Genomic DNA, 57,225 nt, shown 5'->3' with positions numbered 1-57,225 from the left:
CAGCGCGCTCTGATTCTAGCCCTCAAACATCTCATTCTGATGTTGCAGCTAAATCTCCAGCAAGCAAAGACGCGGTTTCTTTGAGCCAACAAAGCAAAGCGATTGGTCAACTGCACCAAGACATGGCCGCACAGCCTAGCTTTGATACAGCAAAAGTAGCAGCGATTAAAGAAGCGATTACAAACGGTTCATATACGGTCGATCCAGAGAAGTTGGCTGATAATATGATCAAGTTTGAGAACGAATTAAAAGACCTTTGATAGATGACTCAGTACGAAGTCATCTTTATTTTAAGATTTCACTTTTTACCACAGAAGTTCAGCAGGTTTAAATTATGGCGGCACTCGCAGACTTAGTTAATTTCCAACTTCAAAATGCCAAAGCCTTATCTGATCTTTTAAGTTCAGAAAAAACCGCTATCACCAGCAGAAAATCAAATGATATTGAACGAATAGCTCAAGAAAAAGTTGTCCTTGTCGAACAACTAAGATCAACCGATCAACGAATCTCTGCCCATACTAATGTCTCAGAATTGACCGAGAATCCTGAACTTGCTCAAATAGTCGCGACAATCAAATCCATCGTGCACGACTGCCATCAAGCAAACCTGGTTAATGGCGAAGCCCTGAACCGAGCACAGCTTAGCTTTAAAAAACTCAGCAATATGATGCAACAAAGCCACGGAAAGGTTGGCATGACGTACAACGCTGGTGGCCAAACTCACACCATCTCTACCCTGGGAACCAACATAAAAGCTTAGTTAGGCTAACCCTCTTCGTAACAACCCCCTTCTTGCTTGTATCTGTATCTGTATCTGTATCTGTATCTGTATCTGTATCTGTATCTGTATCTGTATCTGTATCTGTATCTCAGCCTATTCTTCTCGCTCGACCCGTCAAGCTTTCATAGAACCTGTAAATGTGCCCAATAAACCTATAAACAAAAAAGCGGCAAGTATTTTCATACTTGCCGCTCTGTTTTCATACCTGTTACTGGTTGCCGTTACGCCATCTGGAAAGCGAGTAACAGCCAATATAACTGGATAATCTTATAACTAGATGATTCTTAAGTTAGAACAACGTTTGTTGTCTTTTCTGAGGTACTGCTTGAACTTCACCGTAATTACGTAGCTGTTCCATCTTACGGATATCTAACTGAAGCTCAGTGACATAACTATCACCGACAGGGTAACTGCGGACCACTTCTGCGCCACGGATTACACCATCAACAGCACCGGAAGTTCTCTCGGTGCCAAGACGTTGATCTTCAAGCTCAGCTCTACCACTCACCCGCATACCATAGACTTGTTCAGCAAGCTCACGGTAGGCATCAATTTTAGAAGCTCTCATCGCTCGGATACGTTTTTCTTCGTCATTACGTCCTTTTTGCTCACTGATACTAGCGTAGCCAACAGCAACTAGAAAATCATTTGGCCTCATGTTTTGTAATGGTTGACAACCAACAAGCAATAAAGCGACGACAACAAATATTAACTTCTTCATCACGAACTCCTAAGGGCGAAGAATAACAGTATAAGGCTGAGTCATCGTTGGATCAGAACGAATGATGACACCATCTTGAGTTCGAATACTATTCAGAGTATCTAGGTCACGACCAATACGATCCGCTGGTAAGAAACCTTGAGCAGAAGCAACAACGATACGAGTTTGCATACCAACCACACGAGCATTCACAAGCACACCGCCTTCTTGGCGAAGCATAGTGCCCGTCAAAACGTACTGGACATCTTGCTCTTGAGCTAGGTCTTTCCAGTCACGACTTAAAGAGAAGTCGCCCTGCTGAGTCACCTGAATTGAGCCTGTGGTTTTGAAATCAACGACTTTGAAACCACGACGCTGAAATTGATGGATAAAGCCTTCTGAAACTGAGTTACCTAACCAGTTTGTTGTGTCCATATGTTGTAGGTCAACAAACGACGTAATGGCAATCGGTGTTCTTGCTGAAATACTCGTATTCGAAATGATCAAATCTTCAGTCATACTTTCCACGAAGAAATCCATGGTATGACGAGGGCTAGCCATCAACATAAACTGACTTCCTGAATACTCAGACTTGCCGTTATATATAGGCGAATAAGCGCATGATGTCATCAACATGACACTCATTACTACGAGCCATTTTTTCATTCTCTTATCTCCAGATGTTTATAGTGCTTACTGTGCCAATATCTTCTCACCATTATTTTTTCAATGGATTACAATGTTGGAACAGTCTTTGCTTTTCAGTAATGGTTCAGATTAAGAAAAACACACTTAAGTCAGCTTCAAGCTTATAGTTATTTGTTAAGCAATATTTATACCCAACTGGTAACGAATAGATGAAAAAAATAATTTCTTACTTATTTTCAATAAGTTTATTAGTCACAATAAACTTCAATGCTCATGCCTCTTGGTATGAAGTTACCGGTACTGCAGCCATCGTATCGTCAGAAGAGACCGCAAGGATTCACGCCCTGGAAGACGCGGTTTATAAAGCCGTGCAGTTCTCAGGAGCCGATATAGGCAGCATTTCCAACCTCACTCCCTACTTAGACGCAAAGAAAAAAGAGTTCCAGTTTACCAATCACGAAGTACGCTACATCTTAGTTGAGAAAGAGAAAACACGCGGTGGCAATTTAATGATCACTGCAAAGATCGACATCTATCCTTCGGCAAATGCTTGCCATGAGAGCCAATATAAGAAGACATTCTTGGTCGGTAATATTGATGTGACTTCCCCTCAACAAGCCGTGATGGGCAGGATCTATAACCTCGGAGATGATTTCGGCCATGTCGTTGACCGCCAACTCGCACAAGAGTCTCGCAGCTTTGTTTCTGTAGGCACGACCGACTACGACATCGATAAACGTCAACCTGAAGTCATCAAGATGATCGCTCAAGATACTGGCGCACAATACATTATTGGTGGCGATATTACCGACTTAACCGCAACGGTCGAGTCTAAGTTGTTGAAAGATGACGTTATCAATCGCCAGTTTGCATTAGAAATGCAGGTATTCGATGGCAAAACAGGTCATCAGATATATAACCGTAGCTATCGTGAAGTAGCAAAGTGGCCATTCGCTAAGACCAGTGAAGTCGATACCCGGAGTGCGCGTTTCTGGGCATCCACCTACGGCACTATGATGCTTCGTGTCAGCCGCAACATTATGTTGGACTTGGAGTCTGAAGTATCATGCAAGATCACCCTTCCTGAAGTTGCCGCAGTGTTTGGTAACACAGTGACCATCGATTTAGGTCGGCTGCATGGCGTACAACGAGGTGACAAACTGCAACTGTGGCATACAGGTTCCTTTATCGACCAACGAGGCTTACCACGTAATAAAGTATCTCAAAGTGATATCACTCTGACAGTTTCTCGCGTCTACGAAAATGAAGCGGAACTCACTATTGATCAGCCAAGCCTTGCAGGAAGTATTCAGATTGGTGATGTGATGCAAAAGATCATGTAGTTAGCGACATGTTCGCTTCATCGTTTTTCATAAAGCCTTAGCAAAAGTACTAAGGCTTTATTTTTTTCTGATGATTGGTTTCGGTTTAGACGTATTTGTCGTAACCTTATTAATAACATAATCATCATTTAGTAAGCTATGAGTCAGAATAACCTAATTGGTGCGACCGGTTACCGCTTTATTTCGAAAGGTCAAACCGCTTTTAAAATCCATATTCATACTCCCGAAGATACGGTGCTGCATCGCTCTGTCGGCTTTGTTCGTATGGGTGAAAATAAGGCACTGAAGAAAACTATAAAATTGAGAGATGAGCTAGGCAGAAAGCTTTGGGGTAAATTTTGGCCCAAAGTCCTCAAAGAGCCCTACTTGATGACGCGCCTACCCCATAGTTTAGAACCCAAAATTGTATTCAAGCCAAACCCGACTCAGAGTGACCCTGAACACCGTGACGAATGTTATATCGCGAAATGGCGTGTATTCTCTGAGAATGGCGATTACAAATACAAAACTAAGGTGTGCTCAATCAGAAAACACGGTCGACTTGCCGCTTATAGCCAAACTAAACGTGCACTGCTTGATGCTCACAAAGATGTGATTGATTTGCTTATTTTTATGGGACGATTGAACAGTATCGATCTGAAATAGCCTTCACTCGAATACGCTGACTACTCATATTGTTCAGATACAAACACAGCCGCAAATGCGGCTGTGTTTATTTTTAGGCTAGTTACCTTGGCACTTTAAGGCGTCATCGCACGCTAAATAGAGCACCTAGCTTCGGCAGATCTCTGCCAAAGTCGTCAATCGGCGTTGCGAGTCTTTCACATAAGGATTGGTTTGATCCCATGCGTAGCCCGCCAAAATAGAGCACACCATTTGCTTAATCTTCGGATTTGGATCTTGATAGAAAATCACATCCTGCAAAGTACCTGAATACCACCCTTCAACATACGTTCTAAAGGTATTTACGCCAACCATCAATGGATCGGCATAATCGCGTTCCCAATCAACTTTTTCACCATTAAGCTGCTTTTCCACACACTCAACCGCAAGCTGAGCCGACTTCATCGCAATCGTCACGCCCGACGAGAATACAGGATCAAGAAACTCACCAGCGTTACCGAGCAGTGCATATTTGTCTGTGGCAAGATGTTTTACGTTAGAAGAATAGCCACCGATTTCACCCGCAGGACTAAGATACTCTGCGTGTGCCAATATCTCAGCTAAACCCGGCTCTTCCATTGCCAATTGCTTAATCGCGGCAATCTTGTCTTGTGGGTAGGATTCAAAGAACTTTGGCTCCCCTACCACACCAAACGAAGAGACACCGTTGCTAAATGGGATCAACCAATACCAAACATCAGGATTATTTGGGTGCACCGAGATCAGGATTTTATTGCGGTCATATTCAAGGTCGGTATCAACCTCTGCAATATGATCGTTAATGTGCGTGAAAATAGCTTTGCGTGGAGGAAGTGATGACGGCTCTTCCAAGTTAAGCATTTTCGGTAACACTCGGCCAAAACCACTGCCATCTAAAACGTATTGCGCCTCTAGCTGATAGCGCTCTCCATCAAGCACTTGTACATCTAAAACGGTGCAATCTTCGGTGAAGTCAATGCCCATCAACTCATGCTGGTAATCGATAGCAACACCCTGTGCCTCGGCAGTATCTGCTAGCACCTTATCAAAAGCGCCTCGCTGAACCTGAAACGTAGTTCCCGGCCCAGAAGAAAACTTGTTTTCAAAATTGAATGCGGTGTACACGCCATTTTTGCGAAAGGCAGCGCCATCTTTGTATTGGAAGTTGGCGTTGATTACCACATCAGTCATCCCAGCCTGTTCAATCACTTCCATACAAGCTGGTAATAGACTTTCACCAATAGAAAAGCGAGGGAATACGCTCTTTTCAATCACTCGAACATCGATGCCTTTTTTATGAAGCAAAGACGCAGCAATAGACCCTGACGGCCCAGCTCCGATGATCACCACTTGAGTTGATAGTTTTTTCATTATTTAAGCCATGTTTGTTATTTTTATTGTGCGCCAGCTTTCAATTCAAGAAGCGTGTGACCAAGACCGATATCGTCGGTACGAGTTACCACTTCAAAGCCCGCTTCTTCAACGATCTCTAAGAAATCTTCACTGCGGTAAAAACGGCTGTTGCCATTTGCCAAGCAGGTAAAGTAGAGAGACGTCGCGTTTAAGCTATAAGAAGCCGCATCGTATTTCTGCGCATCCCAAAACAGTTCAAGGATATAGACTGTCGCGCCTTCTGACATATGAGAGCGAACACGCTTTAATATGCTCAGAATCTCCATTGGCGAGAAGCAATCAAGGAACTGACTCATCCACCACACATCGGCGCCCGTTGGCAGAGCTTGCTGTTTATCCAACATGTTGGCCGGGAATGGCGTTACTCGGCCTTGATGACCGTGCTGCGTTGCATTTGCCATTGCCATTTCTAGCTGCTGTGGCAAATCAACAATCGTCACCTCAACGTCCGAGTCGTGATTACAACACTGCATCGCCCACTTTCCCGTGTTACCACCAATATCCACCAGCGACTTAGGTTTCTTACTGAAGACTTTCTCAAGCAACACTGGGAACGAACGGTCTGAATAGAAATGATCAAACTTGAACCAGCTCTCTTTTGCTTTTTCTGGCAATTGAGATAAACCTTGGTAAATGGTTTCCCAATCACCCAGCTCTTGCAAGCCCGCTGGTGTTCCTTCTTCAATCGCTTCCGTTAAATGCATCATCGCGGCATAACAAACATCGGCAGTGAAATCCAAGTTGGCATTAGTCATGCCGTCGTGCAGAAGGTAAAAACCAAGGTTGGCTATTTTATAGTTAGGTTTGTCCCAAGTAACAATATGAGCACTTAGCGCCATATCGAGTAGAACTTTCACGCCGTACTCGGATACACCGGTGATTTCCGAAAGCTTCTCGGCTGGTAAACCATCATTACCCACCTCATCTAGGGCCTTTAAAATACCTAAATCACGAAGTGTACGAGCTGTATGAAAAACAATAGGAGCAAAAGATAATTTTTGCGCTTCTGTTTTTGCTTCTAATGCGTTGAATGGATCTAATTTATATTCCGACACGAAAAACCTAACTTTCAAATAATAGGAGGGATTACTCTGCAGCCATTTGTGCAAGCTTGCGTTTAATATCAACGTTTAAGTTATTAACCCAGCGGTTGTAATTACGGTGTATTTCACCATCGTCGTATTTTAAATTCTCTGATTCAACGTAAAGAATAGAGTAAAACTTGTCACTATAAGGAATTTCAACCACAGCATGGTGTGACCGAACATACAGCTCGGCACGAATCAATCCTGGCTTTATTTCTGAAACCAACCAGCCTCGATTCTCAGCGGACTCATAAATAGCTGATTTCACCTGTTTACTTTGAAGATTCAGTGCAACTGGAGTATCCTCAACATTCATTACAGGCTGGACACGTCCACACCCTGCAAGAACGAGTATGAATAACATTGAAACGGCTATTTTTAGTAATTTCATTTAAATTCCTTATCTGTGTTTATTTATAAGCACGCATAGTATTTAGTTAGACCCAAAGCAAATCAATACTCTATGTCAAATCAAGCACAATTAATGTCATTTAATATCGAGAAATGGTCTGCAAATTCGGCTGGCCTCAACTCTATTGTTGAATGGAAAGCGTGGAGCTCTAACTTAGATTGGCCGAAAAATGGCTCAACTGAGTTTAAAGCTATTCCCCCGATGATGCGCCGTCGCATGAGTGTACAAAGCAAACTTGCCGTCCAAACCGCATTAACCTTATTAAAAGACACCGCGACTGATTATCTGGTTTTTGCCAGCCGACATGGTGAGCTACACCGAACTGCCACATTAATTCAGTCAGTACTGGAAGGTGACGATGCTTCTCCAATGGCGTTCTCGCAGTCGGTACACAATACCGCAGCCGGGCTAACCACCATTGCCGCGAAAGCACCAATTCCACTGACCTCAATCGCCGCTGGGCAAGATACTTTCCATAACGCGCTAATTGAAGCTTACCTTTACCTTCACCAATACCCATCGCATCGTGTGTTAGTCATCGACTTCGATCAGCCTCTGCCTGAGCTTTATCAAGAATACGAAACTCAGCACTATACCGATTATGCTCTGGGTTTAGTGCTAACCGCAGGCAGTGACTACTCTGTTTCAAGGACAGTAACCAGTGATAGAGCAGCGGCTGATTTACCGCAAGGCCTGCAAACACTGCAAAGCATCCTACAAAATGCACAACGTTGGACTATTGCCGGAAAACACCAAACTTGGTCATGGGTAAACAACACGAAACCTGGAACTCAAGAATGAGTAAGATCGACCAATATTGGCGAGTATTCGCGACAGGGCTTTGCTTCACCACCTTCGGTATAGGAGGGTTAGTGCTTAGCTTCTTGATCTTGCCTTCGATCGCGCTCACCACATCAAACACCATCCAAAGAGAGCTTAAGACTCAACGACTGATTCGTTTTTCATTTAATGCTTTTTGCCGGATTATGAAGTTCACGGGCGCGATTGATTACCGAATTGATGGCGCCGAACTGCTACGCAAAGATCGTAACTGCATCATCGTCGCCAATCACCCAAGTTTGATTGATTATGTACTGATCGCCTCTCAACTTCCTCAATGTGATTGTCTCGTCAAAGCGGCAATATGGGAAAACCCATTTATGAAGAGGATTGTTAAAGCGGCGGGTTACATACCCAATCAAGCACCTGACTATCTTTTAGAACGTTGTGAAGAACGCTTTTCACGTGGCAATGTACTGCTGGTTTTTCCAGAAGGAACTCGCACAACGCCGGGAATTGAACCATCCTTACAACGTGGTGCGGCACAAATAGCGACTCGAACACAAACCGATTTACGCATTATTCATATTACAGTTTCTCCGACATTCTTAACGAAAGAGAAAAAATGGTATCAAGTTCCTGCTACGAAACCCTTTTTTCATATTGCGGTGAAAGGTAAAATAGAAGTCGCACCCTTTATTGAGAATGCAAATAACTTAACTTCGGCAGCAAGACGCCTTAATCACCACCTTGCAGAGACTATTTTCCCTTCCGAAGACAACATTTAGCTCATCAATAAGACAACTGGCGATATCAGTATTTGGAAAATACCTCGCATAATGTAGAATCGCATCCCTTAAAGCAGCATTCAGATAAAGTACTAAGTAGGCCAAAGTGGAAACATTACACAACGAACTGAAACAACTGATCATCGACGCATTGAACCTTGAAGACATGAGCATTGATGAGATTGAAACAGAAGCTCCACTATTTGGTGATGGATTGGGACTAGACTCTATCGATGCACTTGAACTTGGCCTTGCTATCAAGAAGAAGTACAACATTGTTATTGATGCCGACGACTCAAACACTCGCCAGCATTTTGCATCGGTAGAAAACTTAGCAAATTACATCTCATCTCAAACGAACAACTAGACAGATCTTTATGACACAAGCTAACCAACAAGAAGTATACAACCAGGTTAAAGATGCGCTTATTGAGCTGTTCGAGCTTGATGCTGAAGATATCACGCCTGAAGCTCATCTTTATCTAGATCTCGACCTAGACAGCATTGATGCGGTTGATTTGGTCGTTCACCTACAAAATGTAACCGGTAAGAAGATCAAGCCTGAAGAGTTCAAAGCAGTACGCACCGTTAATGACGTTGTTGAGTCTGTGATTGAACTATTGAAGGACGCGTAATGCGTTCTCTGCTGACTTTACTGTCGGCAATCATACTTTTCACTTATCCAATAGCGGTTTACTTTGGACTCAACAAGTTTGGCCTACAAACCGTTGGTATCGTCTTAGCCGCTATTTTTGCTGTCCGCATTTTCTCTGCTGGTCAGGCTAAAATCAGAGAGCTAAAACACTTAGCTTGGATCAGCGGAAGTGCTGGAATTGTTCTGTTGGCCTTAGGTTTAACCTTTAAACAGCATGGTTGGTTAACCTATTATCCCGTTATCGTTAATGTTTGCATGTTGGCTGTATTTGCTTCAAGCCTATGGCAACCTCAAACAATTATTGAACGCCTTGCTCGAATTCAAGAGCCTGAACTTCCGCAAAGTGGGATTGATTACACACGAAAAGTCACTAAGATTTGGTGCTTATTCTTTGTTATCAATGGCTCTATTGCCCTTTATACCTGCTTCCAACCTCTTGAAATATGGACCCTATACAACGGCTTACTCAGCTATATGTTCGCAGGGTTACTTTTTGCAGGAGAATGGGTGGTAAGACAGCGTATTCGTCAGAGTTAAATGGTTATGACACAAACCGTATCTTACATCTCGTTGTCTGATCTTCTCAGTCAAAAAAGAGCCCCTGAATCGATTGTCTGCTTTGACGACAATAGCGAGATTACGTGGCAAAAATTTAACGACGACTTATCTCAACTCGTAAACCTTTTATCTTCATCCCCTGTTCAACGAGTCGCGATTTGCGCCCAAGATAGTTACCAATTTTCGGTGGCCTTTTTGGCATGTGCCGTCAGCCACAAACACATCATATTGCCCGGTAACTATCAACCTTGTGCACTTGCCGAACTGAGTGAACATTTTGATTGCCTACTGGTCGATAACTCGATTGGTGAAGTTGAGGTGGGTAACGTTCGCAATATCCAAAACTTATTGGACTCAAACACCAAGGCAAAACAACCTCTAATCGATAACCTTACGACCATAGATTTGGCAGAAATCCATTTGACCCTATTTACGTCAGGTTCAAGCGGCACACCCAAGGCAATCAATAAAACACTAGAACACCTAGATATTGAGACTGCTCAGCTAGATAAGAACTGGGGAGAGTTGATCAAAGGTCATAGAGTTCACAGTACCGTCTCGCACCAGCATATCTATGGTTTGTTGTTCCGAATTTTATGGCCACTTTGTTCTGGTGTTCCATTTGCTCGACACAATCTTGAGTACCCTGAACAAATCCTATCTCACGCTAACAAACAGAGCGTGCTGATCAGTAGCCCTGCGCTACTCAAGCGATTAAAGCACGAGAGCAAAACCGCGCAACTTGCTGGTATTTTCTCTTCTGGTGGCCCGTTGCCAACCGAATCCGCTCACCAATCACGTAGCTTGCTCGGTCATTTACCTATCGAGGTGTTTGGCAGCACAGAAACAGGAGGCATCGCATTTCGCCAGCAAGAGAGCGCTCAAACGCCTTGGCAACTTTTTGACTGCCTTGAGGCCAGTCTCAACAGTGAGAATTGCATTAAGTTATTGTCGCCGTACATCGACAAAAACAACTGGTATCAAACCGCCGATGAGTGCGAAATGGTCTCGGATAATCAATTCATATTGAAAGGCCGAACCGATCGAGTCATCAAGATAGAAGAAAAACGAGTATCACTAGTTGAAGTCGAAAAGCGACTAGAACAACTGCCTTGGATAAGTGAATGTGTGGTGATTCCGTTTGAAGAGCCTGATCGCTTAATATTAGCGTCGGTTTTGGTATTATCAGATCAAGGCCAAGCAACACTCGTAACCATGAGCAGAGGTAAGTTCTGGTTGATGCTGCGTTCAGAACTCAGAAAGTGGTTAGAACCGATCGCTATCCCAAGAAAATACCGTGTTGTCGATGAGATCCCCCTCAACAGCCAAGGTAAGCGATTAACATCTCACATAGAACAGCTAATAAAATCATAGAAACCGCTGATCGTATTTTACACTGAGATTATCTTTTTATATTTTTGTCAAAGAACCAATATTTGCCCAAGGATTCTAAGCACGCCCTATGGATAAAAGAAAACCAAACATCATTGCTGTAGACACGGTAGAGAATGAATCGACCCTGACACTCAATGTTAGCGCAGACATCACCGATTTTAAGGGACACTTCAAACGCTTTCCTATTCTCCCCGGCGTCACGCAAATTGATTGGGCACTTCACTACGCTGTCCAAGAGCTAAACGTCCCTGGTTTCTTTAAAGGCATGGAAGTCATCAAGTTCCAAGAGCCGATCCTGCCCGACTCGACCATTCAGCTGTCACTCAAGTGGGATGCTGACAAAGATAAATTGAGCTTTAGTTACACGTCGAACAATGGCGAACAGACTCACTCTTCAGGCAAAATGAAGCTGGGAGAGAAAAGTGAATAGCGCTGAGGCTGTTTCTCAACACGCACTTGAAGAAAGCAACTACAAGGCTTGCTTCCTAATTCCGTGCTTTAACCACGGCGCAACCATGCCCTCGGTGGTCTCATCACTTCTTAATTTCAAACTTCCGATCATTATTGTTGATGATGGCAGTGAACTCGAGACCAAACAGTTTCTGACTCCACTTGCCGATAGCCCAAGCGTGACTTTGGTAACACTTGAGCAGAACCAAGGCAAAGGCGGCGCAGTAAAAGCGGGCATCAAACGAGCACAAGAGCTCGGCTTTAGCCACGCTATTCAGATTGATGCAGACGGCCAACACGACCTTGAAGCACTACCCGCATTAATCCAAGCTTCGCAAGCCAAGCCGATGCGCTTGATATCAGGTCAGCCTATCTACGATGACAGCGTGCCCAAGGCAAGGCTCTACGGGCGCTACGCGACACACATTTGGGTATGGATAGAAACCCTATCTCTATCAATTAAAGACAGCATGTGTGGCTTTAGAGCGTATCCGGTCAACCAGACACAAGCAGTGCTCAGCAAATACGATGTTGGATCTCGAATGGACTTCGATATCGAGATTCTGGTTCGCCTGTATTGGGAAGGCTGCGACATCGACTTCGTTGAAACACGAGTCATCTATCCTGAAAACGGCATCTCTCATTTCGATGCACTGTGGGACAACGTAAAAATCAGTTGGATGCACACACGACTGTTCTTCGGCATGCTGCCAAGAGCACCAAAACTGATCGCGCGTCATTTCAAGTCGGACTCAGCGAAGAAGCTATCGGCTGAAAATAGCCAAGGTTCCTCGGCAGATTCAAGACAGGTAAATTCCGAACAAATAGGTTCAGAACAACCCCATTGGTCACGTACTCAAGAACGCGGCACTGTGCTGGGAATCAAACTGTTATTGGCCGTTTATACCCTGTTAGGCCGAGGCGTATTTAATCTGATTTTACGCGGTGTGATGCGTTACTACCATCTAACGGGCAAACGAGCACGAAACGCCTCAGAACAGTACCTATTTCAGCTTAAGGCATACGCTGAACAACAGAATATTGAGTTACCAGCGGAATTAACCAGTTATAACCATCTGCTCTCGTTTGGCCATACCATGCTAGACAAGTTGGCTGCATGGAAAGGGGATTTCTCGGCGGATAACCTGACTATTCATGGTCAAGAACAATTTGAGAGCATGGTGGCAAATAAGCAAGGTGTGCTAATCCTAGGTTCTCATCTTGGCAACATCGAACTGTGTCGAGCTTTGGGTCGCAGACACTCAAACATCAAAATCAATGCCTTGGTTTTTACCGAGCACGCTGAGCGTTTTAATTCGGTGATGAAAGCGGTCAACCCGCAGTCTGATTTGAACCTGATTCAGGTAACTTCAATGGGGCCTGATACTGCTATCTTGTTGCAACAGAAACTGGAACAAGGTGAGTGGATTGTGATTGTTGGCGATAGAACCTCCACCAGCAAAGAGAGCCGTTCAGTATGGGCTGAGTTCTTGGGTAAGAAAGCGCCCTTCCCTCAAGGGCCATTTATGTTAGCCTCGGTTCTCAAAGCGCCAGTATTTTTATTGTTTGGGCTACGTGATGACTCACAATCTAAGCCACATTTTAATGTCTATTTCGAGCATTTTAGCGACAAGATAGAACTACCCAGAAAAACTCGCGAACAATCTTTACAGCAAGTCGTGCAAAAATACGCAGACCGACTTGAGCACTACACACTGAAAGCACCGCTTCAGTGGTACAACTTTTTTAATTTTTGGACATTGAGCAAGCACCATGACGAAAAAGAATCCAAATAGCATCACCTTTGGTGCCGAACGCCTCACGATTGAGGATGTTGTCGCTATCTCACAAGGCGCAAAAGCCTCGATGAACTCAAGTGAAGCATTCACATCTAAGATCGACCGTGGTGTCGCTTTCTTAGAACGCCTATTGAAAGAAGAAGGCGTGATCTATGGTGTGACAACGGGCTACGGTGACTCATGTACCGTTGCGATTCCGCCAAACCTTGTTGATGAATTACCACTGCATCTAACGCGCTTTCACGGCTGTGGTTTAGGCGAAATACTGTCTCACGAACAATCTCGTGCAGTATTAGCAACGCGCCTTTGTTCATTGTCACAAGGTGTATCTGGTGTGACACACGATTTGCTCAACCAGATCGTTACTCTGATCAACCAAGATATCTCACCGCGTATTCCTCAAGAAGGATCGGTTGGCGCCAGTGGCGATTTAACGCCGCTGTCTTACTTAGCGGCTGCACTGATTGGTGAGCGCGATGTTATCTACAAAGGCGAAGTTCGCCCTACTAGTGACGTCTACAAAGAGCTAGGGATTAACCCTATCAAGCTTAAGCCAAAAGAAGGCTTAGCATTGATGAATGGCACGTCAGTAATGACGGCTTTGGCTTGTATCGCCTACAAACGTGCAGAATACCTAGCTCAGCTGTCGACTAAGATCACCGCAATGGTGTCTGTTGGTATGCAAGGCAACGATTTCCATTTCGATGAAGCACTGTTTGCAGTCAAGCCACATCCGGGTCAACAGCAAGTTGCTGCATGGCTACGTGATGACTTACAAGCCGATCGCCCGCCACGTAACAGTGATCGCTTACAAGATCGTTACTCACTCCGTTGTGCACCGCACGTTATCGGTGTCGTTCAAGACTCTCTGCCTTGGCTACGCCAAATGATTGAGAACGAATTAAACAGCGCTAACGATAACCCAATTATCGATGGCGACAATGAGCGCGTACTGCACGGTGGACACTTCTACGGTGGCCATATCGCAATGGCAATGGATACACTAAAAACAGCGGTAGCCAACCTTGCAGACCTACTTGATCGCCAAATGGCACAGTTGATGGATTACAAGTTCAACAACGGACTGCCATTTAACCTAACCGGTGCTGAAGGCGAACGTAAACCAATCAACCACGGTTTCAAAGCGGTACAGATTGGCGTTTCAGCTTGGACAGCAGAAGCATTGAAACACACCATGCCAGCAAGCGTGTTCTCTCGTTCAACAGAGTGCCACAACCAAGACAAAGTCAGTATGGGCACCATCGCAGCTCGTGACTGCTTACGCGTTCTTGAACTGACTGAACAAGTAGCGGCAGCATCACTTCTGGCGGGTACACAAGCACTTGAACTTCGTAAGCGTCACAATGAGCTTGATGAGCACCATATGAGTGAAAACCTAAAGCACATTCGCGACGAAGTACTTAAAGAGTTTGAATTTATCGTTGAAGATCGACCACTTGAAGGCGATCTACGCCACTTCATTGCTCGTATTCAAAGTCAGCACTGGTCACTTTACTCATAGAGTAGCTAACCTCATAAAGTAGCCAACCCTTTACGCAATATTGTTGAGAGCGATTTATGTCTGAAATCCTTCATCCATTACAATCTGAGGTGACTCTGATTACCTCATTCCAAGATGCCGACCCAATGGGCGTGATCTATCACGGCAACTACTTCCGGTTTTTTGAAGAAGTTAGGCGCATCATGATGGATAAGATTGAGTACAACTATCATGAGATGAAGGATTCAGGCTACATGTGGCCGATCATCGACACGCGTGTAAAGTACATTAAGGCGATACCGTTCAATCATCAGATCAAGGTATCGGCTAAGTTGACTGAATGGGAAAACCGCCTGCGTGTTGACTACGAAATTCACGATGTCAACACGGGCGCTCGTATGACACGCGCCCACACAATGCAGGTTGCGGTGACTATTGAAGAACAAGAGATGTGCTTCGCTTCACCGAAAGTGTTTACAGATAAAGTCGAGCACTGGCATCAATTTGGCGACTTACCCCAAACAACTGAGAAGCAACCAAGCGACCAACAATCAGACCAACCTCAAGTATCTAACACACAGCAGCAGGTGAAACATGAGTCTGTTTAAACGCAGTCGCAAACACATCAGCATCGCACTACTAGGGCTTGCCTCAATGATGGCGAGTAGTTTTGTTATTGCTAATGAAAGTACAGCTATGGTTGGTTCTATTACAGACCTGCAGACAGTATTAAGCGCAAACAACATAGTGCGTGGTGAGTTCACCCAAACGCGCAACATGGAAATGTTCGCCCAGCCTCTAACATCACAAGGTGCTTTCCTGTTAGACAAGTCGAATGGTTTGCTTTGGACACAAACTACCCCCTTTCCTGTTCGCTTGGTGCTAACCGATAACAAACTGAGTCAAAGGTTTGCCGATCAACCCGCTAAGATCATTACCGATAAAGAAAACCCAATGGCGTTTTATTTCAGCCATATATTCTTATCGGTGTTTCATGGGGACACGCAAAAACTTCAAGAACAGTTCGCACTCGATTTTGAGCCAGCAACTGTCACAAGCTCTGATGAAAATACAGAGAATAAATCTTGGACACTCACTCTAAAGCCTAAAAGTGCTCCGATGAACGCGGTATTTGAAGCCATTACTCTGCAAGGTCAAAATGATATTGAACGCATTGAACTGAGAGAGATTCGTGGAGACAGCACGGTGATCGAATTTAGTCAGTTAAGCCATCTACCGGAAGTATTATCAGATGCTGAAGCGCAACAATTCCAACTCTAGCCTTGCCCTTGTTTGGCTGGTTATCGTGGTGCTTTTTAGCGGACTGTTGATCAAACAGTTCGCTTTTTCTTCGTCGGTACCGATTGAAAGCAATATTCTAAAGTTACTACCAGAAAACCAGCAAGACCCAATGGTAGAGCAAGCCTTTCAGCAGATATCCAGCTCGATGAGCGAGCAAGTGGTGTTTATCATCAGCGCCCCCGACATCGACCAAGCCATGACAGCGACTGACGTTTTTGAAAAAAAACTCAACCAAAGAACCCTCTCAAGCCAGCCAACTCTGTTTCAGCAAGTTCAAGGCAAAATCAGCGCCAACACCCAAAGCCAATGGAGCGATTTCTACTTTCGTCACCGTGCTCAACTACTGACTCAACAACAAAAAGAGACGCTGACCCACTCGCCTGATTCACGAGCTCAATACGTCATTCAGTCTCTGTACAATCCGTTCTCAGGCGTCACTGCAGCCGAACTGTCGATGGATCCATTTCTACTATTTCGCGACTACATCAGCGCAGTTGGCGTTCAATCAAGTAACTTTGTTCTGAAAGGGGGCTACCTCACCGCTCAATCTAATGACCAAACTCATATTTTGGTCACGGCGACTCTGGCGGGGTCACCTTATAGCTTGGCCATTCAAGAGCAAATTCCCGATCTTGATTCAATTGAGCGCGAAGTCGAAAAGCAGTTTGGCGTCAAAGTGCAGCATACCGGTGTGGTGTTCTACGCCAATTACGGTACCGAAAGTGCGAAATCAGAAATCAGTACCATTGGTTTGGGCTCTTTGGCCGGTGTTATTTTATTGGTGTGGCTGACGTTTCGTAGTGCCCTACCACTTGCCTTATCTTTGCTATCAATCAGTACTGGGTTATTGGTTGCGCTGGCAAGCACCGTCGCTATCTTCGGTAAAGTTCATCTGTTTAGTTTGGTGTTCGGTGCTAGCTTGATTGGCGTATCGATCGATTACTCCTTTCACTACCTGACTGACCGCTTGGCAGCTGGAAGTAAATGGCAAAGTGACAAAGGCTTGAAGCACATTTTCATTGCGATCACCTTGGGTCTGATCACCAGTTTGATTGGCTACTTAGGTTTGTTGGTCGCGCCTTTCCCAGGATTGCAGCAACTTGCTCTGTTTTCGTCGATTGGACTGATCGCAGCTTACGCCAGTGTGGTGTGTTGGTATCCCGTTTTAGCGGCAAAACCAAGCCAAGAACGCCCTCTTCCTTTGTCGACGCTTTGGCATACTTGGTTGAGTCTCTGGAGCAACCAAAAGTTTAGAATTGGCTTACCGTTAACTCTGACTGTCTTGAGCCTGATGTCACTCAGTCAAATTCGCTACGACGACGATATTCGCCAACTTCAGGCGATGCCAGAGCAACTCAAACAGCAAGAGCAAGCCATTACGGAAATCTCAGGATTAGGCAGTGGTCAAAATATGCTTTTGGTGACTGCCAAGAGCGACCAAAAGCTACTCAAAAAACTGGCAGAAATCACCACAAGCTTAGATTCTCTAGTCGATAGCCAAGCTATCTCTGGGTATCGCAGCATCAATCAACAGTTGCTAAGCGAACAAGAACAACATGACAACTATCAGCTAGTTGAACAACTCTATCGCCAACAAAGCCATATATTACAAAAGACGCTAGGTTGGTCTACTTTTCCACAATTACCAAAATTCGACCCCATCACGGTATCTGGATTTTTGGAGTCACCGGTGTCAGAACCCGTTCGACCACTTTGGTTAAAGCCGATCGACGGGCAAGCGGCGTCAGTCATTTTGATCAAAGACGTCACGAACTCAGCACTGTTTTCTCAATGGCTCTATTCAAGCTTTGCTCAGCAACAAGGTGTTAAATACCTTAATAAAGCCGATGAAATCTCCGCTCTCTTTGCGGAATACAGAGTCAAAATCACCGAGTTATTATTGATAGCGTTAGCCGCTATTGGAATGGTTTTAGGTTGGCGTTATGGTGTGAAGCAAAGCCTGTTAATGCTGTTGCCGTCATTGATTGCAGGCGTGGCAGGCTTAGCGGTTACGGGTATTTTAGGCTCGACACTGAATTTGTTTAACCTGCTTGGACTGATTCTAATCTTAGGGATTGGTATCGACTATACCCTGTTCTTTGCTGAGCAGAAAAAATCACTAAGCACCTTATTAGCGATTACCCTATCAGGTCTCACGACGTTGCTTTCATTTGGCTTATTGTCACTAAGTCAGACTCATGCCATTCATAGCTTCGGTGTTACTGTTCTGACAGGGATCTTTGTCGCGTGGCTACTTTCGCCACTCGCGATCAACAATAGCAAAAACGTAGAACGACCAACCTCTCGAGAGGCTTTTAGATGAATAAGACGTTAAAGGTAACCTTCGCCACACTAATGGGTATTTTACTCACTGCCTGCTCGATGGTTTCTCAGCAACCGAGTGGTGCCAGTGTGTCGATCAACAATGACACCGAGCTAGCACTGCCATTGCCAGCTGAACTGGGGTACTCCCTCACGGCCAGTCAGTTGATTAGCGCCACGTGGGAAACCGACACACAGCAGCTTCCTGTTCAAGTCGAAGTCACACCAGATAAAGTCGTGCTAGCGGGTTTTTCCTCTTGGGGAACGCGAATCTTATCGCTGCAATACCAGAATCAAGTGATCGACACACAAGTTCTATCTGGCCTTGGCGCGACTTTACCGCAACCCGAACAGGTGCTTTTTAATTTAATGCTGACCTTATGGCCAGCAGACGCATGGGCGCAACCTTTACAAACCATAGGTTGGCATCTAGTCGATACTGACAATACAAGAACCGTGTTTGACGACGACCAACAAGCCATCATTCGTATTGAATACCAAGCAAAAGTTGGCGAACCAAAGACATCTGGAGACATTGTTTTCAAGCATTTGATTCAAGGCTACACCATCACCATACAAACGTTGAACTCAACGATTGTCGATAACCCAAGTAAGAGCTGAATACTATGCCTATTTATATCCAAGACTGTGGTTTCCACTCCGCATTAGGCTCAAGCGTTGCTGACATTCATGGCTGCCTCAAAGATACGCGCGAATCAAACATGATTGAAGTCAGCGATATGCTGAACGATGGTAAACATACTGTCGTTGGTCAAATCGCGGATGAACTGCCACCGATTCCTTCAGATCTTACACGATACGCCACTCGCAACAATCAACTGGCGTTATCAGCTCTAAATCAAATCCAAGATTCTATCGTGCAAGCAAAATCACAATTTGGCGCAGATAGAATTGCAGTGGTTATCGGCACCAGTACTTCGGGAATTTCGGACGGTGAGGCTGCTTTTAAGCACAAACTCGATCAAGGTTCTTTTCCCGATCATTACCACTACTCAAAACAAGAGCTAGGGAACACTTCCGAGTTCGTTAGCCAATACTGCTCATTAACCGGGCCAAGCTACGCGATCTCGACCGCATGCTCATCAAGCGGCCGTGTTTTTCTTACCGCTCAACGTTTGTTAGATTCTGGAATGGCTGATGCTGTGTTAGTGGGTGGTGTGGATACACTGTGTAGGCTGACGCTCAATGGTTTCCATGGCCTTGAAGCTCTTTCTACCAAACATTGTAAGCCATTTAGCGCCTCTCGTGATGGTATCAATATCGGCGAAGCAGCGGCGTTTATGTTGCTCAGCAAAACAAAGTTAGCCGGTGTTAATGCAGCACAAGACATGTCGAGCATAGCCTTATTAGGCTGCGGTGACAGCTCTGACGCACACCATATTTCAGCTCCTCATCCAGAAGGCAACGGCGCCGAGCAAGCGATGAGAAAAGCGTTAGATTCTGCACAGTTACAAGCAGAGGACATCGGTTATATCAATGCCCATGGCACCGCAACGCCACTCAATGATTCAATGGAAAGCAAAGCCATCCATCGTATTTTTGCAAACAAGGTTCCCGTTAGCTCAACCAAGCCGCTTACCGGGCATACTCTAGGAGCTGCAAGTGCGATTGAGGCGGCAATTGCATGGCATATTTTAAAATATGACTTACCGCTTCCCTTACAAAAATGTCAGGATAAAGCTGAAGATATTGAGATTGATTTGGTAAACTGTACCCAGAAACTTAAAGTAAAGAACATCTTAAGCAACTCGTTCGCTTTTGGTGGCAACAACATTAGCCTGATCTTTGGTGTAGTAAATGACTGAACTCCCTTCTGTAGAGCAACTTCTTCCACACGATGATCCGATGATTTTAATCGATCGTGCTATCAGCGTAGAGGCGTTGTCGATTCACTGTCAGGTCGATATTGGAGCTCATAATCTGTTCTTTAATGCTGAATCTCAAACCGTACCGGCTTTTGTGGGTATCGAATTTATGGCGCAGTCTGTCGCGGCATGGTCTGGATATCACGCACTTAAAAACGGCACCACTCCCCCAATCGGATTCTTACTCGGTTCTCGCCGTTACAAGTCACTGTGTGATGAGTTTACTCAAGATCAGACCCTTGATATCTACGCCGAGCAACTGATGGAAGACAATGGCATGGCCGTGTTTACTGCCAGAGTTGAAGACCAAGGCAAGTTAGTGGCTCAATGCCAACTCAACGTCTATGTTCCGACCGAACAAAAATTACAAGAAATGAAAACTAGGAGCCCATCATGACCCGTCAGGTTTTAGTCACAGGAGCCAGCAAAGGCATTGGTAAAGCGATCGCTATTCAACTCGCGAAAGACGGATTTGAAATCGCCGTTCATTACATGGGTGACAAACAAGGTGCTGAAGAGACGCTGCAGTCGATCACCGAAATGGGTGGCACGGGGCGTCTGCTCCAATTTGATATCAGCAACCGCAGCGAATGTCGCGAAACGCTTGAGTCAGATATTGCTGAGCACGGCGCTTACTATGGTGTGGTGAACAATGCGGGTATTACTCGTGACACCGCATTCCCTGCGATGACGGAAGAAGAGTGGGATGGCGTGATCCATACCAACCTCGACAGCTTCTACAACGTACTTCACCCGTGCGTGATGCCAATGGTTCAAAAACGCAAAGGCGGTCGAATCGTTACTCTGGCGTCGGTATCCGGCATCATGGGTAATCGCGGTCAAACCAACTATGCCGCAGCAAAAGCGGGCGTGATTGGCGCGACTAAGTCTCTGGCTTTAGAGCTAGCAAAACGTAAGATCACGGTAAACTGTGTCGCTCCTGGCTTAATTGATACCGGAATGGTTGATGAGCACGTGAAAGATCACGCGCTTCCTCAAGTACCACTGCGCCGAATGGGTGAGCCAGAAGAAGTAGCAGGCCTAGTCAGTTACCTAATGTCAGATATTGCGGGCTATGTTACTCGCCAAGTGATTTCAGTGAATGGAGGCTTAGTATGACCCGCCGCGTTGTTGTAACAGGCATGTCTGGTGTTACTGCCTTTGGTAATGATTGGCAGCACATCGAACCAAAATTGAAAGCGTGTAAAAATGCGACTCAATATATGCCAAGCTTCGAGCAGTATGATGGCCTCAACACTAAACTCGCCGCGCCTATTGATGACTTCCAACTTCCTAAACACTATAAACGTAAGCAAGTACGTGGCATGGGTCGTGTCTCTCGCCTAGCCACCGTTGCGTCAGAAAACGCATTGGAGCAAGCAGGGCTGATTGGTCACGACATCTTAACCAACGGCGAAACAGGTATTGCTTACGGTTCTTCAACGGGCAGTACCGATGCGGTTGGCGCGTTCGGTGTGATGCTGAATGAGAAATCGACCCGAGCAATCACAGCCACCACTTACGTTCAAATGATGCCACACACAGCTGCAGTAAACGTAGGTCTGTTCTTTGGTCTGCGCGGCCGTGTGATTCCCACTAGCAGTGCATGCACTTCAGGCAGCCAAGCGATAGGTTACGCCTATGAAGCGATCAAACACGGTTACCAAACCGTGATGGTTGCCGGTGGTGGTGAAGAGCTATGCCCAACTGAGTCTGCCGTTTTCGACACCCTTTTTGCTACCAGTCTAAAAAACGACACGCCAGAAAAATCCCCTAGCCCTTACGACAGCGAGCGTGATGGCTTAGTTATTGGTGAAGGTGCCGGCACGCTTGTTCTTGAAGAGTATGAACATGCCGTTGCTCGTGGCGCAAAGATCTACGCTGAGATCATCGGTTTTGCCAGCAACTGCGATGCCGCTCATGTGACCCAACCTCAGATGGAAACCATGCAAATCTGTATGGAAAAAGCACTGAAAGATGCGCAGCTTCCGGCAGAAAAAATCGGTTATGTTTCTGCGCACGGCACTGCGACTGAGAAAGGTGATATTGCAGAAAGTAATGCCACCGCGAACATTTTTGGCGAAGTGCCAATCAGCTCATTGAAAAGCTACTTTGGTCATACGCTTGGGGCGTGTGGGGCGATTGAAGCTTGGTTAAGCCTAGAAATGATGCATTCAGGTTGGTTCAACCCTACCTTAAACCTTGAAAATATCGACGAACGCTGCGGCAAGCTTGATTACATCACAGGTTCAGGTCGTGAATTGGATGTTGAATATCTGATGAGTAACAACTTTGCTTTTGGCGGAATCAACACTTCGATCATCTTCAAAAGAATCTAGGCTTAGCTAGATAAAACTCCAAACAAATAAAAAGGGTCAGTAACCAAGTTACTGACCCTTTTTTAATCTAGCAAACGCTTATTAAATTATGCGTTAGCTTCACGCTCAGCGATGAACTCAAGAGCCATCTTGATACGAGCGATGACGCGCTCTTTACCAACAAGCTCCATCACTGCATCAACAGAAGGAGACTGACCGCCGCCTGTTACTGCTACGCGAAGTGGCATACCGATTTTACCCATGCCGATCTCTAGCTCTTCACATACTGCTGCAATCACACCATCTTTGATGTTTGCAGTCGTGAAATCTTCAAGTGCTTCAACCTTAGCAAGAGCAAGCTCTAGTGGGCCTTTAGCAACACCACGTAGGTGCTTCTTCGCTGCGCCAGCTTCAAACTCAGAGAAATCTTCGTAGAAGTAACGAGATTGCTCAGCAAGTTCGATAAGTGTGTTACAACGCTCGCCAACTAGCTTGATCACTTCAGTGATCGCTGGGCCGTTTGTTGTATCGATCTTCTGTGCGTCTAGGTGCCATTGCAGGTATTTTGCAACGTACTCAGGCTCAGAAGTCTTAATGTAGTGGTTGTTCAACCAAAGTAACTTGTCAGTGTTGAATGCAGATGCAGACTTGCTGATTGCTTTTAGGCTGAAGAATTCAATCATCTCTTCTTGAGAGAAGATCTCTTGGTCACCGTGAGACCAGCCTAAACGAACTAGGTAGTTGTTTAGCGCATTAGGTAGGTAACCTTCGTCGCGGTATTGCATTACAGATACAGCACCGTGACGCTTAGAAAGTTTCGCACCGTCATCACCTAGAATCATTGCACAGTGAGCGAACGTTGGAACTGGCGCGCCTAGTGCTTCATAGATGTTGATTTGACGAGGTGTGTTGTTGATGTGGTCTTCACCACGAACAACGTGTGTAATCCCCATATCCCAGTCATCCACTACCACGACGAAGTTATAAGTAGGAGCGCCGTCTGTACGACGAATGATTAGGTCATCAAGTTGGCTGTTAGCGATTTCAATGCGACCACGGATTTGATCATCAAATACGACGCTGCCCTCTTTAGGATTACGGAAACGGATAACGCACGCATCGCCTTCTTTTGCTGCTTCGTTTGCTGCAACAATTTTAGGGTGGTTCGCATCGTAACGAGCCATCTCTTTGTTTTCTTCTTGCTCTGCACGAATTTCGTCTAGTGTCTCTTTAGATGCATAGCATTTGAATGCTTTGTCTTCAGCAAGTAGCTTATCAACCATTTCGTTGTAACGGTCAAAACGCTTAGATTGGTAGTAAGGACCTTCGTCCCATTCCATACCCATCCATTGCATGCCTTCTAGAATTGCATCAACCGCTTCTTGAGAGTTACGCTCAAGGTCTGTGTCTTCGATACGTAGAACGAATTCACCGCCTTGGTTTTTAGCGAATAGCCAAGAGTAAAGTGCAGTACGTGCACCACCAACGTGAAGATAGCCAGTTGGGCTAGGAGCAAAACGAGTTTTAACCGTCATTTAAATACCTTGATTATGTAGGTGATTCTTTTAGTGGGATCCATTACAAAGCTTGTAACAGCCAAATATCACTAAATTTTGGGCGCTATTTTATCACCCCCGCTTAAATCTACAATCAGTAGTGAATGATTAATGTGCTGTTGTTGTACGAAAGCGATGATAGAAAGGCTAAACCCCGCTTCAAAGTAGTAAATCGTTCACCTAAAACCGTAGATTATAACCGCGCTTATTTTATATCCTTCTCATATTCCAAAATTGAATCCACCAACTGATACACCGCTAAGATCAAATTCTTTAATTTATGTTTGACCTTACCCTTACGGGAAGGTTTATGTTAAGCGTAGATGAGAATTGGAGTATCGATATGAACCATTATACCACCGCGCTCAACGGCCTAAATTGCATGGGTTGTGCGAAGAAAGTCCGCACACTGTTTGGCGTTCTCGACAATACGACGATCAATGATATATCGCCGACCTACATCGATATTTCGACTCCTTCTAGTTACGTTCAAGTCAACGAACAACTTGCGACGCTTGGTTATAGCATGGGCAATAAACTGCACCTTTCGCTATCTGGCCTTAGCTGCGGTAAGTGCGTGAACAAACTGACTCAAGCACTTGAACACACTGAGCAAGCCTCAAACCTAGAAGTCAGCAAGCATGAATTGTCGTTAGTTACTCTGCTTTCTGAATCCGAGGTTATCGAGCTGATCGAAAGCGTGGGTTATCACGCGACTCCCTACTCTGAAGCTAGTGAGCTTTTATCGACTTCAGATTCAGAAGACGATAAAAAAACAGCGCCTACAGAAGCGACGTCAACTGAACCCGTTGCGAGCCAATATATTTATCACCTTGTTCTTGAGGGAATGACGTGTGCGAGTTGTGTTTCATCAGTCGAAAAAGCACTGAAAAAGAACGAGTTCGTCGACCAAGCTCAGATCAACCTAGCAGAACAGACAGCCTTAGTTTTCACCTCTAAAACACGTGACATCATCGAAAACGATCTAATAGCGTCCGTTAAAGCCGCAGGTTATGGCGCCGAGTTTGTAGATGATGCGGCAACACAGCAACAAAAACAGCAAGAGCAACAACTTCACACTCAACGATCCTTCCTCAGAAACTCAGTCAGCGCGCTAGTTATCGGTGCTCCACTGATGGCGTGGGGCCTGTTCGGTGGCAGCATGACCATTGCTACATTTAACGACCAATTAGCTTGGGGATTGGTCGGAGTCGTCTGTTTTATATTGCTTGCGACTTCAGGACGCAGCTTCTTCACTAACGCTTGGCAATCACTGATGCACAAACGCGCAACGATGGATACGTTAGTTGCTTTAGGCACTGGCGCCGCGTGGTTCTACTCAATGCTGGTTGTGCTAATTCCATCATGGTTCCCAGAACCATCGCGCCATGTCTATTTTGAAGCGAGCGCCATGATTGTTGGCCTTATTTCTTTGGGTCACTACATTGAAGCCAAAGCCAAAGCACGCACCACCAAATCTTTACAAGCACTGATTAACTTACAGCCACAAAAAGCGGTAATTATCGTCGATAGCAAAGAACAAACCATCGCTGTCGAGGCCATTCAGCTAGGCATGCAAGTACGCGTCAAACCGGGTGAGAAAGTGCCAGTTGATGGTGTTGTGGTATCGGGCGAGTCTTACATCGATGAGTCGATGCTGACCGGTGAACCACTACCCAACGTTAAATCAATTAATGATGGCGTTTCTGCGGGCACCATTAATGGTGATGGCAGCCTGATCATTGAAGCGACCGGCATAGGCTCAAGCACCATGTTGGCTCGAATCATTCAAATGGTTCGCCAAGCACAAAGCAGCAAGCCTGCGATTGCTAAGCTCACTGACTCTATCTCTGCCGTTTTCGTTCCGGTTGTGGTCGCAATAGCAGCTGTTGCCTCCTTAATTTGGTTTTTTGTAGGTCCACAACCAAGCGCGAGCTACATGTTAGTGGTATCAACCACAGTACTGATTATCGCCTGTCCATGTGCCTTAGGCCTAGCCACACCGCTTTCGATTACTGTCGGCGTAGGTAAAGCCGCTGAGTTTGGCGTTCTTATTAAAGACGCTGATGTGTTGCAATCAGCCAGCAAAATCGATGCTGTTGTGTTTGATAAAACAGGCACATTGACCCAAGGCAAACCAAGCGTTCAACAGGCCTTTTACCCTAATCTAACGGAGCAAGAGTTACTGGCTTACGCCTATTCGGTTGAAGTCGGTTCAGAACACCCTCTTGCCAAAGCCGTTTGCCAGTATGCCGAGAACTTGGAAGTATCAGCACTCCCACACAGTGAATTTGAGAACCGCCGCGGCCTTGGAGTACAAGCCAACATTAACGGAAAAAACGTGCAAGTTGGCTCGCTTAAATACCTAACCCAATTAGGTATCAATACAGAGATTGGCGCGGATTTCATCGTGCTTTGCCGCTCGCAAGCGTGGACGCCTATTTTCATTGTGATTGACCGAAAACTGGAAGGCATATTTGGCATTTCAGACGCATTAAAAATAGATAGCAAACAGGCCATTGCTCAACTAAAATCCGCCGGAATTCACACTGTTCTATTAACGGGTGACAACGACTCTGTGGCTCAAGCAATAGGTAAAGACGTCGGTATTGATGAGGTTATCTCGGAAGTGCTTCCAGAGCAGAAAGCTCAACATATTGTTCAGCTGCAACAGCAATATAAGAGTGTAGCCATGGTTGGAGACGGCATTAACGATGCACCTGCTCTTGCTCAAGCAGATATAGGAATCGCAATGGGCAGTGGCAGTGATGTCGCGATTGAAAGTGCGCAAATGACGCTACTCAACTCATCACCATTATCAGTAAGCAACGCGATCGAGCTATCTCAAGCGACCGTAAGAAATATGAAGCAAAACCTATTTGGTGCCTTCATCTACAACTCGCTTGGTATTCCTATCGCGGCCGGTGTACTTTACCCATTTTTCGGATTTCTGCTTAGCCCTATAGTTGCAGGGGCAGCGATGGCGATGTCGTCAATTACGGTAGTGAGCAATGCCAACAGGCTGAGATTGTTTAAACCCACACATTCTAATATCAACAAAAACCATATTCATGAGGTTAACCATGATTCGTAAAATTATGACTCTTACAGCACTCGCTGCAATTTCAGGACAGGCTCTCGCGACTGATGTTCTAAACCATAAGTCTCCCTACTGCGGCTGCTGTACAGAATGGACTGAACATATGCGAGATGCTGGGTTCGATGTGACAGAGAAACTCCACGATGATATGAATCCAATAAAACAGAAGTTAGGAGTAACGCCAGAGTTGGCTTCTTGCCATACGGCAGAGATCGACGGTTACGTATTTGAAGGGCACATTCCAGCAGAGGACGTGAAAGCCTTTTTAGAAAACCCACCACGCAATGCGATTGGCTTAGCGGTTCCAGGTATGCCAATAGGTTCGCCAGGCATGGAGTATGGCGGTAAGAAAGACGAGTATTCTGTTTATGCGTTTAATGAAAAAGGTCAGGTGTTTGAATACCGTCACTACGCTGGAAACAGAGAGTAAGTTAACCAAGGTTACGTTATAAAAAATAAAGAGTCATCAGCAGTATGGTGATGCGGGGTTAACGAATGGGCTAGGACGCTAATCCGTTGCTGTATATTGCACACACCGCATATTCATAAGTATGACTAGATAACTTTTGAGAGACGTCTATCTAGTGAAATTTAATCAATTTCAGAGTGCTGAGCTTCACTAACTGGCTTTCATGGTTCTTATGAATGGGACGCCGTCTTCGTCGTGATGGACTTTCGCTTCAACTTGATAAATCTCTTTGACTAACTCTGTCGTCAAGACGTCTTTTGGTGAGCCAACACTAACTAATTCACCCTGTTTTATCACTAATAGGTTATCGGCATATTGAGCTGCAAGGTTGAGATCATGCAATACCATTATACTCACATAATTTTTCGCGCGAGTTTGGGTAACAAGGTGATTGAGTAATACATGTTGATGATGTAGGTCTAAAGCACTAACAGGTTCATCCAGCAGCATAATCTCAGGATTTCGCATAATCGCTTGAGCGAAAAGGATCATTTGGCGTTGACCGCCGCTGAGAGAACTCACATTACGGTTTGCCAAATCCGCCATGCCGATACTATTGAGTATCTGTAACCCTTCACCAAGAAGCTTGTCATCGATGCGTAAACTTAAGCTATCTAATCTCCCCATTAGCACGACTTCGATGACACTCAAGCTCACTTGTAAACCAATATCTTGAGGCATGTAACCCAACTTGGCGCGCCATGATGATAGAAACTTAGTATCGAGTTCGTCATCGTAATGAGAAACCGAGCCACTTGTCATATTCACATCACCAAAAATGGCCTTAAGTAAGGTGCTTTTACCAGCGCCATTTGGCCCTAAAACAGCAGTAACCTGACCAGGCTCCAGCGTGAAGCTAAAGTTATTAGCAAGCGTTAATGTGTCAATGTTAATGTTTACTTTGTTCGCGACTAACATGATTAACCTCTCTTCGCCAAGATCAGCCAGAAGAAGAACGGCACACCAATGATTGCCGTTACGATACCGATAGGAAACAGTGCGCCCGGAACAATAGTTTTTGACAGCACAGATGCGCTAGAAAGCAGGAAAGCTCCAATCAAGAAAGAAAGTGGTAAATAGAATCGCTGATCTTCGCCCACCATAGATTTCGCCATATTTGGTGCAACAATGCCAACAAAGCCGATGATTCCTACAAAGCTAGTCACCGTGGCAGTGATAAGCGCGACAATAAATAAAGTTTTGAAGCGTAAGCGAGTGATATTTACGCCCACACTTTTGGCACGTTCTTCACCTAAACGAAGCGCAGTCAACTTCCATGCATCCTTCAGCAACAACACGCCGCCAATAAGAACAACAGCAGCCGTAATCGCGACGGTGTTCCAAGTTGCTTTTGTCAGGCTACCGAACAACCAGAACAGAATCTGTTGGCTAAGTTCGGGCGAAGAAACAAACTGAACCAGAGATAATAGCGATTGAAACAAGAACAAAAGGGCAATACCAGCCAGAATTAGTTGCCCGGAACTAATATGACGAGTAGACGCTAACGAGAATAGAAAGCATGCAGACAACATACAACATAAAAATGCGCCCAGCGGAACAGCGTAGTAGCTGCTTAACCCGAATGAGCCCATATACAGAGTGATTGCGGCGCCAAAACCAGCCGCGGCCGCCATACCTAACGTATAAGGGCTCGCCATCGTGTTATTGAGCAAAGTTTGCATCTCTGCTCCTCCCATACCAAGAGCACCACCAACAACAATAGCCATTATTGCAATTGGCAGTCTTAGTTCGGTCACAATAATTTGTGTAGACGGCTCGACTTGGTATGGCAAACCGATGAACTCGAACAGAGAGTGAAGTACTTTCGTCGCATCGAGCAAAGACGGACCTGTCATAATGTCCAGAATAAAGGTGGCCAGAATAAGTACACAGAAAGCACCGATAACCAAAAATCGACGTTTTTCACTTTTTCTCTGTTGCTGGATGAGCTGTTCTAATACTTCGGATTGCACGCCATATTACCTAGTTTGTTTTTGTTTATTGTTGATACACGGCGGGCTAAGGACTCGCGGTAGGGGCGCGATAATATCATTAATGATAGTTAGTTGCATTATCATTAACAAAACAATTAATATACTCCTCCACAGGCGGATCTGGAGCCGTCTCACACATTGAATCTAAAAGGAACCTTGTTGATGCTGAAATATATACTGACACTTGCTGCTACATGTATTAGCACACTGTCATTTGCCGAAGTGACAACCGTAACCGATGTGCTTGGACGTGAGGTGACGTTTGATTCGCCAGCTCAGCGAGTTGTTGTGGGGTTCTACCCTGAAGACTACATGGCCATCGGCACAGAAGCGGCCTATGACAACGTGGTAGGTATGTCAAAGTACATTTGGCAGGCACGCTCAGCTAGCTGGAAAGCGTATGTGACCCATCGACCATCGCTTGATGATATTCCAGAAATTGGTCGCGTAGATACTAACGCTTTTTCTATGGAGAAGGTAATCAGTCTGAATCCAGACGTTGTGATGCTTGCGGATTGGCAGTTCAAAGCTCTGACATCAGACGTTGAACGTATGAAGAATGCCGGTATTGCCGTTGTTGTCGTAGATTACAATGCGCAAACCGTTGAACGTCATGTTCAGACTACTAAGCTAATTGGTGAGATCACTGGTCAGCAAGAGCGTGCCGAGATCATTGCCAATGAATATAAACAAAATATTGAGATGATCGGCGAGCGATTAGCCAAAGCAAACCTAGATAAGCCAAAAATTTACACCGAATTCGGCGCTTCTGGTGTTGATGACGTTGGTTATACGTTTGGTAAAAACATGTGGGGCGCTATCGCAACAATGGCAGGGGGTGACAACATCTCGTCTCCATTTGTAGAATGGTGGGGCAAATTAAACCCAGAACAAATCATTGCTGCAAACCCAGATGTGATTGTAATGACGGGCTATGAATCTGGCAGTGCAGATGACGCAATGCTCATGGGGGAAGGCGTAGAGTCTGCATTGGCAAAAGAGCGATTAGCAGGATTTAAAAACCGTATCGGTTGGTCTTCAATTTCTGCAGTAAAGAATAATCGTATGTACGCAGCTTACCACGGTGCTTCCCGTACCATCATTGATGGAGCCTTGATTCAGTTCTATGCAAAAATCTTGTATCCAGACGTATTCAGTGACCTAAACCCGGAAGCAGCATACGCAGCATTTTATGCCAAGTATCTACCAATAAAACCGGTTGGCACATTCATGACAGAGCTCTAATCTTACTCTGTAATACCTGGCAAGCTGGCCGATTGATTTCAGGCAACGCCATTTCTGAGTTCATGCCTTGAAGCTTCGGGAACAAAAAAGCGTACACCCCATTATAGAGTGTGTACGCTTTTCATTTATACAGAAACATTACGAATACAGGGCTATAACTCACTCCTCCCCGAATAGATACTTTTTCTACTGTTTACTCAAATTACGGGTAGCCCTTCTATTAATGTTGCTTATCGATTATTTTATCGAAGTCACTCGACTTACTTTCTCGCCACTTTCAGAGATAGAGCGGATGTAAGTTTCGCCAGAAACCGATGGACGTTGTTGCTCATCATACGTTAGCCAGTTTTCACCATCAGCTGAGTATTGAAGCTCTACGCCTGGGAATTGAACGTTCATTGCAAGCTCGCCATCAACCACTTTTGCACCCGGAACTGGCAGTCGGTAATCAATACCCGCTTTTTCAAGCTTAGCCAGCTCACGTTGGCCAACAATATTCGCGAAACGATTAAAGTCACTGTTTAGAGCCTGCTTATTCACTAAGTCAGTATCTTGAGAATACTCAACGCCCACTTTGTAGTCGTTTTCCCAATCCGCTCGGTGCCATGCACGCTCAGCTGCAGCAAGAACGCGTGGGAATACCATGTATTCATACTGCTCGTCAGTACGTACAGTTTCAGACCAAAGCTGCGCAGACAAACCGTAGAAAGGTTTCGCTTCAATCTCGCCTTTACCACTGAAGCCATTGCCGTCACGGTCTAATGACGTTTCTGCGTTTTGTGGCATGTTCTCTGGAGCAAAGCCAAACATCTTACGAGTATCGGTTGCACGCGTAGCCCAGTAGTAACCACGTTCTGCTGCATCTACTTCGTATGGCATATCCATATATACGTAATCTGGGTTAGAAACAATTACGTCATAACCTTTCGCAGACCAGTCGTAAACTGATGAAGTGCCGCCCCAGTAAAGAACGTCCCAGAAGTTAACGCGAGTCGTTTCAGTAGCGAAGCCAGATTCACCCTCTTCCACATACTTCAAGCCATCTTGCCAAGCTTGGAAGTGAGGAATGCCTTTTTCTGCAACAATTTTTGATACTTCTTTTGCAAAGTAGCCAGGTAGGTGACCGAAATCACTCACTGAACCATCAGCAATCAAAGACTGACATTGTGGAGACTGTTGGAATGGTTTGTCTTGCTTGTCTAGCTCAATGTTACCTTTCCATGCCACTTTATCTTGAGCGTCAACATCTTGAAAGCCTGCGCCTAGCTTGATGTTTTTTGCTTCATCGCCACCAAAGTGCCAAGTCGTTAGCGGCATGCCCGCTTCATTGTGCATTGCTGCAATTTCAGTAATCACTTTATCAACAAAGCGAGTCGATGATTCCATACATGGGTTGATGAAGCTGTGCTTATCGTAGAACTGAATCGTCGTCACGTTTGAAGTATCTTGTGGATCCATCAAGCGATATTCACTTGCTTCAGCTTCTTTGCCTTCCGCCATTAGGCGAGTGTAACGCGCTTCCATTGATACCACAGCAGAACGAGCGTGTGCCGGCATATCAATTTCTGGAATTACTTCGATGCTGCGCGCTTTTGCGTAACTTAAGATCTCGACGTAATCCGCTTTACTAAAGAAACCAGAGCCAAAGTTGTCTGTTGTTGGACCTGAACCTAGCTGAGGCAGTAAACAGCTTTGCTCTTCCAAATCAAAACAACGATTAGACCCTACATCCGTTAGCTCTGGTAAACCCGGGATTTCTAAACGCCAGCCTTCATCATCCGTTAAGTGAAGGTGCAGTTTATTCATCTTGTAGGCTGCCATTTGATCTAGCGTGGCTAGGATGGCATCTTTTGAATGGAAGTTTCGAGCAACATCCACCATCACACCACGGTAATCAAAGCGTGGCGCATCTTGGATCGACAGTTGTGGTAGTGATTCAGCATTCTGACTGTCTATTAGGCCAAAAATAGACTGAACGGCGTAGAAAGCACCTGTTTTATCGAACGCTTTAATCGCAATCCCCTCTTCCGAGATGCTTAGTTCATAAGCGCCAGATTTCGCTAAATCACCCGTAAACTGAGTAGGAACAACAGCAACACTAACAGGTAGGTCGCCACTCACATCTACGTTTACCACATCTGCACGTTCTTCAATTGCAGCGAACTGCTCAGCATCGAATGCGTCTTTAGGTAGGGCAATACCACCAGCAATGCTCACTGAACCTTCGCCCGCTTCTACCGACATTGGCGTTGGTAGTAGAGTTGTTGAAACGTCTTGCGTTGCCAGATCTGCATTCTTTTCAAAGCGAGTAACCGCGGTTGCCATGACATTGTTGTCATCAGGTGTACGCTTAAGGTTGTTTCCTTCCAAACCAGTTACGAACGACGCGACATCTTCCGTATTCAATGAAGCAATCATCTTAGGTTCAGCGTTTGGCGCCGTTACAAATGCACCCGGCATAAAGTCGGTTTCAAACAGTTGCCAGTATTCACTTGTTAGTGGAAGAAGCACTTCTTCACCAGCGGCAAAACCATCGAACTTATCTGTCGGTTCTAGTTTGTGTAGGTCACCCGTTACACGAGTGATTTTAAACTGCTCATTATCAACATCTAAGATAAGACGAATACTGTGGAAGTAGATGGCCCAATCTTTCGAATCAATAGCTTCACCATCATTAGTTAGCGTCATGTTCACTTTGTTACATGATGCCCACTCTGCGCCGAGATCCTGACAAGCCATACCCTCATTCGCACCGTGATTGGTTAGAATTTCATATTGCACATCAAGGTTATCAGCCAGTGCATTAACCACCAGTTGTTCTGGTGCTTGTGTTACAGCACAACCCGCCAAACCAGCCAGTACCGCTACAGATAGTAAGTTTCTCTTCAACATCGTATTCACCCATAAATTTAGAAAATTGAGTAAGAAGCAAAGTGGAGCGCTTCTGAAAGTTAGGTAAACTATATGACCTTATTTTTTGCTGTGAATTAAATCAGACTAATTCAGTGATCAGCTTCAAACCTCAGAAATACAGCAAATATTATTTTCATTAAAATCATAATCTTAGCGTTGACGACACTTCCGTCACTTTTATTTTGACGTAATAAATGAGAATTAAATCACAATATTTTTAGAGAATTTCATAAAATCGTATCGCTGATGGAGAGAAAGGTTTATGAGTTGGTTCGTGTTGTTATACTTTTCGTACAAACAACGTGACGTCGTTCTCAAAAAAAACCGTTAAAAAACGCCGTCAAAATCTTTTTTAACGAGTTTATGTCTTTCTAAAGGAGCTTTCTTTGCGCACATTTTTGTACCTTACGTTACTCACACTTGCCTTTTCAGCAAAGCAAGCTGTCGCCGAACCTCTTTATTGGCAAGCTAAAAAAGATGATCTGACCCTCACTATCTTAGGTTCCGTGCACGTTGGGGATGAGAGCATGTACCCTCTTCCTTCACAGGTCACTGACACGTTAAAAGAGAGCGACGGATTAATTGTCGAGACAGATATAAGAAAGACAGAGGGTGTGGTGTATCCCACGACCACAGTGACCTCGGGTGATGTATTAAACGAAGAACAAAAACAGTTGTTAACGAGCATTTCCAAGTCTTTGGGTATGCCGACACAACAACTACTGAGCTCCCCACCTTGGGCAACCTCTCTGTCGATACAAATGCAGCAGTTAAAAAACCTTGGTTACGGCTCGGCTGGCGGTGTAGACGCAACACTCGCCTATAAAGCAACAATACAAGACGTTCCAGTGATCAGCTTAGAGCCGCTACAATTTCAAATAGACCTCATTGCAGGACAAAAAGATTCTGGTAAAGAGTGGCTAGTGACTAGCATTGAAGAGTTTGACCAAACAGACCGTGTGGTTCGTTGCCTTATTGAGAGCTGGAAAGCGGGTGATATAACCAAACTCGAGGACTTTGCGAAACTGTCTGAAATGCCATCTGAACTTGAGAAAGCATTTTTAACTGATCGCAACGTTGATTGGGCAAAAAAACTATCTGCCAATGATTGGAAGCTCAACTCAAAGGGACACTACGTACTGGTCGTTGGCACTTTACATCTGATTGGAGACGGTAACCTTTTACAGTTATTAGAAGATAAGGGGTTCAGTGTGACTCAACAATCACAGAGCCAACAAGCTCAGTGTCAATTTGAGGTTAATGCGAAAAGCTAGCGAGGTTCACCCTCATTACCTTCTCGCCATGAGGATAAGACTGGCATCCCAGCCCCCCCTCATGCTCTAAACCATATAAGCGCTTTAACTATTTCAAAATGCAAAAAAGCCGTAACCCTATCTATTATAAAAGGGGCTACGGCTTTCTTTAATGTGATCAACAAAGAGCTTATTTTGAACATCAGGCGAACCCCCACTTAAGTTCAAATCCTATTTTCAATCCCCTTAAACGACGAAAGCCTGCTCAATGAGCAGGCTTTCTTTAATGTGGTCGGTGAAGAGGGATTCGAACCCCCGACCCTCTGGTCCCAAACCAGATGCGCTACCAAGCTGCGCTATTCACCGAGATATCTAACGGGCTTATTGCCTGTCGATGCAGCGTATAATACGGATTCTGAATTTATCCGCAAGGGCTTTTTTCACTCTTTTTTACAAAGTTTAATCATTCGAACAAAAGACGTACAACCTAACGCCTAACGTGACGAAAAACACACACTCACCAACAAATATTTAACTTATGAAACAGGATTGATCCAGATCAGTGAATCAATAATGCCACTTAATACACTAAGTAGTGTCATATAACTTTGAGGTATACACATGGACTTTTGGCTAGAACTCCTATTTGGTAATGCGGTGGGGCTATCTTCAATGATAGTAATCTTCGGGGCTTTGGGTCTCATGATGTTCTATGGAGGTTTCTTCATCTACAAAGTTATGACTGACAAATCTCCTCATTAGAATTGCTCAGCCTAACTCATTTACTTTTAAGTATCATTCTTGATAGGTAAACGTTAAAACGCTTTGCACCGGAGTAGGCTTCTTGTCTTCTCCGGTTTTTTCATTTTTAAACACCATACTAACTTAGGTATACTGACCCTACCCTTATCCAACTTGAGATACCCGCTATGTCTCATGATGACGACTTAGATCTATTCCAAGAAATGATGGGCGATGTTAAACGTATCGACAATGACACCGCCGAACACCAGAAAGTACACCGAGTCACAGAATCTCATCTTGCCAAGCGTGAAGCTGCTATGTGGCTGTCTGATGACGAGAAAGATTATCTCTCGCTCGACTATTCTCCGATGTTAAAGCCAGATGATGTTATCGCCTATAAAAAAGATGGCGTGCAGGAAGGCGTATTCAAGAAACTGCGCTTAGGTAAATATCCAATTCAAGCTAAGCTCGATCTGCACAGGAAAACACTGAAAGATGCTCGTAATGAAGTGCTTTCATTTTTACGTCAATGTCTAAGAATGGATGTGCGCACCGTGATTATTGTTCACGGTAAGGGTGAGCGCTCTAACCCACCTGCCATGATGAAAAGCTATGTGGCGAATTGGCTCTCGCAAATTAATGATGTTCAGTGTGTTCATTCAACACAGCAATTTCATGGTGGCACAGGTGCCGTTTACGTCATGCTGAGAAAAAGTAATGACAAGAAACTCGAAAATAGAGAGCGACATCAGAAACGATCGAGTTAATCATATTGTGTCGAGAACACCAGCTACACGTTCTTTAATGCTCTAACCTGGTGCGCAATAGATATTTAGTGCCGAAGTACACTCTAGGTGCTAAAATTGTCGTCAATTAACGAATTCAAACGTAAAAGCAACTATCCTGTAGTTGCTTTTTGTTTATCTAAATTTCCGTTGTGAAACGCTAAGAGAATATCATGTCACAAGAATCCCAAGCTAAACGCCTTAATAAGTACATCAGTGAAACTGGTTTTTGCTCACGCCGCGAAGCCGACAAACTCATTGATGCTGGCCGAGTTACTATCAATGGTAAGATCCCTGAAATGGGTACCAAAGTCATGCACGGTGATGATGTTGAGATCGACAATAAACCTGTCCGCTCGAAAGAGAAGCCTATCTACATAGCTCTTAATAAACCAACAGGTATCACCTGTACCACTGAGCGTGATATTCCTGGCAACATCGTCGACTTTATCGGCCACCACAAGCGTATTTTCCCGATTGGTCGTCTAGATAAGCCCTCAGATGGCCTTATCTTCCTAACCAACGACGGCGACATCGTAAACAAAATCCTACGTGCAGGTAACAACCACGAGAAAGAATACGTGGTGCGCGTAGATAAGCCGATTACAACTGAATTCTTGAAGAAAATGGCGTCGGGCGTGCCAATTTTAGATACTGTTACTTTACCATGTAAGGTAGAGAAAGAGACCAAGTTCTCGTTCCGGATTACGTTAACGCAAGGCCTTAACCGCCAGATTCGTCGTATGTGCGAAGCTCTAGGCTACGAAGTTTTCAAGCTGCGTCGTGTTCGCATTATGAATATCTCTTTAGATGGCATTCCTAATGGCAAATGGCGTTACCTGAGCGACGAAGAGGTCACTGAAATCTTGGCGATGTGTGAAGGCTCAGTAAGTACTGAAGATGCGTCAAAAATGAACGCGAAAGGTCAACGCATTCGTAAAGCGACTGACGCGAAACTTTTTGACAGTCGCGAAGAGAACCAAACTTCAACAGCGCGCCGTAATCAAAACGAGAACCGTACTCGCACGTACCGCGGTAACAATGCGGATGAATTCCGTCATGCCCCCAATTCAAAGCGTGGTCGTAGTTCGTCGAATGGTGAAAGCGGCGGCAATACCGAGAACTGGAAATCGAACTCTCGTTCAGAGCGCTCTAATTCAGATCGCAATCGTACAGACCGCAATAACAACGATCGTAGAAGCGGTAATCAAGACTCCAACAAACCTAATAAACCTGCACCAAAGCGTGTTGGTGGTACTTTAGGCCTGAAGAAGTAGAGCTGCTCTCTAATATAAAAACGCCCACTAGGTTATCTTGGTGGGCGTTTTTGTTGTTGGCTAAGTCAAAGCTCGATACGAAGATTGGTACTTACCTCTACATATTAATTGCTTGCGTTATCGCCAGTCTGCTACATACACAAATCAGCAAACTGGCCGCGAGTCAGTAGTGCTAAGTCTTTTGGATCGAGTTCAATTTCTAGCCCTCGCTTCCCAGCACTCACACATATCGTTTCAAAATCTGTAGCACTGCAATGAACAAAGGTAGGCAATGCTTTTTTCTGGCCAAGTGGGCTGATTCCACCAACCACATAGCCTGTGGTTTTCTGTGCAATATCAGGATTCGCCATCTCTGCCTTTTTGCCTTTCGCCGCTTTCGCTGCAAGCTTTAGGTTTAGCTTCTGGTCGACAGGAATAACCGCCACAGCCAAATCTTTAGCAACACCGTTCAAACAAAATAGCAATGTTTTGAATACGCGTTTCGGATCCTGACCAAGTGCTTCAACGGCTTCTAATCCATAATTAGTATTATTCGCATCATGATCATATTGATGCACGCTATGAGCGATTTTCTTTTTTTTAGCAAGATTGATAGCAGGAGTCATAACAAATCCAAACGATAGAGAAAAAACAAGCAGTATATAAACAACAAGCGACGCCGAGGCGTCGCTTTAGTTAAATTTATCATGGTGCTGGAGTCAATCTAATTCAGCATCTAATGACTAAATTTATTGGGGTCAATTACTTGTAAACCATTTGACCAGAAGGTGCGTACTTGTTCACGTCAACCGGGCTGTTTGCTTCTAGGTACTCTTTCAGTACTTCAGCATCAACAAAACCAGTGTTTACGTAACCTGGGTGGTCAGACAATTTAGGATAGCCATCACCACCAGCAGCATTAAAGCTTGGTATTGTGAAACGATATGTCTCGTCCAAGCGAAGCTGTTTACCACCGATGAATACATTCGATACTGCACCATTTTCTACTGTCATAGAGATGCCAGAAAACTGAGCGTAAGCACCAGAATCGATTGGTTTAGTCGCCACTACGTTTAGGTAATCAAGTACTTCTTTACCCGTCATATCTGTGTAAGTCAGAATGTTTGCAAATGGTTGTACTTTTAGCACGTCTTTGTAAGTTACATCGCCCGCTTCAATTGAATCACGCACACCACCAGAGTTCATCACAGCGAAGTCTGCTTTTGCACGCTCCATGTGTGAAGTAGCAATCAAACGACCTAAGTTAGTCTGTTGGAAACGAACGACGTTACGATCACCTTCAAGCTTGCCATTTGTCTCGGCGATCTTAACTTCTAGCTGAGCTTGACCTTCCTCTTGGAAAGGACGTAGGAATTCAAGGAGCTCTGGATCTTGGGCGATTTCATCTTGAATAAGAACTCGTTGCTTCTTACCATCAATCTTAACTTTCTTCTTAAGGTTAACAGGAACCAGATCGTAGCTCACCATTTCTAGCTCACCATTACGGAATTCGTAATCAGCACGACCAACGTACTTACCCCACTCGTGAGCTTGAACGATGTAAGTACCGTTTTGTACGTCGGGTCTACACTCATCACCCGGTGTGAAGTTTTTCTTCGCAACGTTAGGGCCTTCCATACAAACAGGCTCTTGAGAATGACCACCTACGATCATGTCGAGATCACCTTCGTTGAGGTAACGAGCCAATGCTACGTCCCCAGGTGCGTTAACACCACGTTGACCATTTTCGTAGTGACCCATATGAGTGACAGCAAAAATCAGATCCGGACTTTCTGTTTCTTTCAATTCAGCGATTAACTTTTTCGCTTCTTCTTTAGGGTCACGGAAGTCGATACCAGCGATAAACTCTGGATTCCCAATTTTCGCTGTGTCTTCAGTTGTTAGGCCGATAACTGCAATCTTAATGCCTTGCTTTTCAAACATCTCATAAGCTTGAAACTTACGTTCACCAGTCGCTTTATCGTAGATGTTTGCAGAAAGCATTGGAAAGTTAGCCCAGTCGATCTGCTTTTGTAGTACGTCTAGTGAATTATCGAACTCGTGGTTACCCAATGCCATTGCATCGTAACCAATCTTGTTCATGCCTTTGAAATCAGGTTCTGCATCTTGAAGATCGGACTCTGGTACACCAGTATTAATGTCACCGCCAGAAAGAAGCAACACGCTACCACCTTCGGCTTCAACTTCAGCACGAAGTTGATCAACCAGCGTTTTACGCGCAGACATGCCGTATTCGCCGTATTTGTTCTGCCAGAAGCGACCATGATTGTCGTTAGTGTGAAGAATCGTTAGCTTGTAAGTTTCATCTTGGTTCCAATCTAGAGTAGATTGAGACGAACACCCAGCTAGAGTAGCTAAGATTGCAGCACTTAGTGCTGTCTTTAGAATAAGGCGTTGCTTCATTGTCATACCTTTGAACTTTTTAGGGGAATCCACTGCTTTTTATAATCTATTGCGACCCCTTTCCTGGAGTTCGTACAATAAGACTTCAACATAACTAATCTTAAATTAACATTCTCGATGTAACACGACGATTTCATATTTATGTCGAATTGGTCACGCATAGATTAATAGTTAAGTGTAACAAAATTATGAGATTACACTCAAACTTCCCCTGCATCACAGGCAATCGTTTACTTAAAAAGTGTGATAAATATCAGCAATTTACTATAAATAGAATAAGCCTCACACTAATAGAATAATACAACAAGTAATCACCTACATTGTTAATACCAATCGTAGTAAATAACGGGTTACCCTAGCTGATAAAAAACGCCCAGTTCAAAGAACTGGGCGTTTGCTGTTTATCTTAATGTTAAATAACTATGCTGAGTTATTTAATGTCAATGTGGTCGAATCCTTTGATAAGATCATCAAGCGCTTTCATCTGCTTCAAGAACGGCTCTAGTTTATCGAGAGGTAGCGCTGACGGACCGTCACAACGAGCTTGATCTGGGTTCGGGTGCGCTTCAATAAACAGACCTGCAATACCTGTAGCAAGACCCGCTTTCGCAAGCTCAACCGTTTGCTCGCGACGACCGCCAGATGCAGCACCTGATGGGTCACGCATTTGAAGCGCGTGAGTCACGTCAAAGATGATTGGGCTACCGTTCGAAGACTTCTTCATTACACCGAAGCCAAGCATATCAACAACTAAGTTGTCATATCCCATGCAAGAACCACGTTCGCAAAGAATGATGTTGTCGTTACCGCACTCAGCAAACTTATCAACGATATTACCCACTTGATCTGGGCTCATGAACTGAGGTTTCTTTACGTTAATCACAGAGCCTGTTTTCGCCATCGCTTCAACAAGGTCAGTTTGACGAGCTAGGAATGCAGGAAGCTGGATTACATCAACCACATCAGCGACTGGCTGAGCCTGTGCTTCGGTGTGGATATCAGTAATGATCTTCACGCCAAAGGTATCTTTCAGTTCTTGGAAGATTTTAAGACCTTCTTCCATACCTGGACCACGGTATGAATGCACTGAGCTGCGGTTCGCTTTATCAAAAGACGCCTTAAATACATAAGGGATGCCCAGCTTCTCTGTTACTTTTACGTAGTGCTCACAAATCTGCATAGCGAGATCACGAGACTCAAGAACATTCATGCCTGCAAATAGCGTAAATGGCTTATCATTAGCAATTGGCATATCGCCAATATGGACTGTTTTCTGTTCCATCATATTCTCTCTAAATAATTATTAATTAGTGAACAACCACGGTCTTTTCGTTCATGACATTCACTTGAGATTTCAGTAATTCAGATGCAGGGTCATCTGGGCATTGGTCGATAAAATATTGATAATCTGTTGCGGCCACTTGATGACAGTCTAACTGCTGATAAATAAACCCGCGATCACGGATTTCATACGGGTCATCCGGAACAAACGTCAAAGCAAGATCTGTACATTTCAATGCCAGCGTATAACGCTCCTCTCGCAGTAATGCACTCTTAAGCAACGCTAGCCATTTACCGATAATCGTTGGGTGATCAGCGACCTCTAAATGCTCTGCTTTCAACTTAGCGAGTGGCCCATCATGGCCAATCAACCAGGCTCGTAAGGTTTTTACACCAACATATTCGCCGTTGTAAGGATTGATATAGAGAGCAGCTTGGCCATACCAACTCACTTTAAGCAAGAACTGAGTTGGAAAAGAAACCCCCTCTACAGGGAAGCCTAGCTTGCGACCTAGAAAAAGGAAGATCGCGCCAAGACTCACTGGAATCCCCTTCTTTCTCTCAAGTACTTTGTCTATAAATGCGTTCTCCGAAGAGAAATACGCCTCTTTATCGCCAGCAAAGCCCCATTCAAAAAAGAATAGTCGAATAAAGGACTCAAACTTCTGCTGCTCATCGGTTTCATTCACCAACGCGAATTCAGCATCTTTTAGTAATCTTGAAAGCTCTTGCTCAGCCCAACTGTCTTGAGTTTCTGGGTTAATCGCTTTATTTAAGATCAATGCACCTTCAGCTAACTCTAGCTGGTCAAAGTCTTCATCAAAAAATTCGTACATAGATAGTTAACCGAAAGTAAGGAGATAATTAACCGAAAAATGTTGGTGTCTTCGTCATTGCGATTTTGCCTGCCATTGCTAACCAGCCAAGAGCGCCAAAAAACGAGAACACTCTCAATAGCTTGTTCTTACCCAACTTAAGTGCAAAGAAGCCTAATGCGATGTAAGCCATAACACAGGTGAGTTTTTCGGTTAACCATGGTGCTGCAGGCGTAAATGGAATAAAACCCGTAATAAAAATCAAGCCAATACCCGATAACAGCAGTAACGAGTCGTTGATATGAGGAAAACGCTGCAAGAAAGGATGCTTAAGCTTTGGAGAGTTAGCCATCATAAGAGCGAAACGAATCGAAAGCAGCAGTGCGCTTATCGCAATTGTTAATAGGTGAAAATGTTTTAAACCTTCGTACATGGTATTCCTTTATATTTTTATATGAGCTTTGGTTAACACGAGCCACACAATACCTGTTAATGCCCGGTATTTCTGCATTAAATGCATGATCGAGTTAAAGGTATTAATTTGGCAAGTTCGTAATCGATTATCCATCAGCTAATGTCAGTAACCAATTACAGCAACGAACTATGAACAGTAACGACCTAATGTCACTCGGTCATTACCACCGTAATCTTTCTCTGTGGCAACATCGAGATAACCGAGCGCCTGCATAATCTCACGTACCGCCAAGCCTTGGTCGTAACCATGTTCAAACGCTAGCCAGCCTTCGTTTTCTAAAAAGCGGCGTGCGTTTTCAGAGATGTATCGAATATCCGCGAGCCCTTTCTCTTCAGCGACTAACGCAGTCATTGGCTCAAAACGTACATCTCCTTGAGATAAATGAGGGTCATCTTTCTCAATATAAGGTGGGTTAGAGACAATTAAAGAGAACTTGGTATCGTTGCCATCAGAAGCTAATTCACTTAAAGGCTCAAACCAACTGCCATGTAAAAACGTAGCGTTGGTGATGTTTAAGCGCTTCGCATTTTCTGTCGCAAGCTCTTGAGCTTCAGGACGCAGATCAATACCCGTCACTGGTCTATTTGGCATTTCAGACGCTAACGCCAATGCAATTGCACCAGTGCCAGTTCCTAGATCCAGAATCGCCCCTTGTTTGCCAGAGGCTTTATCCAAAACGACTTCAACCAAACGCTCAGTATCTGGGCGTGGGATTAAGGTAGAAGGAGAAACTTTTAATGGCAATGACCAGAACTCACGTTCACCAACAATATAAGCCACAGGCTCACCGGTTAAACGTCGCCTTAAAAGTGCATTGAATTCGGACTCTTGTTCTGAGGTAAGAAGCTTCTCAGGCCAAGTAAGCAAGTATGACCTTGGTTTGTCTAAGACGTGACAAAGCAGTACCGCAGCATCAATAGAGGGTGATGTGTTATCACCCTTTTGAAGCTGTACGATTGCTGATTTTAAAGCGCTTTCAACCGTATATGCTGACTGCATACAGATTAGTTGTGCTCTGAAAGTGCAGCAAGTTGGTCGGCTTGGTGCTCTTGAAGAACAGGATCAAGCAAGCTTTGCATATCGCCTTCAAGCACTTCGTTCAGACGGTAAATTGTCAAATTGATGCGGTGATCAGAAACACGACCTTGTGGGTAGTTGTACGTACGAATACGATCACTACGGTCACCAGAACCTAGTAGGTTACGACGTGTGTCTGAAACTGCTGCCGCGCGGCGCTCTTCTTCAGCCTGAACGATACGAGCCGCAAGCACAGCCATCGCTTTCGCTTTGTTTTTATGCTGAGAGCGCTCGTCTTGACACTCTACGACTGTGCCCGTTGGTAAGTGAGTAATACGGATTGCTGAATCCGTGGTGTTAACGTGTTGACCACCCGCACCAGAAGCACGGAAAGTATCAATTTTAAGATCGCCAGCCTTGATTTCTGGAAGATCAGCTTCTGGGATCTCAGGCATCACTGCGACCGTACATGCAGAAGTATGAACACGGCCTTGGGATTCCGTTTCAGGAACACGCTGCACACGGTGACCACCCGACTCAAATTTCATGGTACCGTAAACACTGTCGCCACTTATTTTGGCGATCATTTCTTTAAAGCCGCCCTGCTCTGAAACATTGCTGCTCATCACCTCGACACGCCAACCTTTTTTCTCGGCAAATTTAGAGTACATACGGAAAAGGTTACCCGCAAAGATACCCGCTTCATCCCCCCCCGCACCTGCGCGGATTTCTAGGAAACAGTTACGCTCATCATTTGGGTCTTTTGGAATAAGAAGAATTTGCAGCTCATCAGTCAGACGTTCAATGTTCGCTTTCGCCTCTTTGATTTCTTCTTGCGCCATTTCGCGCATTTCTGCGTCATCTTCATTTGCCATCTCTTCAGCAGCTTCTAAATCTTCTTGAGCTTGCTGGTATGACTGGAAACAAGCCGTCACTTCTTCAAGTTGAGAATACTCTCTTGAAAGTGCACGGAATTTGTCTTGATTCCCGATTACATCTGGATCACCAAGTAGATGTTGAACTTCTTCATAGCGTTCAACAAGTGTTTCAAGCTTTACTAGAATCGAGGCTTTCATAATGTCTTATCTTATTGGGGGTCTAATATTATTGAGGGTTTTCTAGGCCCAAACTCTGTCTAATGACCGTTAATTTTGCAGGTTCTCCTTGCTCTGCTGCACTTTGGAGTGCTCGCGTTGGAGCATGGATCAATTTGTTTGTGAGCTTATTACTGAGCTCAAGTAAAACTTTCTCGGGGTCACCGCCAGCAGCAAGTGATTGCAAACTCTTACTTAATAATTCTTCTCGTATTTCGTTGGCCGATTTACGGTAATCTCGAATACTGTCTACTGCTTGCAATGAACGCATCCAACTCATAAATGCAGCACTTTCTTCGCTGACAATCGCTTCAGCTTGAATCGCTTCAACTTTACGTTGCTCAATATTACCATCAACAATCGACTGCAGATCATCCACTGAATATAGATACGCATCATTCAGTTCGCCTACCTGAGATTCAACGTCGCGAGGCACGGCGATATCAACCAACAACATTGGTTGGTGCTTTCTTGTTTTCAAAGCAGTTTCAACCATTCCCTTACCTATAATAGGCAATGGGCTTGCTGTTGAGCTAATCACAATATCCGCTCGATGCAGATGGTCTGGAATCTCATTGAGGCTGATCACTTCAGCGCCAAACTCTTTTGCAAGACCTAAAGCACGCTCACGAGTTCGGTTAGCCACAATCATCTTGGTACAACCATTCGCCGACAGGTGCTTCGCCACCAGTTCAATAGTTTCCCCCGCACCAACCAATAACACTGTTGATGCGGCAATCGATTCAAAAATCTGCTTGGCTAACGTACAGGCGGCGTAAGCAACAGAAACGGCACTACCGCCAATTTCAGTTTCCGTTCGAACTCGTTTCGCAACAGAGAAGGATTTCTGGAATAGCTTTTCCATTGAAGCATCAACAGATTGGTTCTCTCTTGAATCTGTATAAGCTTGCTTCACCTGACCTAAGATCTGCGGTTCACCTAACACCAAAGAGTCCAAACCACAGGCCACACGCATTAAATGTTTTATTGCAGCTTGCTCTTCATGGATATACAGGCTTGGCTTTAACTCTTCAGGGCTCACTTGATGGAACACTGATAACCAATCGATCAGCTTGTTTTTTGCCACGCCTTTAACGTCACAATACACTTCAGTTCGATTACAGGTAGAAAGTATGACACTTCCATTTACGTGTGCATTTGCGTTGAGTTGCTTAAGTGCCTCAGATAATTTATCTGGACCAAAAGCGACCTTTTCGCGCAATTCAACCGACGCAGTGTTGTGATTGATACCTACGGCAAGCAAAGACATGTATCAGAAGTTCTCGATCAGGGAATGGAAACAAGGGGCGAATTTTACTTGATGCATGGCTCTATTTAAAGAGCAAGCGGGATTTGTTTTCCTGAGTTCGTGAATTCAATGCTATAGTTGAAGCGTTTTTTAGATAAATTTGAACAAGTTGTGAGCAAATATGAGCAAGCTTCGTAAAATCACGTCTCTTCTTTTTATGACCATAATTATGGTGGGTTGCTCGTCTATGCCCGAACAGCCGACCAGCGTTGAATGGCAAACCCACCAAAACCGACTTCTACAGATAGAAAGCTACCAAGCCTCGGGCAAGCTCGCCTACATATCGCCAGAGCAGCGCCAAAGCTTAAACTTCATTTGGAAACATTCACAAAATCAAAGTCAATTAAGACTCACGACGTTCCTCGGTCAGACCGTATTGAACCTGACCATAGCTCCGTCGGGGGCCAAAGTCGTGACCTATGACGACCAAGTATTTACTCACGCAAGTGCGTCTGTATTGGTTGAGCAACTGACAGGTTTGCAGATCCCGATCGATCATCTGCCCCAATGGCTCCTTGGCATTCCAGATCAAGCCGATAGCTACCAACTCAATAACACAAACACACTTGAGTCTCTGTCGAAACAAGTCAGCAGCCAGCTATGGACGTTAAATTTTGATCATTACCGAAATACAGAGAGGCCGAGTAAACAACTGTCGGATGAAGACAACGCAAATGTAGAGGCCATCCCTCTCCCTACCCGATTATCGTTCAAGCAAGACGGTAACAAAATCAACATTGTAGTTTCGAAGTGGACACTGAAAAAATGATAACAACGCCAACGCACTGGCCTTCTCCGGCTAAACTGAATTTATTTCTTTATATCACTGGTCGACGTGACAATGGCTATCACGAACTTCAAACCTTGTTTCAATTCGTCGATTTTGGCGATGAATTGACGGTTACCGCCAATGAGAAAACGAACTCGATTACCATCACACCAGACATCCCAGACGTTGCGACCGAAGACAACCTGATTTGGAAAGCGGCTACCGCCCTTCAACAATATACCTCAACCTCTTTCGGTGCGGATATTGAACTCAAGAAAGTGCTTCCTATGGGAGGTGGTATTGGTGGAGGCTCTTCAAATGCCGCAACCGTGTTGGTCGCGCTTAATTATCTATGGCAGCTAAACCTGTCTGATGATGAGCTCGCAGAGATCGGATTGAAGCTGGGTGCTGACGTTCCTGTGTTCGTTAGAGGCCACGCCGCCTTTGCAGAAGGAGTTGGAGAACAGCTTCAACTCGCTCATCCGGATGAAAAATGGTACCTCGTTGTTAAGCCTCAAGTGAGCATAGCGACTGTAGACATATTCACACATTCAGAATTAACTCGAAATACCCCAAAGCGAGCACTATCAACGCTTCTAGAGCAAGAATACGTAAACGATTGCGAAAAAATTGTGCGAATGCTGTACCCAGAGGTTGATAAGCAACTTTCATGGCTGCTACAATACGCGCCGTCGAGACTGACTGGTACTGGCTCGTGTGTTTTTGCTGAATTTAACAGCAAAAAAGAAGCCGAGTTGGTACTAGAAAAACTGCCTGACATAGTTTCCGCTTTCGTGGCGAAAGGACGAAACATTTCGCCTTTAAAAGAGACTTTGGCTGAGTACCAATCAGCCCACCCACAATCTATTTAAAACTGGACGCAACCCGAGGTTTCCACCGTGCCTGATATGAAGCTATTTGCTGGTAACGCAACACCTGAACTAGCCCAACGTATTGCTGATCGTCTATACATCTCTCTTGGAGATGCTACTGTAGACCGTTTTTCTGATGGCGAAGTCGCTGTACAAATCAATGAAAACGTTCGTGGTAGCGATGTATTCCTGATTCAATCAACTTGTGCACCAACCAATGACAACCTTATGGAGTTGGTGGTAATGATTGACGCAATGCGCCGTGCTTCTGCTGGCCGTATTACTGCTGTAATCCCTTACTTCGGTTATGCTCGTCAAGATCGTCGTGTACGTTCTGCTCGTGTACCTATTACTGCAAAAGTTGTTGCAGATTTCCTTTCTAACGTTGGCGTTGACCGCGTTCTTACTATTGACCTACACGCAGAGCAAATTCAAGGCTTCTTCGATGTACCAGTTGATAACATCTTCGGCACTCCAGTTCTTCTAGAAGACATGGCGAACCGAGGCCTAGAAAACCCAGTTGTGGTTTCTCCAGACCTTGGTGGTGTTGTGCGTGCTCGTGCTACAGCTAAAGCGCTAGGTGATGTTGACATTGCTATCGTTGATAAGCGTCGCCCACGCGCTAACGTTTCTGAAGTAATGAACTTAATCGGTGATGTTGAAGGTCGCGACTGTGTGATCGTTGATGACATGATCGATACTGGTGGTACTTTATGTAAAGCGGCTGAAGCGCTTAAAGAGCGCGGTGCTAAGCGTGTATTCGCTTACGCAACTCACGCGGTATTCTCTGGTACTGCTGCAGAAAACATCCGCAACTCAGTACTAGACCAAGTTATTGTTACTGATTCAATTAAGCTTTCTCCAGAAATGGCAGCGACAGGCAAAGTTACTGAGCTAAGCCTTTCTCGCATGCTTGCTGAAGCAATTCGCCGCATCAGCAACGAAGAATCAATCTCAGCGATGTTCAACTAATTAGAGCCTCATAGTTTTTTACAATAGCTTTGGTTTAGAAACACGTTAGAGAAAGACATTAAGCACTTCATTAAATGAAGTGCTTTTTTTATGTCTGAGTTATATTGCACGACTATTTATCACAATCAGGAATAATCGTGTTGCTGTCAGCTAGCTCGCACCTTTTTCATAAACTGTGATATCATACGGCGCTTTTTGAAATCCCAAGAGAGATCCATACCTTGAGCCAACAAATAAAACTTCTCGTTGGACTGGCTAATCCAGGTCCAGAATACGCCAAAACTCGCCACAATGCGGGGGCTTGGGTAGTTGAAGAATTAGCACGAGTACACAACGTGACACTAAAGAACGAACCAAAGTTCTTTGGCCTTACGGGTCGTATCATGGTTCATGGTGAAGATCTTCGTTTGCTGATCCCAACGACTTTTATGAACTTATCAGGCAAATCAGTTGCGGCTCTGGCAAAGTTCTACCAAATTAAACCAGAAGAGATCATGGTGGCTCATGATGAGTTAGATCTCCCTCCTGGCATTGGAAAGTTTAAAAAAGGTGGTGGTCACGGCGGACACAACGGTCTGAAAGACATCATCAGCAAACAGGGTAACAATAAAGAATTCTATCGTCTTAGATTAGGCATTGGCCATCCTGGACACAAAGATAAAGTTGCAGGTTATGTATTAGGGAAAGCTCCACAAAAAGAGCAAGAGTGTATCGAGGCCGTCGTTGACGAATCGGTTCGCAGCCTAGACATCTTATTAAAAGATGGCCTACCAAAAGCACAAAATCGCTTACATACGTTCAAAGCAGAATAAGGTTTATATCATGGGTTTTAAATGTGGCATCGTTGGTCTACCAAATGTTGGTAAGTCAACTCTGTTTAACGCACTGACTAAAGCAGGCATCGAAGCAGCAAACTTTCCATTTTGTACGATCGAACCAAACACAGGTATCGTTCCGGTCCCAGATCTGCGCTTAGATGCATTAGCAAAGATTGTTAATCCACAGAAGATCCTTCCAACAACAATGGAATTCGTAGATATCGCAGGCTTAGTTGCTGGCGCGTCTAAAGGTGAAGGCCTTGGTAACAAATTCCTTGCAAACATCCGCGAAACTGACGCTATCGGTCACGTTGTTCGCTGCTTTGAAAACGAAAACATCGTTCACGTTTCTGGCAAAGTATCTCCTATCGAAGATATCGAAGTGATCAACCTTGAACTTGCGCTGGCTGACTTAGACAGCTGTGAGCGTGCAATTCAACGTAACGCTAAGAAAGCAAAAGGCGGTGACAAGGACGCTAAATTCGAGATCACTGTACTAGAAAAACTACTACCAGTTCTTACTGAAGGTGGAATGGCACGTACGATTGAACTAGGAAAAGAAGAAGCGGCGGCTATCGGCTACCTAAACTTCCTAACGCTTAAGCCAACTATGTACATCGCAAACGTTGCGGAAGATGGTTTCGAAAACAATCCTTACCTAGACGCGGTTCGTGAATACGCAGAAAACGAAAACAACGTAGTTGTTGCTGTTTGTGCGGCTATCGAATCTGAACTTTCTGAACTTGACGACGAAGATCGCGAAGAATTCCTGGCAGACATGGGAATCGAAGAACCAGGCCTTAACCGAGTGATCCGCTCTGGTTACGAACTACTAACTCTTCAAACTTACTTTACTGCTGGTGTAAAAGAAGTTCGAGCTTGGACGATTCCTATTGGCGCAACGGCGCCACAGGCTGCTGGTAAAATCCACACTGACTTCGAAAAAGGCTTCATCAGAGCTGAAGTTGTTGGTTTTGATCACTTTATCGAATTTAACGGTGAGAGCGGTGCAAAAGATGCAGGTAAATGGCGCCTTGAAGGCAAAGAATACATCGTTAAAGATGGTGACGTTGTTCACTTCCGTTTCAACGTATAATTACTGATTTTACATCAGATAAAGGCCAGTGAGTTCACTGGCCTTTTTTGTTTTCCCTCTGGCGAAATAGCCCTGTATCTGAAACCTAACTTCCTATATATATCGGCTTTTTGACCTGTTTTTTGCCGACAAATACGCCTCTTTGACTAAAAAGAAACCGAACAGATGTTTATTCGTGATTTATTAAAAAAAAAAGTTGACGGGTTTCACTCAACTCCGCATAATGCGCCCCGTTCACAGCGAAGCGGTAACGTATCAAAATGAACAAAAAATTGGAAATGGCTACTTAGCTCAGTTGGTTAGAGCACATCACTCATAATGATGGGGTCGCAGGTTCAAATCCCGCAGTAGCCACCATTTCCTAAGCACTCTGTTTGTTATTAAACACATGTTTATTAACGACAAGAGTTTTTAGGAAAGTAAAGCGGTCGTGGCGGAATTGGTAGACGCACCAGATTTAGGTTCTGGCGCCGAGAGGTGTGAGAGTTCAAGTCTCTCCGACCGCACCATATTGAGATATCTTAAGTGATATCATTGTTGGGCTATCGCCAAGCGGTAAGGCACTGGCTTTTGATGCCAGCATTCCCTGGTTCGAATCCAGGTAGCCCAGCCACAATTTAAAGTGTAATTATCTTTAAAAAGATAATGGCATTGGAAGCGAGATTATATTATATTACTTCGCTCTCAGATGGCTACTTAGCTCAGTTGGTTAGAGCACATCACTCATAATGATGGGGTCGCAGGTTCAAATCCCGCAGTAGCCACCATTCTTTCTTTATGAAAGAAGAACACACAACGTTATATTGAATCACCAATATCGATATAACTATACTCTTCGCTAGGCTCTTTGCTTAGTTGAGAGGAAAGCTTTGCTGCGGTCGTGGCGGAATTGGTAGACGCACCAGATTTAGGTTCTGGCGCCGAGAGGTGTGAGAGTTCAAGTCTCTCCGACCGCACCATTATTTAGATATCTTAATTGATATCATTGTTGGGCTATCGCCAAGCGGTAAGGCACTGGCTTTTGATGCCAGCATTCCCTGGTTCGAATCCAGGTAGCCCAGCCATTACAACGTTACTTAGACAAACCATAAGTCTTCTTAACTATACTCTTTGCTAGAGTAAAAGCTTTGCTGCGGTCGTGGCGGAATTGGTAGACGCACCAGATTTAGGTTCTGGCGCCGAGAGGTGTGAGAGTTCAAGTCTCTCCGACCGCACCATTATTTAGATATCTTAATTGATATCCTGTTGGGCTATCGCCAAGCGGTAAGGCACTGGCTTTTGATGCCAGCATTCCCTGGTTCGAATCCAGGTAGCCCAGCCACTATTTAAACTCTTTGTTTTTTCTTAGCTTGTTTTTAAGCTAAATAGTGAACTAGGAGCACAACGTTACATCGAACCACCAATGTCGATATAACTATAAAGATTTGCTGCGGTCGTGGCGGAATTGGTAGACGCACCAGATTTAGGTTCTGGCGCCGAGAGGTGTGAGAGTTCAAGTCTCTCCGACCGCACCATTATTTAGATATCTTAATTGATATCATTGTTGGGCTATCGCCAAGCGGTAAGGCACTGGCTTTTGATGCCAGCATTCCCTGGTTCGAATCCAGGTAGCCCAGCCATTACAACGTTACTTAGACAAACCATAAGTCTTCTTAACTATACTCTTTGCTAGAGTAAAAGCTTTGCTGCGGTCGTGGCGGAATTGGTAGACGCACCAGATTTAGGTTCTGGCGCCGAGAGGTGTGAGAGTTCAAGTCTCTCCGACCGCACCATTATTTAGATATCTTAATTGATATCCTGTTGGGCTATCGCCAAGCGGTAAGGCACTGGCTTTTGATGCCAGCATTCCCTGGTTCGAATCCAGGTAGCCCAGCCACTATTTAAACTCTTTGTTTTTTCTTAGCTTGTTTTTAAGCTAAATAGTGAACTAGGAGCACAACGTTACATCGAACCACCAATGTCGATATAACTATAAAGATTTGCTGCGGTCGTGGCGGAATTGGTAGACGCACCAGATTTAGGTTCTGGCGCCGAGAGGTGTGAGAGTTCAAGTCTCTCCGACCGCACCATTATTTAGATATCTTAATTGATATCATTGTTGGGCTATCGCCAAGCGGTAAGGCACTGGCTTTTGATGCCAGCATTCCCTGGTTCGAATCCAGGTAGCCCAGCCATTACAACGTTACTTAGACAAACCATAAGTCTTCTTAACTATACTCTTTGCTAGAGTAAAAGCTTTGCTGCGGTCGTGGCGGAATTGGTAGACGCACCAGATTTAGGTTCTGGCGCCGAGAGGTGTGAGAGTTCAAGTCTCTCCGACCGCACCATTATTAAATAGTGAATCTATTAGATTTATTATGGCTACTTAGCTCAGTTGGTTAGAGCACATCACTCATAATGATGGGGTCGCAGGTTCAAATCCCGCAGTAGCCACCATTCTTTCTTCAAGAAAGAATATACAACGTTATATTGAATCACCAATGTCGATATAACTACACTCTTCGCTAGGCTCTTTGCTTAGTTGAGAGGAAAGCTTTGCTGCGGTCGTGGCGGAATTGGTAGACGCACCAGATTTAGGTTCTGGCGCCGAGAGGTGTGAGAGTTCAAGTCTCTCCGACCGCACCATTATTTTATGATGAATCAATTAGATTTATTATTGGCTACTTAGCTCAGTTGGTTAGAGCACATCACTCATAATGATGGGGTCGCAGGTTCAAATCCCGCAGTAGCCACCATTCTTTCTTCAAGAAAGAATATACAACGTTATATTGAATCACCAATGTCGATATAACTACACTCTTCGCTAGAGTAAAAGCTTTGCTGCGGTCGTGGCGGAATTGGTAGACGCACCAGATTTAGGTTCTGGCGCCGAGAGGTGTGAGAGTTCAAGTCTCTCCGACCGCACCATCATTTATAAAACCCAGCTTTTTAGCTGGGTTTTGTTTTATCTGGAATATGAAAATCTGCTAACCAAATCACCAAATATTTCCCTCTCACTCCTCACTTTTTCGTTCTTTTTATAAGACAATGTCAGCTCCATTTTCTAACTGAGTCTGACTGCTAATGAAAATCCTCCCTTTAACGATCGGTTGCTACACGGACACACCAAGTAAAAGCCAAGGTGTTTATCAAACTCAGTTAGACTTAGGTACAGGAAAACTATTACCTTTTAAGCTTGTCGCCGAGTGTAATAACCCCTCTTTTGTCGTAGCGACAAAACTTGGAATTTATACCGCATCTGAAGTCGACCAGCAAAAACAACCCCAGCTATTTCATATTCCTAATACATATTCAAAGACAACGACCAATTCAGGAATTATCTCGGGCAGCCACCCCTGCCATGTCGCGATTGCTCCCAACAATAAATTTGCTATTACGTCGCAGTACTCATCAGGCACATTCGATATTTTTAGTCTAAGTATCAATGGCAATATCGATAAGCGACTCAAAACAATCAAAATGGTCGGTTCTGGGCCGAACAAAGATCGACAAACTGGGCCTCATGCTCATCAGTGCCTGTTCTTACAAAACTCACCACAGCTTGTCACCGTCGATCTAGGAGCTGATAAAATCAATTTCTATTGCTTTGACGAAGAACAGGAAGAGTTTCTAGACGAACCAATGCAAGCCATTAAAGCGCCAGCAGGTAATGGGCCTCGCCATTTGGTCTTCAATAAGGCTGAAGATAAGGCCTACGTACTCTGTGAGCTCTCTGAAACGATACTCATGTTGGAAAAAGTTTTAGGTGTGTGGAGCATTGTGGAGGAAATAGATGCCCTTCCGAATATGGAGAAGGGAGAAGCCGCAGCTGCAATTAAGTTATCGCCAGATGAGCAATTCCTATATGTGTCTGGTCGATATCAATCAAGGATCAGTAGCTTCAAAATAGATTCTATGACTAAAATACCAATTTTTATTGATAGCTATAGCACTGAAGGTAACTTTCCTCGCGACTTTCATATCACTGACTGTGGACAATGGCTTATCGCCGCAAACCAGCACTCCAACAACATCACATCATTCAAGCGAGATAATGAGGACGGGTCTTTGGTTTATACAGGGTACTCTTTAGAGATCGATACACCTGTTTGTATTACACAGCAGTTATAGCATCCAACGCCATACAAAAAAGGAGAGCATCAGCTCTCCTTCTCTATGTAAATAACCTTATGTAACCGTTTAAAGGCCCAACGCGTATTTCAATACTTGAGCTTTAATCGGCCCTGAGTTTTCTGCTAGCTTTAGTGCAGCATTACGTACAAACTTTAGAGGGCCAATGTCGTTGCTGAATGTCTTGTAGAAGAAATCCATGCCACTCTGCATCATTAAGTTGTCGCCTCTTCTCATAACCTCATAGCGCCTTACTACAGAATGATTCAGCTCACGTTTTTCTTTAGTCACATCCAATAGAGCGGCAACATCTTTAAAGCCTAAATTTACGCCCTGCCCTGCCAAAGGGTTAATCGTATGTGCAGAATCCCCAACTAAAATGCAGTTTTTCTTCGAGTATGATTGAGCATGACGTCGTGTCAGAGGAAAAGAACCCGAATTCAAGACTTTGATATCACCTAACTCTTTAGGAAAGTGAGTAAGCACTTCGTTACGTAGTTTTTCAGGGGTCATTGCTGACAGTTGCTTAATACGCAGTGGAGAGTCATACCAAACTAACGAGCCCTGCCCGACTTCTTGACCGTCAGAGATTAGAGAACACAAAGGCAAAAATGAACGAGGACCACTTGGTAGGAATTGCTGCCAAGTAATATCTTGCTGAGGAAGTTCTGTTTCGACATTGATAAGCATGCAGTGCTGTCGGTAATCCCAAGCTGTAATGCCAATTCCAGCTTGCTGACGAACGGCTGAATTCGCGCCATCAGCACCAACCACCCACTTCGCTGATAACTCAGCTCCTGATTGAAGCTTAACGATATTGGTTTCACCAAACTCAATCTCATCCAGCTTTTCTGGGCATAACAGTTCGAGATTGTCGTAGGCATCGAATTGAGACCATAACCCTAGTTGAATGAGCCTATTCTCAACGATATAGCCTAGACGAGGTAAATCGAGAGAAGCAGCATCAAATCGAGTACGACACTCTGGGTGCTCCCACGTTTCTAAACGCTTGTAAGAACACACTCGCATCGCTGCAATACTTTGCCATGCACCAAGATCTTCAAGTAAATCGACCGATGCTTGAGAAATCGCTGACACACGAATGTCCATCGCTTGTGACTCATCAAAAGCTTGTGGGGCAAAACCTTCGATCACCGCAACACTCAGCCCTTGCTTTGCAAAGCCGACCGCTGTTGCGGCGCCAACCATGCCGCCACCGACTACCACAATATCGTAACTGTTCATATTTTGTACTTATCAGTTTGATTCTTTGACTGTTTTTGATTGTACTTTTTCATAACTAACTTGTAACCAAAAACCTTATTCGAAAAAAGGGTTATCCCTTATGGCATATGGCGTTAACGATAATAAATACCACTACATAAGAGATTTGTTCAGACTACTAGTCAGTCGGTTTTGAAACCAGTACAATACGCCGCTTGCCGCTAGAGCCTGTCATAAAATTGAATACCGAATTATGACAAACGGGGCTAGCGGATGAATAATGGGCGATTTGCTCCCTTAAATTAAACTAACGATCGAGCGAACATATAATGAGTAAGAAACTGCTAATTAAAACTTGGGGCTGTCAGATGAATGAATACGATTCATCAAAAATGGCCGACCTGCTTAACGCTGCAAATGGCTATGAGCTAACGGAAGTACCTGAGGAAGCAGACGTACTACTACTGAATACTTGTTCTATCCGCGAGAAAGCGCAAGAAAAAGTATTCCACCAGCTTGGTCGTTGGAAAACGCTTAAAGATAAAAAAGAAGGTGTGGTAATTGGTGTGGGTGGCTGCGTAGCAACTCAAGAAGGTGACCACATTCGTCAACGAGCACCGTACGTAGACGTAATCTTTGGCCCACAAACTCTGCACCGTCTGCCAGAGATGATTAAGTCATCACTATCTAACGAGAAGCCTGTAATGGACATCTCGTTCCCTGAGATCGAAAAATTCGATAATCTTCCTGAGCCAAAAGCAGACGGTGCAACTGCATTCGTTTCAATTATGGAAGGCTGTTCTAAGTACTGTACTTACTGTGTTGTTCCATACACACGTGGTGAAGAAGTTAGCCG

53 protein-coding genes and 20 tRNA genes (2 of these 73 running past the window's edge) are annotated in these 57,225 nt (G+C 44.6%); 54 read left to right on the top strand and 19 right to left on the bottom strand.

What is annotated here, in order from left to right; translation table 11 throughout:
- Window positions 1-260, top strand: the 3' portion of a protein-coding gene (flgM, locus tag OCV24_RS04185; protein ID WP_017056847.1) for a flagellar biosynthesis anti-sigma factor FlgM. 58 nt of this gene lie to the left of the window's left edge; 260 of the gene's 318 nt are visible here — the last part of the coding sequence; its start codon lies off the left edge, out of view; the stop codon is at window positions 258-260.
- Between the two features lie 74 nt (window positions 261-334).
- Window positions 335-760, top strand: coding sequence for a flagella synthesis protein FlgN (locus OCV24_RS04180; protein WP_046224995.1), 426 nt, complete (start codon window positions 335-337; stop codon window positions 758-760).
- A 310-nt stretch (window positions 761-1,070) separates the two neighbouring features.
- Here the strand turns inward: OCV24_RS04180 and flgP are convergent, their stop codons facing one another.
- Together flgP and OCV24_RS04170 are read right to left on the bottom strand one after the other, a co-directional pair.
- Window positions 1,071-1,502, bottom strand: a complete 432-nt coding sequence (gene flgP, locus OCV24_RS04175) for a flagellar assembly lipoprotein FlgP (protein ID WP_017056845.1) — start codon at window positions 1,500-1,502, stop codon at window positions 1,071-1,073.
- Window positions 1,503-1,511: 9 nt separating this feature from the next.
- A complete protein-coding gene (locus tag OCV24_RS04170) occupies window positions 1,512-2,147 on the bottom strand; it encodes a FlgO family outer membrane protein (RefSeq protein ID WP_029627050.1) in 636 nt (211 codons plus the stop codon).
- A 191-nt stretch (window positions 2,148-2,338) separates the two neighbouring features.
- Between OCV24_RS04170 and OCV24_RS04165 the strand changes: the two genes are divergently transcribed.
- Window positions 2,339-3,472 (top strand): flagellar assembly protein FlgT, encoded by a 1,134-nt coding sequence (locus OCV24_RS04165; protein ID WP_150879285.1) that lies wholly within the window; start codon window positions 2,339-2,341, stop codon window positions 3,470-3,472.
- Window positions 3,473-3,610: 138 nt separating this feature from the next.
- Window positions 3,611-4,117 carry a hypothetical protein gene (locus OCV24_RS04160; protein ID WP_017056842.1) on the top strand — a complete coding sequence of 169 codons (507 nt, stop codon included), beginning with the start codon at window positions 3,611-3,613 and terminating at the stop codon, window positions 4,115-4,117.
- A gap of 126 nt (window positions 4,118-4,243) precedes the next feature.
- Here OCV24_RS04160 and OCV24_RS04155 read toward each other — a convergent pair whose 3' ends face one another.
- Genes OCV24_RS04155 through OCV24_RS04145 form a run of 3 tightly spaced genes read right to left on the bottom strand, consistent with a single transcriptional unit; the run spans window position 4,244 to window position 7,003 of the window.
- A complete protein-coding gene (locus OCV24_RS04155) occupies window positions 4,244-5,485 on the bottom strand; it encodes an NAD(P)/FAD-dependent oxidoreductase (protein WP_136980857.1) in 1,242 nt (413 codons plus the stop codon).
- A gap of 23 nt (window positions 5,486-5,508) precedes the next feature.
- Complete coding sequence (locus tag OCV24_RS04150; RefSeq protein WP_046224992.1) at window positions 5,509-6,582, bottom strand: methyltransferase; 1,074 nt, start codon at window positions 6,580-6,582, stop codon at window positions 5,509-5,511.
- 31 nt (window positions 6,583-6,613) lie between these two features.
- Entirely contained in the window at window positions 6,614-7,003 is a 390-nt protein-coding gene (locus OCV24_RS04145) for a hypothetical protein (RefSeq protein ID WP_017056839.1), read from the bottom strand.
- A gap of 72 nt (window positions 7,004-7,075) precedes the next feature.
- Between OCV24_RS04145 and OCV24_RS04140 the strand changes: the two genes are divergently transcribed.
- The 17 genes from OCV24_RS04140 (at window position 7,076) to OCV24_RS04060 (ending at window position 22,799) form a co-directional block, all read left to right on the top strand.
- Window positions 7,076-7,825, top strand: a complete 750-nt coding sequence (locus OCV24_RS04140; protein ID WP_208806557.1) for a beta-ketoacyl synthase chain length factor — start codon at window positions 7,076-7,078, stop codon at window positions 7,823-7,825.
- Window positions 7,822-8,592 carry a lysophospholipid acyltransferase family protein gene (locus tag OCV24_RS04135; protein ID WP_150879283.1) on the top strand — a complete coding sequence of 257 codons (771 nt, stop codon included), beginning with the start codon at window positions 7,822-7,824 and terminating at the stop codon, window positions 8,590-8,592. The genes OCV24_RS04140 and OCV24_RS04135 overlap by 4 nt, the downstream gene beginning before the upstream one ends.
- Before the next feature lie 106 nt (window positions 8,593-8,698).
- Window positions 8,699-8,959 (top strand): phosphopantetheine-binding protein, encoded by a 261-nt coding sequence (locus tag OCV24_RS04130; protein ID WP_004736154.1) that lies wholly within the window; start codon window positions 8,699-8,701, stop codon window positions 8,957-8,959.
- A 10-nt stretch (window positions 8,960-8,969) separates the two neighbouring features.
- Complete coding sequence (locus OCV24_RS04125; RefSeq protein ID WP_017056835.1) at window positions 8,970-9,227, top strand: acyl carrier protein; 258 nt, start codon at window positions 8,970-8,972, stop codon at window positions 9,225-9,227.
- Window positions 9,227-9,784 carry a COG4648 family protein gene (locus tag OCV24_RS04120; protein WP_136980861.1) on the top strand — a complete coding sequence of 186 codons (558 nt, stop codon included), beginning with the start codon at window positions 9,227-9,229 and terminating at the stop codon, window positions 9,782-9,784. Before OCV24_RS04125 ends, OCV24_RS04120 begins: the two co-directional genes overlap by 1 nt.
- Before the next feature lie 6 nt (window positions 9,785-9,790).
- A complete protein-coding gene (locus tag OCV24_RS04115; protein ID WP_137027079.1) occupies window positions 9,791-11,179 on the top strand; it encodes an AMP-binding protein in 1,389 nt (462 codons plus the stop codon).
- 88 nt (window positions 11,180-11,267) lie between these two features.
- Window positions 11,268-11,630, top strand: coding sequence for an ApeI family dehydratase (locus OCV24_RS04110; protein WP_136998431.1), 363 nt, complete (start codon window positions 11,268-11,270; stop codon window positions 11,628-11,630).
- Window positions 11,623-13,446, top strand: a complete 1,824-nt coding sequence (locus OCV24_RS04105; protein ID WP_077680051.1) for a glycosyltransferase family 2 protein — start codon at window positions 11,623-11,625, stop codon at window positions 13,444-13,446. The genes OCV24_RS04110 and OCV24_RS04105 overlap by 8 nt, the downstream gene beginning before the upstream one ends.
- Entirely contained in the window at window positions 13,424-14,971 is a 1,548-nt protein-coding gene (locus tag OCV24_RS04100) for an HAL/PAL/TAL family ammonia-lyase (protein WP_065104919.1), read from the top strand. The genes OCV24_RS04105 and OCV24_RS04100 overlap by 23 nt, the downstream gene beginning before the upstream one ends.
- A gap of 56 nt (window positions 14,972-15,027) precedes the next feature.
- Window positions 15,028-15,558 carry an acyl-CoA thioesterase gene (locus tag OCV24_RS04095; RefSeq protein WP_150879282.1) on the top strand — a complete coding sequence of 177 codons (531 nt, stop codon included), beginning with the start codon at window positions 15,028-15,030 and terminating at the stop codon, window positions 15,556-15,558.
- Entirely contained in the window at window positions 15,545-16,231 is a 687-nt protein-coding gene (locus OCV24_RS04090; RefSeq protein WP_077680049.1) for a LolA family protein, read from the top strand. The genes OCV24_RS04095 and OCV24_RS04090 overlap by 14 nt, the downstream gene beginning before the upstream one ends.
- A complete protein-coding gene (locus tag OCV24_RS04085; RefSeq protein WP_150879280.1) occupies window positions 16,203-18,575 on the top strand; it encodes an MMPL family transporter in 2,373 nt (790 codons plus the stop codon). The genes OCV24_RS04090 and OCV24_RS04085 overlap by 29 nt, the downstream gene beginning before the upstream one ends.
- Complete coding sequence (locus OCV24_RS04080) at window positions 18,572-19,195, top strand: DUF3261 domain-containing protein (protein ID WP_146442906.1); 624 nt, start codon at window positions 18,572-18,574, stop codon at window positions 19,193-19,195. Before OCV24_RS04085 ends, OCV24_RS04080 begins: the two co-directional genes overlap by 4 nt.
- Window positions 19,196-19,200: 5 nt before the next feature.
- Window positions 19,201-20,400: a beta-ketoacyl-[acyl-carrier-protein] synthase family protein gene (locus OCV24_RS04075; protein WP_150879279.1), complete on the top strand. Its 1,200-nt coding sequence runs from the start codon at window positions 19,201-19,203 to the stop codon at window positions 20,398-20,400.
- On the top strand, window positions 20,393-20,857 hold the full coding sequence (locus tag OCV24_RS04070; RefSeq protein WP_150879278.1) for a hotdog family protein: 465 nt from the start codon (window positions 20,393-20,395) through the stop codon (window positions 20,855-20,857). The genes OCV24_RS04075 and OCV24_RS04070 overlap by 8 nt, the downstream gene beginning before the upstream one ends.
- Window positions 20,854-21,579: a 3-ketoacyl-ACP reductase FabG2 gene (locus tag OCV24_RS04065; RefSeq protein ID WP_017056823.1), complete on the top strand. Its 726-nt coding sequence runs from the start codon at window positions 20,854-20,856 to the stop codon at window positions 21,577-21,579. The genes OCV24_RS04070 and OCV24_RS04065 overlap by 4 nt, the downstream gene beginning before the upstream one ends.
- Window positions 21,576-22,799 carry a beta-ketoacyl-ACP synthase gene (locus tag OCV24_RS04060; protein WP_017056822.1) on the top strand — a complete coding sequence of 408 codons (1,224 nt, stop codon included), beginning with the start codon at window positions 21,576-21,578 and terminating at the stop codon, window positions 22,797-22,799. Before OCV24_RS04065 ends, OCV24_RS04060 begins: the two co-directional genes overlap by 4 nt.
- Window positions 22,800-22,885: 86 nt before the next feature.
- Here the strand turns inward: OCV24_RS04060 and gltX are convergent, their stop codons facing one another.
- The gene (gene gltX / locus OCV24_RS04055) at window positions 22,886-24,313 is read right to left on the bottom strand and encodes a glutamate--tRNA ligase (RefSeq protein ID WP_017056821.1); all 1,428 of its coding nucleotides are present in this window, start codon (window positions 24,311-24,313) and stop codon (window positions 22,886-22,888) included.
- A gap of 301 nt (window positions 24,314-24,614) precedes the next feature.
- Here gltX and OCV24_RS04050 point away from each other — a divergent pair, with 301 nt between their 5' ends.
- Together OCV24_RS04050 and OCV24_RS04045 are read left to right on the top strand one after the other, a co-directional pair.
- Complete coding sequence (locus OCV24_RS04050) at window positions 24,615-27,428, top strand: copper-translocating P-type ATPase (protein ID WP_150879277.1); 2,814 nt, start codon at window positions 24,615-24,617, stop codon at window positions 27,426-27,428.
- Window positions 27,418-27,864: a DUF411 domain-containing protein gene (locus OCV24_RS04045; RefSeq protein WP_017056818.1), complete on the top strand. Its 447-nt coding sequence runs from the start codon at window positions 27,418-27,420 to the stop codon at window positions 27,862-27,864. Before OCV24_RS04050 ends, OCV24_RS04045 begins: the two co-directional genes overlap by 11 nt.
- A gap of 189 nt (window positions 27,865-28,053) precedes the next feature.
- Here OCV24_RS04045 and OCV24_RS04040 read toward each other — a convergent pair whose 3' ends face one another.
- The gene (locus OCV24_RS04040; RefSeq protein WP_017056817.1) at window positions 28,054-28,821 is read right to left on the bottom strand and encodes an ABC transporter ATP-binding protein; all 768 of its coding nucleotides are present in this window, start codon (window positions 28,819-28,821) and stop codon (window positions 28,054-28,056) included.
- Window positions 28,822-28,823: 2 nt separating this feature from the next.
- A complete protein-coding gene (locus tag OCV24_RS04035; RefSeq protein WP_017056816.1) occupies window positions 28,824-29,876 on the bottom strand; it encodes a FecCD family ABC transporter permease in 1,053 nt (350 codons plus the stop codon).
- Between the two features lie 183 nt (window positions 29,877-30,059).
- On the opposite strand from OCV24_RS04035, the gene OCV24_RS04030 reads away from it, so the two are divergent.
- The gene (locus OCV24_RS04030) at window positions 30,060-31,142 is read left to right on the top strand and encodes an ABC transporter substrate-binding protein (RefSeq protein ID WP_150879276.1); all 1,083 of its coding nucleotides are present in this window, start codon (window positions 30,060-30,062) and stop codon (window positions 31,140-31,142) included.
- Window positions 31,143-31,379: 237 nt separating this feature from the next.
- Here OCV24_RS04030 and OCV24_RS04025 read toward each other — a convergent pair whose 3' ends face one another.
- Complete coding sequence (locus OCV24_RS04025; protein ID WP_150879275.1) at window positions 31,380-34,034, bottom strand: beta-N-acetylhexosaminidase; 2,655 nt, start codon at window positions 34,032-34,034, stop codon at window positions 31,380-31,382.
- 407 nt (window positions 34,035-34,441) lie between these two features.
- Between OCV24_RS04025 and OCV24_RS04020 the strand changes: the two genes are divergently transcribed.
- Window positions 34,442-35,329: a TraB/GumN family protein gene (locus tag OCV24_RS04020; RefSeq protein ID WP_150879273.1), complete on the top strand. Its 888-nt coding sequence runs from the start codon at window positions 34,442-34,444 to the stop codon at window positions 35,327-35,329.
- Between the two features lie 268 nt (window positions 35,330-35,597).
- Here OCV24_RS04020 and OCV24_RS04015 read toward each other — a convergent pair.
- Window positions 35,598-35,674 (bottom strand) — tRNA-Pro (locus OCV24_RS04015).
- 255 nt (window positions 35,675-35,929) lie between these two features.
- Between OCV24_RS04015 and OCV24_RS04010 the strand changes: the two genes are divergently transcribed.
- The 3 genes from OCV24_RS04010 to rluF all read left to right on the top strand — a co-directional run bounded on the left by OCV24_RS04010 (window position 35,930) and on the right by rluF (window position 38,114).
- Window positions 35,930-36,070 (top strand): DUF3149 domain-containing protein, encoded by a 141-nt coding sequence (locus OCV24_RS04010; protein ID WP_017056811.1) that lies wholly within the window; start codon window positions 35,930-35,932, stop codon window positions 36,068-36,070.
- Window positions 36,071-36,237: 167 nt separating this feature from the next.
- A complete protein-coding gene (gene smrA, locus OCV24_RS04005; protein ID WP_017056810.1) occupies window positions 36,238-36,819 on the top strand; it encodes a DNA endonuclease SmrA in 582 nt (193 codons plus the stop codon).
- Window positions 36,820-37,010: 191 nt separating this feature from the next.
- Entirely contained in the window at window positions 37,011-38,114 is a 1,104-nt protein-coding gene (gene rluF / locus OCV24_RS04000) for a 23S rRNA pseudouridine(2604) synthase RluF (RefSeq protein ID WP_046224968.1), read from the top strand.
- A gap of 131 nt (window positions 38,115-38,245) precedes the next feature.
- Here rluF and ybaK read toward each other — a convergent pair whose 3' ends face one another.
- From ybaK to hemA, 8 genes are all read right to left on the bottom strand, one after another.
- Window positions 38,246-38,719 carry a Cys-tRNA(Pro) deacylase gene (ybaK, locus tag OCV24_RS03995; RefSeq protein WP_046224967.1) on the bottom strand — a complete coding sequence of 158 codons (474 nt, stop codon included), beginning with the start codon at window positions 38,717-38,719 and terminating at the stop codon, window positions 38,246-38,248.
- Between the two features lie 136 nt (window positions 38,720-38,855).
- On the bottom strand, window positions 38,856-40,517 hold the full coding sequence (gene ushA / locus OCV24_RS03990; RefSeq protein ID WP_046224966.1) for a bifunctional UDP-sugar hydrolase/5'-nucleotidase UshA: 1,662 nt from the start codon (window positions 40,515-40,517) through the stop codon (window positions 38,856-38,858).
- A gap of 430 nt (window positions 40,518-40,947) precedes the next feature.
- A complete protein-coding gene (gene kdsA, locus OCV24_RS03985) occupies window positions 40,948-41,802 on the bottom strand; it encodes a 3-deoxy-8-phosphooctulonate synthase (RefSeq protein WP_171351091.1) in 855 nt (284 codons plus the stop codon).
- Window positions 41,803-41,824: 22 nt separating this feature from the next.
- Window positions 41,825-42,634 carry a SirB1 family protein gene (locus OCV24_RS03980; RefSeq protein WP_046224965.1) on the bottom strand — a complete coding sequence of 270 codons (810 nt, stop codon included), beginning with the start codon at window positions 42,632-42,634 and terminating at the stop codon, window positions 41,825-41,827.
- Between the two features lie 28 nt (window positions 42,635-42,662).
- Window positions 42,663-43,046: a SirB2 family protein gene (locus tag OCV24_RS03975; protein ID WP_009848726.1), complete on the bottom strand. Its 384-nt coding sequence runs from the start codon at window positions 43,044-43,046 to the stop codon at window positions 42,663-42,665.
- 168 nt (window positions 43,047-43,214) lie between these two features.
- Entirely contained in the window at window positions 43,215-44,087 is an 873-nt protein-coding gene (gene prmC / locus OCV24_RS03970; protein ID WP_046224964.1) for a peptide chain release factor N(5)-glutamine methyltransferase, read from the bottom strand.
- Between the two features lie 5 nt (window positions 44,088-44,092).
- Window positions 44,093-45,181, bottom strand: a complete 1,089-nt coding sequence (gene prfA, locus OCV24_RS03965) for a peptide chain release factor 1 (RefSeq protein WP_017056804.1) — start codon at window positions 45,179-45,181, stop codon at window positions 44,093-44,095.
- A gap of 28 nt (window positions 45,182-45,209) precedes the next feature.
- Window positions 45,210-46,469: a glutamyl-tRNA reductase gene (gene hemA / locus OCV24_RS03960; RefSeq protein WP_017056803.1), complete on the bottom strand. Its 1,260-nt coding sequence runs from the start codon at window positions 46,467-46,469 to the stop codon at window positions 45,210-45,212.
- A 160-nt stretch (window positions 46,470-46,629) separates the two neighbouring features.
- Between hemA and lolB the strand changes: the two genes are divergently transcribed.
- The 25 genes from lolB to OCV24_RS03835 all read left to right on the top strand — a co-directional run bounded on the left by lolB (window position 46,630) and on the right by OCV24_RS03835 (window position 55,145).
- Window positions 46,630-47,277 (top strand): lipoprotein insertase outer membrane protein LolB, encoded by a 648-nt coding sequence (gene lolB / locus OCV24_RS03955; RefSeq protein ID WP_150879272.1) that lies wholly within the window; start codon window positions 46,630-46,632, stop codon window positions 47,275-47,277.
- Window positions 47,274-48,149: a 4-(cytidine 5'-diphospho)-2-C-methyl-D-erythritol kinase gene (gene ispE, locus OCV24_RS03950; RefSeq protein WP_146448511.1), complete on the top strand. Its 876-nt coding sequence runs from the start codon at window positions 47,274-47,276 to the stop codon at window positions 48,147-48,149. The genes lolB and ispE overlap by 4 nt, the downstream gene beginning before the upstream one ends.
- 27 nt (window positions 48,150-48,176) lie before the next feature.
- Window positions 48,177-49,121 (top strand): ribose-phosphate pyrophosphokinase, encoded by a 945-nt coding sequence (locus tag OCV24_RS03945; RefSeq protein ID WP_012603389.1) that lies wholly within the window; start codon window positions 48,177-48,179, stop codon window positions 49,119-49,121.
- 221 nt (window positions 49,122-49,342) lie between these two features.
- Entirely contained in the window at window positions 49,343-49,933 is a 591-nt protein-coding gene (gene pth / locus OCV24_RS03940) for an aminoacyl-tRNA hydrolase (protein ID WP_146448510.1), read from the top strand.
- A 10-nt stretch (window positions 49,934-49,943) separates the two neighbouring features.
- Window positions 49,944-51,035, top strand: a complete 1,092-nt coding sequence (gene ychF, locus OCV24_RS03935; RefSeq protein ID WP_102506122.1) for a redox-regulated ATPase YchF — start codon at window positions 49,944-49,946, stop codon at window positions 51,033-51,035.
- Window positions 51,036-51,315: 280 nt separating this feature from the next.
- Window positions 51,316-51,392, top strand: a tRNA-Met gene (locus tag OCV24_RS03930).
- A gap of 67 nt (window positions 51,393-51,459) precedes the next feature.
- Window positions 51,460-51,544: transfer RNA gene (locus OCV24_RS03925), tRNA-Leu, on the top strand.
- 29 nt (window positions 51,545-51,573) lie between these two features.
- A tRNA-Gln gene (locus tag OCV24_RS03920) sits at window positions 51,574-51,648 on the top strand.
- A 77-nt stretch (window positions 51,649-51,725) separates the two neighbouring features.
- Window positions 51,726-51,802 (top strand) — tRNA-Met (locus OCV24_RS03915).
- Between the two features lie 107 nt (window positions 51,803-51,909).
- A tRNA-Leu gene (locus OCV24_RS03910) sits at window positions 51,910-51,994 on the top strand.
- Window positions 51,995-52,024: 30 nt separating this feature from the next.
- A tRNA-Gln gene (locus OCV24_RS03905) sits at window positions 52,025-52,099 on the top strand.
- 68 nt (window positions 52,100-52,167) lie between these two features.
- Window positions 52,168-52,252: transfer RNA gene (locus tag OCV24_RS03900), tRNA-Leu, on the top strand.
- A 29-nt stretch (window positions 52,253-52,281) separates the two neighbouring features.
- Window positions 52,282-52,356, top strand: a tRNA-Gln gene (locus OCV24_RS03895).
- A gap of 108 nt (window positions 52,357-52,464) precedes the next feature.
- A tRNA-Leu gene (locus OCV24_RS03890) sits at window positions 52,465-52,549 on the top strand.
- 30 nt (window positions 52,550-52,579) lie between these two features.
- Window positions 52,580-52,654: transfer RNA gene (locus OCV24_RS03885), tRNA-Gln, on the top strand.
- A 68-nt stretch (window positions 52,655-52,722) separates the two neighbouring features.
- Window positions 52,723-52,807, top strand: a tRNA-Leu gene (locus tag OCV24_RS03880).
- A gap of 29 nt (window positions 52,808-52,836) precedes the next feature.
- Window positions 52,837-52,911, top strand: a tRNA-Gln gene (locus OCV24_RS03875).
- A 108-nt stretch (window positions 52,912-53,019) separates the two neighbouring features.
- Window positions 53,020-53,104: transfer RNA gene (locus OCV24_RS03870), tRNA-Leu, on the top strand.
- A gap of 30 nt (window positions 53,105-53,134) precedes the next feature.
- Window positions 53,135-53,209 (top strand) — tRNA-Gln (locus OCV24_RS03865).
- A 68-nt stretch (window positions 53,210-53,277) separates the two neighbouring features.
- A tRNA-Leu gene (locus tag OCV24_RS03860) sits at window positions 53,278-53,362 on the top strand.
- Window positions 53,363-53,394: 32 nt separating this feature from the next.
- A tRNA-Met gene (locus OCV24_RS03855) sits at window positions 53,395-53,471 on the top strand.
- A gap of 104 nt (window positions 53,472-53,575) precedes the next feature.
- A tRNA-Leu gene (locus tag OCV24_RS03850) sits at window positions 53,576-53,660 on the top strand.
- A gap of 33 nt (window positions 53,661-53,693) precedes the next feature.
- Window positions 53,694-53,770 (top strand) — tRNA-Met (locus OCV24_RS03845).
- An 87-nt stretch (window positions 53,771-53,857) separates the two neighbouring features.
- Window positions 53,858-53,942, top strand: a tRNA-Leu gene (locus tag OCV24_RS03840).
- Window positions 53,943-54,098: 156 nt separating this feature from the next.
- Window positions 54,099-55,145, top strand: coding sequence for a lactonase family protein (locus OCV24_RS03835; RefSeq protein ID WP_017056798.1), 1,047 nt, complete (start codon window positions 54,099-54,101; stop codon window positions 55,143-55,145).
- A 69-nt stretch (window positions 55,146-55,214) separates the two neighbouring features.
- Here OCV24_RS03835 and OCV24_RS03830 read toward each other — a convergent pair whose 3' ends face one another.
- Entirely contained in the window at window positions 55,215-56,390 is a 1,176-nt protein-coding gene (locus OCV24_RS03830) for a 2-octaprenyl-3-methyl-6-methoxy-1,4-benzoquinol hydroxylase (protein WP_077680752.1), read from the bottom strand.
- A gap of 308 nt (window positions 56,391-56,698) precedes the next feature.
- On the opposite strand from OCV24_RS03830, the gene miaB reads away from it, so the two are divergent.
- A protein-coding gene (gene miaB / locus OCV24_RS03825; RefSeq protein ID WP_046224575.1) for a tRNA (N6-isopentenyl adenosine(37)-C2)-methylthiotransferase MiaB crosses the window boundary here: on the top strand, window positions 56,699-57,225 show its 5' portion. Its footprint extends 898 nt past the window's final position; the window shows 527 of its 1,425 coding nt (coding positions 1-527); it begins with the start codon at window positions 56,699-56,701; its stop codon lies beyond the right edge, outside the window.

This window comes from Vibrio kanaloae (assembly GCF_024347535.1).
GTDB classification, from domain to species: domain Bacteria; phylum Pseudomonadota; class Gammaproteobacteria; order Enterobacterales; family Vibrionaceae; genus Vibrio; species Vibrio kanaloae.
The sequence above is the reverse complement of the archived record's forward strand: the minus strand, read 5'-3'. Positions and strand labels throughout refer to the sequence as shown.

Bases quoted from the DNA above. Each gene is read 5' to 3' on its own strand.
- rluF (WP_046224968.1), top strand. From the start codon at position 37,011: ATGTCACAAGAATCCCAAGCTAAACGCCTTAATAAGTACATCAGTGAA.
- OCV24_RS03830 (WP_077680752.1), bottom strand. From the start codon at position 56,390: ATGAACAGTTACGATATTGTGGTAGTCGGTGGCGGCATGGTTGGCGCC.
- OCV24_RS04030 (WP_150879276.1), top strand. From the start codon at position 30,060: ATGCTGAAATATATACTGACACTTGCTGCTACATGTATTAGCACACTG.
- OCV24_RS04155 (WP_136980857.1), bottom strand. From the start codon at position 5,485: ATGAAAAAACTATCAACTCAAGTGGTGATCATCGGAGCTGGGCCGTCA.
- OCV24_RS03975 (WP_009848726.1), bottom strand. From the start codon at position 43,046: ATGTACGAAGGTTTAAAACATTTTCACCTATTAACAATTGCGATAAGC.
- OCV24_RS04075 (WP_150879279.1), top strand. From the start codon at position 19,201: ATGCCTATTTATATCCAAGACTGTGGTTTCCACTCCGCATTAGGCTCA.
- OCV24_RS04110 (WP_136998431.1), top strand. From the start codon at position 11,268: ATGGATAAAAGAAAACCAAACATCATTGCTGTAGACACGGTAGAGAAT.
- OCV24_RS04060 (WP_017056822.1), top strand. From the start codon at position 21,576: ATGACCCGCCGCGTTGTTGTAACAGGCATGTCTGGTGTTACTGCCTTT.
- ispE (WP_146448511.1), top strand. From the start codon at position 47,274: ATGATAACAACGCCAACGCACTGGCCTTCTCCGGCTAAACTGAATTTA.
- OCV24_RS04045 (WP_017056818.1), top strand. From the start codon at position 27,418: ATGATTCGTAAAATTATGACTCTTACAGCACTCGCTGCAATTTCAGGA.
- flgP (WP_017056845.1), bottom strand. From the start codon at position 1,502: ATGAAGAAGTTAATATTTGTTGTCGTCGCTTTATTGCTTGTTGGTTGT.
- OCV24_RS04025 (WP_150879275.1), bottom strand. From the start codon at position 34,034: ATGTTGAAGAGAAACTTACTATCTGTAGCGGTACTGGCTGGTTTGGCG.
- OCV24_RS04135 (WP_150879283.1), top strand. From the start codon at position 7,822: ATGAGTAAGATCGACCAATATTGGCGAGTATTCGCGACAGGGCTTTGC.
- OCV24_RS04085 (WP_150879280.1), top strand. From the start codon at position 16,203: ATGCTGAAGCGCAACAATTCCAACTCTAGCCTTGCCCTTGTTTGGCTG.
- ushA (WP_046224966.1), bottom strand. From the start codon at position 40,517: ATGAAGCAACGCCTTATTCTAAAGACAGCACTAAGTGCTGCAATCTTA.
- OCV24_RS04090 (WP_077680049.1), top strand. From the start codon at position 15,545: ATGAGTCTGTTTAAACGCAGTCGCAAACACATCAGCATCGCACTACTA.
- OCV24_RS04050 (WP_150879277.1), top strand. From the start codon at position 24,615: ATGTTTGACCTTACCCTTACGGGAAGGTTTATGTTAAGCGTAGATGAG.
- OCV24_RS04145 (WP_017056839.1), bottom strand. From the start codon at position 7,003: ATGAAATTACTAAAAATAGCCGTTTCAATGTTATTCATACTCGTTCTT.
- OCV24_RS04095 (WP_150879282.1), top strand. From the start codon at position 15,028: ATGTCTGAAATCCTTCATCCATTACAATCTGAGGTGACTCTGATTACC.
- OCV24_RS04100 (WP_065104919.1), top strand. From the start codon at position 13,424: ATGACGAAAAAGAATCCAAATAGCATCACCTTTGGTGCCGAACGCCTC.
- lolB (WP_150879272.1), top strand. From the start codon at position 46,630: ATGAGCAAGCTTCGTAAAATCACGTCTCTTCTTTTTATGACCATAATT.
- ychF (WP_102506122.1), top strand. From the start codon at position 49,944: ATGGGTTTTAAATGTGGCATCGTTGGTCTACCAAATGTTGGTAAGTCA.
- prmC (WP_046224964.1), bottom strand. From the start codon at position 44,087: ATGCAGTCAGCATATACGGTTGAAAGCGCTTTAAAATCAGCAATCGTA.
- kdsA (WP_171351091.1), bottom strand. From the start codon at position 41,802: ATGATGGAACAGAAAACAGTCCATATTGGCGATATGCCAATTGCTAAT.
- OCV24_RS04080 (WP_146442906.1), top strand. From the start codon at position 18,572: ATGAATAAGACGTTAAAGGTAACCTTCGCCACACTAATGGGTATTTTA.
- OCV24_RS03835 (WP_017056798.1), top strand. From the start codon at position 54,099: ATGAAAATCCTCCCTTTAACGATCGGTTGCTACACGGACACACCAAGT.
- prfA (WP_017056804.1), bottom strand. From the start codon at position 45,181: ATGAAAGCCTCGATTCTAGTAAAGCTTGAAACACTTGTTGAACGCTAT.
- OCV24_RS03980 (WP_046224965.1), bottom strand. From the start codon at position 42,634: ATGTACGAATTTTTTGATGAAGACTTTGACCAGCTAGAGTTAGCTGAA.
- OCV24_RS04140 (WP_208806557.1), top strand. From the start codon at position 7,076: ATGTCAAATCAAGCACAATTAATGTCATTTAATATCGAGAAATGGTCT.
- smrA (WP_017056810.1), top strand. From the start codon at position 36,238: ATGTCTCATGATGACGACTTAGATCTATTCCAAGAAATGATGGGCGAT.
- OCV24_RS04010 (WP_017056811.1), top strand. From the start codon at position 35,930: ATGGACTTTTGGCTAGAACTCCTATTTGGTAATGCGGTGGGGCTATCT.
- OCV24_RS04165 (WP_150879285.1), top strand. From the start codon at position 2,339: ATGAAAAAAATAATTTCTTACTTATTTTCAATAAGTTTATTAGTCACA.
- OCV24_RS04120 (WP_136980861.1), top strand. From the start codon at position 9,227: ATGCGTTCTCTGCTGACTTTACTGTCGGCAATCATACTTTTCACTTAT.
- OCV24_RS04160 (WP_017056842.1), top strand. From the start codon at position 3,611: ATGAGTCAGAATAACCTAATTGGTGCGACCGGTTACCGCTTTATTTCG.
- OCV24_RS04180 (WP_046224995.1), top strand. From the start codon at position 335: ATGGCGGCACTCGCAGACTTAGTTAATTTCCAACTTCAAAATGCCAAA.
- OCV24_RS04070 (WP_150879278.1), top strand. From the start codon at position 20,393: ATGACTGAACTCCCTTCTGTAGAGCAACTTCTTCCACACGATGATCCG.
- gltX (WP_017056821.1), bottom strand. From the start codon at position 24,313: ATGACGGTTAAAACTCGTTTTGCTCCTAGCCCAACTGGCTATCTTCAC.
- OCV24_RS04170 (WP_029627050.1), bottom strand. From the start codon at position 2,147: ATGAAAAAATGGCTCGTAGTAATGAGTGTCATGTTGATGACATCATGC.
- OCV24_RS04115 (WP_137027079.1), top strand. From the start codon at position 9,791: ATGACACAAACCGTATCTTACATCTCGTTGTCTGATCTTCTCAGTCAA.
- ybaK (WP_046224967.1), bottom strand. From the start codon at position 38,719: ATGACTCCTGCTATCAATCTTGCTAAAAAAAAGAAAATCGCTCATAGC.
- OCV24_RS04040 (WP_017056817.1), bottom strand. From the start codon at position 28,821: ATGTTAGTCGCGAACAAAGTAAACATTAACATTGACACATTAACGCTT.
- hemA (WP_017056803.1), bottom strand. From the start codon at position 46,469: ATGTCTTTGCTTGCCGTAGGTATCAATCACAACACTGCGTCGGTTGAA.
- OCV24_RS04065 (WP_017056823.1), top strand. From the start codon at position 20,854: ATGACCCGTCAGGTTTTAGTCACAGGAGCCAGCAAAGGCATTGGTAAA.
- OCV24_RS04125 (WP_017056835.1), top strand. From the start codon at position 8,970: ATGACACAAGCTAACCAACAAGAAGTATACAACCAGGTTAAAGATGCG.